This is a genomic window from Pseudomonas sp. yb_2, from assembly GCF_043103905.1.
Classification (GTDB): Bacteria; Pseudomonadota; Gammaproteobacteria; order Pseudomonadales; family Pseudomonadaceae; genus Aquipseudomonas; species Aquipseudomonas alloputida.
On sequence record NZ_JBICKH010000015.1, the window covers coordinates 1 to 55,964 of the forward strand.

The 55,964-nt window shown below is 61.0% G+C and carries 53 protein-coding genes, 2 tRNA genes and 1 pseudogene (1 of these 56 running past the window's edge); 20 read left to right on the forward strand and 36 right to left on the reverse strand.

Features of this window, described 5'->3' with window-relative positions:
• Positions 1-212 precede the first annotated feature (212 nt).
• Positions 213-884 (reverse strand): Bax inhibitor-1/YccA family protein, encoded by a 672-nt coding sequence (locus ACF8FB_RS02820; RefSeq protein ID WP_003251184.1) that lies wholly within the window; start codon positions 882-884, stop codon positions 213-215.
• A 133-nt stretch (positions 885-1,017) separates the two neighbouring features.
• On the opposite strand from ACF8FB_RS02820, the gene ACF8FB_RS02825 reads away from it, so the two are divergent.
• Positions 1,018-1,105, forward strand: a tRNA-Ser gene (locus ACF8FB_RS02825).
• A gap of 386 nt (positions 1,106-1,491) precedes the next feature.
• Here ACF8FB_RS02825 and ACF8FB_RS02830 read toward each other — a convergent pair.
• Positions 1,492-2,178 (reverse strand): hydrolase, encoded by a 687-nt coding sequence (locus ACF8FB_RS02830; protein ID WP_392510993.1) that lies wholly within the window; start codon positions 2,176-2,178, stop codon positions 1,492-1,494.
• Positions 2,179-2,385: 207 nt separating this feature from the next.
• On the opposite strand from ACF8FB_RS02830, the gene ACF8FB_RS02835 reads away from it, so the two are divergent.
• A complete protein-coding gene (locus ACF8FB_RS02835; protein WP_010954790.1) occupies positions 2,386-2,847 on the forward strand; it encodes a RidA family protein in 462 nt (153 codons plus the stop codon).
• A 19-nt stretch (positions 2,848-2,866) separates the two neighbouring features.
• On the opposite strand, the gene ACF8FB_RS02840 is transcribed toward ACF8FB_RS02835, so the two are convergent.
• The 6 genes from ACF8FB_RS02840 to ACF8FB_RS02865 all read right to left on the reverse strand — a co-directional run bounded on the left by ACF8FB_RS02840 (position 2,867) and on the right by ACF8FB_RS02865 (position 7,709).
• Complete coding sequence (locus ACF8FB_RS02840; RefSeq protein ID WP_010954789.1) at positions 2,867-3,853, reverse strand: LysR family transcriptional regulator; 987 nt, start codon at positions 3,851-3,853, stop codon at positions 2,867-2,869.
• 154 nt (positions 3,854-4,007) lie between these two features.
• Positions 4,008-4,415, reverse strand: coding sequence for a hemerythrin domain-containing protein (locus tag ACF8FB_RS02845; protein WP_332042918.1), 408 nt, complete (start codon positions 4,413-4,415; stop codon positions 4,008-4,010).
• Complete coding sequence (locus ACF8FB_RS02850; RefSeq protein ID WP_392510994.1) at positions 4,391-5,716, reverse strand: SDR family oxidoreductase; 1,326 nt, start codon at positions 5,714-5,716, stop codon at positions 4,391-4,393. Before ACF8FB_RS02850 ends, ACF8FB_RS02845 begins: the two co-directional genes overlap by 25 nt.
• 32 nt (positions 5,717-5,748) lie before the next feature.
• Positions 5,749-5,982, reverse strand: coding sequence for a PLD nuclease N-terminal domain-containing protein (locus tag ACF8FB_RS02855; protein WP_010954786.1), 234 nt, complete (start codon positions 5,980-5,982; stop codon positions 5,749-5,751).
• 13 nt (positions 5,983-5,995) lie between these two features.
• The gene (locus ACF8FB_RS02860; RefSeq protein WP_060489923.1) at positions 5,996-7,198 is read right to left on the reverse strand and encodes a zinc-dependent alcohol dehydrogenase; all 1,203 of its coding nucleotides are present in this window, start codon (positions 7,196-7,198) and stop codon (positions 5,996-5,998) included.
• Positions 7,199-7,346: 148 nt separating this feature from the next.
• On the reverse strand, positions 7,347-7,709 hold the full coding sequence (locus ACF8FB_RS02865; RefSeq protein WP_010954784.1) for a response regulator: 363 nt from the start codon (positions 7,707-7,709) through the stop codon (positions 7,347-7,349).
• Between the two features lie 147 nt (positions 7,710-7,856).
• Between ACF8FB_RS02865 and ACF8FB_RS02870 the strand changes: the two genes are divergently transcribed.
• Positions 7,857-8,975 carry a sensor histidine kinase gene (locus tag ACF8FB_RS02870; protein ID WP_392510201.1) on the forward strand — a complete coding sequence of 373 codons (1,119 nt, stop codon included), beginning with the start codon at positions 7,857-7,859 and terminating at the stop codon, positions 8,973-8,975.
• Positions 8,976-8,980: 5 nt separating this feature from the next.
• On the opposite strand, the gene ACF8FB_RS02875 is transcribed toward ACF8FB_RS02870, so the two are convergent.
• From ACF8FB_RS02875 to ACF8FB_RS02890, 4 genes and pseudogenes are all read right to left on the reverse strand, one after another.
• Complete coding sequence (locus ACF8FB_RS02875) at positions 8,981-9,382, reverse strand: NUDIX domain-containing protein (RefSeq protein ID WP_392510202.1); 402 nt, start codon at positions 9,380-9,382, stop codon at positions 8,981-8,983.
• 288 nt (positions 9,383-9,670) lie between these two features.
• Positions 9,671-9,997 carry a general stress protein gene (locus ACF8FB_RS02880; protein ID WP_010954779.1) on the reverse strand — a complete coding sequence of 109 codons (327 nt, stop codon included), beginning with the start codon at positions 9,995-9,997 and terminating at the stop codon, positions 9,671-9,673.
• 311 nt (positions 9,998-10,308) lie between these two features.
• A complete protein-coding gene (locus ACF8FB_RS02885) occupies positions 10,309-11,103 on the reverse strand; it encodes an OBAP family protein (RefSeq protein WP_392510995.1) in 795 nt (264 codons plus the stop codon).
• Positions 11,104-11,531: 428 nt separating this feature from the next.
• A pseudogene (locus ACF8FB_RS02890) lies at positions 11,532-11,642 on the reverse strand (transposase domain-containing protein); the annotation flags it as partial.
• 270 nt (positions 11,643-11,912) lie between these two features.
• Here ACF8FB_RS02890 and ACF8FB_RS02895 point away from each other — a divergent pair.
• Together ACF8FB_RS02895 and ACF8FB_RS02900 are read left to right on the forward strand one after the other, a co-directional pair.
• Positions 11,913-13,121: an MFS transporter gene (locus ACF8FB_RS02895; RefSeq protein ID WP_010954777.1), complete on the forward strand. Its 1,209-nt coding sequence runs from the start codon at positions 11,913-11,915 to the stop codon at positions 13,119-13,121.
• A 156-nt stretch (positions 13,122-13,277) separates the two neighbouring features.
• Entirely contained in the window at positions 13,278-13,883 is a 606-nt protein-coding gene (locus tag ACF8FB_RS02900) for a TetR/AcrR family transcriptional regulator (RefSeq protein ID WP_010954776.1), read from the forward strand.
• Positions 13,884-13,984: 101 nt separating this feature from the next.
• Here ACF8FB_RS02900 and ACF8FB_RS02905 read toward each other — a convergent pair whose 3' ends face one another.
• Both ACF8FB_RS02905 and nhaA read right to left on the reverse strand, forming a co-directional pair.
• Entirely contained in the window at positions 13,985-15,256 is a 1,272-nt protein-coding gene (locus ACF8FB_RS02905; protein ID WP_110771825.1) for a chloride channel protein, read from the reverse strand.
• Between the two features lie 226 nt (positions 15,257-15,482).
• Positions 15,483-16,844 (reverse strand): Na+/H+ antiporter NhaA, encoded by a 1,362-nt coding sequence (nhaA, locus tag ACF8FB_RS02910; RefSeq protein WP_392510996.1) that lies wholly within the window; start codon positions 16,842-16,844, stop codon positions 15,483-15,485.
• Between the two features lie 303 nt (positions 16,845-17,147).
• Between nhaA and ACF8FB_RS02915 the strand changes: the two genes are divergently transcribed.
• Complete coding sequence (locus ACF8FB_RS02915) at positions 17,148-19,121, forward strand: choline BCCT transporter BetT (RefSeq protein ID WP_010954773.1); 1,974 nt, start codon at positions 17,148-17,150, stop codon at positions 19,119-19,121.
• Positions 19,122-19,148: 27 nt separating this feature from the next.
• On the opposite strand, the gene ACF8FB_RS02920 is transcribed toward ACF8FB_RS02915, so the two are convergent.
• The 6 genes from ACF8FB_RS02920 to ACF8FB_RS02945 all read right to left on the reverse strand — a co-directional run bounded on the left by ACF8FB_RS02920 (position 19,149) and on the right by ACF8FB_RS02945 (position 25,739).
• Positions 19,149-19,565 (reverse strand): DUF1850 domain-containing protein, encoded by a 417-nt coding sequence (locus ACF8FB_RS02920; protein WP_010954772.1) that lies wholly within the window; start codon positions 19,563-19,565, stop codon positions 19,149-19,151.
• A complete protein-coding gene (locus ACF8FB_RS02925) occupies positions 19,562-21,589 on the reverse strand; it encodes a TRAP transporter permease (RefSeq protein WP_010954771.1) in 2,028 nt (675 codons plus the stop codon). The genes ACF8FB_RS02920 and ACF8FB_RS02925 overlap by 4 nt, the downstream gene beginning before the upstream one ends.
• Before the next feature lie 27 nt (positions 21,590-21,616).
• Positions 21,617-22,567, reverse strand: coding sequence for a TAXI family TRAP transporter solute-binding subunit (locus ACF8FB_RS02930; RefSeq protein WP_392510827.1), 951 nt, complete (start codon positions 22,565-22,567; stop codon positions 21,617-21,619).
• Positions 22,568-22,671: 104 nt separating this feature from the next.
• Complete coding sequence (locus ACF8FB_RS02935; RefSeq protein ID WP_392510829.1) at positions 22,672-24,126, reverse strand: TrkH family potassium uptake protein; 1,455 nt, start codon at positions 24,124-24,126, stop codon at positions 22,672-22,674.
• Positions 24,127-24,393: 267 nt separating this feature from the next.
• Positions 24,394-25,035 (reverse strand): 3-oxoacid CoA-transferase subunit B, encoded by a 642-nt coding sequence (locus tag ACF8FB_RS02940; protein ID WP_003251131.1) that lies wholly within the window; start codon positions 25,033-25,035, stop codon positions 24,394-24,396.
• 8 nt (positions 25,036-25,043) lie between these two features.
• A complete protein-coding gene (locus ACF8FB_RS02945) occupies positions 25,044-25,739 on the reverse strand; it encodes a 3-oxoacid CoA-transferase subunit A (protein WP_010954768.1) in 696 nt (231 codons plus the stop codon).
• Positions 25,740-27,644: 1,905 nt separating this feature from the next.
• Here ACF8FB_RS02945 and ACF8FB_RS02950 point away from each other — a divergent pair.
• Together ACF8FB_RS02950 and ACF8FB_RS02955 are read left to right on the forward strand one after the other, a co-directional pair.
• Positions 27,645-28,295 carry a methyl-accepting chemotaxis protein gene (locus tag ACF8FB_RS02950; protein ID WP_370688786.1) on the forward strand — a complete coding sequence of 217 codons (651 nt, stop codon included), beginning with the start codon at positions 27,645-27,647 and terminating at the stop codon, positions 28,293-28,295.
• Between the two features lie 204 nt (positions 28,296-28,499).
• Positions 28,500-29,138: a TetR family transcriptional regulator gene (locus ACF8FB_RS02955; protein ID WP_392510831.1), complete on the forward strand. Its 639-nt coding sequence runs from the start codon at positions 28,500-28,502 to the stop codon at positions 29,136-29,138.
• Between the two features lie 3 nt (positions 29,139-29,141).
• Here ACF8FB_RS02955 and ACF8FB_RS02960 read toward each other — a convergent pair whose 3' ends face one another.
• The 4 genes from ACF8FB_RS02960 to ACF8FB_RS02975 form a co-directional block, all read right to left on the reverse strand.
• Positions 29,142-32,705, reverse strand: a complete 3,564-nt coding sequence (locus tag ACF8FB_RS02960; protein ID WP_392510997.1) for a molybdopterin cofactor-binding domain-containing protein — start codon at positions 32,703-32,705, stop codon at positions 29,142-29,144.
• Complete coding sequence (locus ACF8FB_RS02965) at positions 32,702-33,175, reverse strand: (2Fe-2S)-binding protein (protein WP_064491887.1); 474 nt, start codon at positions 33,173-33,175, stop codon at positions 32,702-32,704. The genes ACF8FB_RS02960 and ACF8FB_RS02965 overlap by 4 nt, the downstream gene beginning before the upstream one ends.
• A 431-nt stretch (positions 33,176-33,606) precedes the next feature.
• The gene (locus ACF8FB_RS02970) at positions 33,607-34,083 is read right to left on the reverse strand and encodes a MarR family winged helix-turn-helix transcriptional regulator (RefSeq protein WP_350298065.1); all 477 of its coding nucleotides are present in this window, start codon (positions 34,081-34,083) and stop codon (positions 33,607-33,609) included.
• A 70-nt stretch (positions 34,084-34,153) separates the two neighbouring features.
• Entirely contained in the window at positions 34,154-35,206 is a 1,053-nt protein-coding gene (locus ACF8FB_RS02975) for a 2,5-dihydroxypyridine 5,6-dioxygenase (RefSeq protein WP_004577272.1), read from the reverse strand.
• 321 nt (positions 35,207-35,527) lie between these two features.
• Here ACF8FB_RS02975 and nicC point away from each other — a divergent pair, with 321 nt between their 5' ends.
• The 6 genes from nicC to ACF8FB_RS03005 all read left to right on the forward strand — a co-directional run bounded on the left by nicC (position 35,528) and on the right by ACF8FB_RS03005 (position 41,854).
• Entirely contained in the window at positions 35,528-36,676 is a 1,149-nt protein-coding gene (gene nicC / locus ACF8FB_RS02980) for a 6-hydroxynicotinate 3-monooxygenase (RefSeq protein ID WP_010954763.1), read from the forward strand.
• On the forward strand, positions 36,673-37,479 hold the full coding sequence (gene nicD / locus ACF8FB_RS02985) for an N-formylmaleamate deformylase (protein WP_010954762.1): 807 nt from the start codon (positions 36,673-36,675) through the stop codon (positions 37,477-37,479). Before nicC ends, nicD begins: the two co-directional genes overlap by 4 nt.
• A 13-nt stretch (positions 37,480-37,492) precedes the next feature.
• A complete protein-coding gene (locus ACF8FB_RS02990; protein ID WP_003251112.1) occupies positions 37,493-38,245 on the forward strand; it encodes a maleate isomerase in 753 nt (250 codons plus the stop codon).
• A gap of 15 nt (positions 38,246-38,260) precedes the next feature.
• Positions 38,261-38,902, forward strand: a complete 642-nt coding sequence (locus ACF8FB_RS02995) for an N-carbamoylsarcosine amidohydrolase (protein ID WP_003251109.1) — start codon at positions 38,261-38,263, stop codon at positions 38,900-38,902.
• A 208-nt stretch (positions 38,903-39,110) separates the two neighbouring features.
• A complete protein-coding gene (locus ACF8FB_RS03000) occupies positions 39,111-40,424 on the forward strand; it encodes an MFS transporter (protein ID WP_003251108.1) in 1,314 nt (437 codons plus the stop codon).
• Positions 40,425-40,561: 137 nt separating this feature from the next.
• Positions 40,562-41,854 (forward strand): OprD family porin, encoded by a 1,293-nt coding sequence (locus tag ACF8FB_RS03005; RefSeq protein ID WP_010954761.1) that lies wholly within the window; start codon positions 40,562-40,564, stop codon positions 41,852-41,854.
• Positions 41,855-42,025: 171 nt separating this feature from the next.
• On the opposite strand, the gene ACF8FB_RS03010 is transcribed toward ACF8FB_RS03005, so the two are convergent.
• Positions 42,026-42,211, reverse strand: coding sequence for a hypothetical protein (locus ACF8FB_RS03010; protein ID WP_049587743.1), 186 nt, complete (start codon positions 42,209-42,211; stop codon positions 42,026-42,028).
• A 260-nt stretch (positions 42,212-42,471) separates the two neighbouring features.
• On the opposite strand from ACF8FB_RS03010, the gene ACF8FB_RS03015 reads away from it, so the two are divergent.
• Positions 42,472-42,747, forward strand: a complete 276-nt coding sequence (locus ACF8FB_RS03015; protein WP_172835027.1) for a hypothetical protein — start codon at positions 42,472-42,474, stop codon at positions 42,745-42,747.
• Positions 42,748-43,059: 312 nt separating this feature from the next.
• On the opposite strand, the gene ACF8FB_RS03020 is transcribed toward ACF8FB_RS03015, so the two are convergent.
• Positions 43,060-43,965 (reverse strand): LysR family transcriptional regulator, encoded by a 906-nt coding sequence (locus ACF8FB_RS03020; protein ID WP_049587744.1) that lies wholly within the window; start codon positions 43,963-43,965, stop codon positions 43,060-43,062.
• 98 nt (positions 43,966-44,063) lie between these two features.
• Between ACF8FB_RS03020 and ACF8FB_RS03025 the strand changes: the two genes are divergently transcribed.
• Positions 44,064-44,825: a TSUP family transporter gene (locus ACF8FB_RS03025; protein ID WP_010954755.1), complete on the forward strand. Its 762-nt coding sequence runs from the start codon at positions 44,064-44,066 to the stop codon at positions 44,823-44,825.
• Position 44,826: 1 nt separating this feature from the next.
• Here ACF8FB_RS03025 and ACF8FB_RS03030 read toward each other — a convergent pair whose 3' ends face one another.
• The 5 genes from ACF8FB_RS03030 to ACF8FB_RS03050 all read right to left on the reverse strand — a co-directional run bounded on the left by ACF8FB_RS03030 (position 44,827) and on the right by ACF8FB_RS03050 (position 49,530).
• On the reverse strand, positions 44,827-46,251 hold the full coding sequence (locus tag ACF8FB_RS03030; protein WP_392510840.1) for a diguanylate cyclase: 1,425 nt from the start codon (positions 46,249-46,251) through the stop codon (positions 44,827-44,829).
• A gap of 137 nt (positions 46,252-46,388) precedes the next feature.
• The gene (locus ACF8FB_RS03035; protein WP_392510842.1) at positions 46,389-48,218 is read right to left on the reverse strand and encodes an SLC13 family permease; all 1,830 of its coding nucleotides are present in this window, start codon (positions 48,216-48,218) and stop codon (positions 46,389-46,391) included.
• Positions 48,219-48,344: 126 nt separating this feature from the next.
• Positions 48,345-48,737 (reverse strand): glycine zipper domain-containing protein, encoded by a 393-nt coding sequence (locus tag ACF8FB_RS03040; protein WP_010954752.1) that lies wholly within the window; start codon positions 48,735-48,737, stop codon positions 48,345-48,347.
• Between the two features lie 73 nt (positions 48,738-48,810).
• Positions 48,811-48,996: a hypothetical protein gene (locus ACF8FB_RS03045; protein ID WP_004577263.1), complete on the reverse strand. Its 186-nt coding sequence runs from the start codon at positions 48,994-48,996 to the stop codon at positions 48,811-48,813.
• Positions 48,997-49,239: 243 nt separating this feature from the next.
• Positions 49,240-49,530, reverse strand: coding sequence for an RcnB family protein (locus ACF8FB_RS03050; RefSeq protein ID WP_010954750.1), 291 nt, complete (start codon positions 49,528-49,530; stop codon positions 49,240-49,242).
• Positions 49,531-49,647: 117 nt separating this feature from the next.
• On the opposite strand from ACF8FB_RS03050, the gene ACF8FB_RS03055 reads away from it, so the two are divergent.
• On the forward strand, positions 49,648-49,998 hold the full coding sequence (locus tag ACF8FB_RS03055; protein WP_012051882.1) for a hypothetical protein: 351 nt from the start codon (positions 49,648-49,650) through the stop codon (positions 49,996-49,998).
• A gap of 169 nt (positions 49,999-50,167) precedes the next feature.
• Positions 50,168-50,989: a bifunctional 2-polyprenyl-6-hydroxyphenol methylase/3-demethylubiquinol 3-O-methyltransferase UbiG gene (locus ACF8FB_RS03060; RefSeq protein WP_003251085.1), complete on the forward strand. Its 822-nt coding sequence runs from the start codon at positions 50,168-50,170 to the stop codon at positions 50,987-50,989.
• Here the strand turns inward: ACF8FB_RS03060 and ACF8FB_RS03065 are convergent, their stop codons facing one another.
• The 4 genes from ACF8FB_RS03065 to ACF8FB_RS03080 all read right to left on the reverse strand — a co-directional run bounded on the left by ACF8FB_RS03065 (position 50,990) and on the right by ACF8FB_RS03080 (position 54,129).
• A complete protein-coding gene (locus tag ACF8FB_RS03065; RefSeq protein ID WP_003251082.1) occupies positions 50,990-51,757 on the reverse strand; it encodes an SDR family oxidoreductase in 768 nt (255 codons plus the stop codon).
• Positions 51,758-51,793: 36 nt separating this feature from the next.
• A complete protein-coding gene (locus tag ACF8FB_RS03070; protein ID WP_010954749.1) occupies positions 51,794-52,861 on the reverse strand; it encodes a phosphotransferase family protein in 1,068 nt (355 codons plus the stop codon).
• A 183-nt stretch (positions 52,862-53,044) separates the two neighbouring features.
• A complete protein-coding gene (locus ACF8FB_RS03075; RefSeq protein ID WP_003251077.1) occupies positions 53,045-53,362 on the reverse strand; it encodes an SCP2 sterol-binding domain-containing protein in 318 nt (105 codons plus the stop codon).
• A gap of 56 nt (positions 53,363-53,418) precedes the next feature.
• Positions 53,419-54,129 carry a histidine phosphatase family protein gene (locus ACF8FB_RS03080; RefSeq protein WP_010954748.1) on the reverse strand — a complete coding sequence of 237 codons (711 nt, stop codon included), beginning with the start codon at positions 54,127-54,129 and terminating at the stop codon, positions 53,419-53,421.
• A 197-nt stretch (positions 54,130-54,326) separates the two neighbouring features.
• On the opposite strand from ACF8FB_RS03080, the gene sohB reads away from it, so the two are divergent.
• Together sohB and ACF8FB_RS03090 are read left to right on the forward strand one after the other, a co-directional pair.
• On the forward strand, positions 54,327-55,346 hold the full coding sequence (sohB, locus tag ACF8FB_RS03085; RefSeq protein WP_392510845.1) for a protease SohB: 1,020 nt from the start codon (positions 54,327-54,329) through the stop codon (positions 55,344-55,346).
• A gap of 154 nt (positions 55,347-55,500) precedes the next feature.
• Positions 55,501-55,574, forward strand: a tRNA-Cys gene (locus tag ACF8FB_RS03090).
• Positions 55,575-55,674: 100 nt separating this feature from the next.
• On the opposite strand, the gene ACF8FB_RS03095 is transcribed toward ACF8FB_RS03090, so the two are convergent.
• Positions 55,675-55,964 carry the end of a tyrosine-type recombinase/integrase gene (locus ACF8FB_RS03095; protein WP_392510998.1) on the reverse strand. The gene runs 760 nt beyond the window's last position, so 290 of the gene's 1,050 nt are visible here — the last part of the coding sequence; its start codon lies beyond the right edge, outside the window; it ends in the stop codon at positions 55,675-55,677.

Sequence of the window (55,964 nt, forward strand, 5' to 3'; positions counted from 1 at the left end):
ATTGTGGGGAACAAACAGGGCGGTCGCGCGCAGGCACAGGCGATACTGGCCCGAAACAAATGTAGGAGCGAGCTTGCTCGCGATGCGCCGCGCGGGCGGCGCTCGATCTATCAGGCGCTGAACCTCTTGCGACGAACATCCCGTAACTCAACCCATTTCCAACGCCCACAAAAAAGCCCGCCGAAGCGGGCTTCTTGCGGTACAGCAATCAATCAGTCGTCACGACCCATGATGCCAAACAACTGCAGCAGGCTGACAAACAGGTTGTAGATCGACACATACAGGCTGATGGTTGCCATGATGTAGTTACGTTCGCCACCATGAATGATCGCGCTGGTCTGGAACAGGATGCAGACCGACGAGAACAGCACGAAGCCAGCGCTGATAGCCAGTTGCAGGCCGCTGATCTGGAAGAAGAAGCTGGCAACGACAGCACCCAGCAGAACGAAGAAGCCCGCAGTGATGAAGCCACTCAGGAAGCTCATGTCCTTGCGGGTGATCAGCACGTAGGCCGACAGACCACCAAACACCAGCGCAGTCATGGCAAACGCGGAGCTCACTACCTCGGCGCCACCGGCCATGCCCAGGTAACGGTTGAGGATCGGGCCGAGGATGAAGCCCATGAAACCGGTGAGCGCGAAGGTGGACACCAGGCCCCAGGCCGAATCACGCAGTTTGTTGGTAAGGAAGAACAGCCCGTAGAAGCCGATTAGCACCACGAACACGTTCGGGTAGCCGACGCGCATCTGCTGGGCAACGAAAGCCATGACACCGCTGAAGGCGAGGGTAAGCGCCAGCAGGCTGTACGTGTTGCGCAGGACCTTGCTGATCTCCTGCTGCTCGACCTGCTGGCCGTGGTGGACGGCGTAATCCTGTTCGCGCATGGCGACACTCCTTGGTAAACCTGTGGTTTCGGACGTTCAGATGCTAGGAGTCTATCAGAGCTCCTGCAACCCGCGACACAGAGAGTTTGACAGCGTGTTTCATTAAGGTATTATGGCGGCCGCAAAACGAGCTGGAAGCGTGGCCGAGTGGTTTAAGGCAACGGTCTTGAAAACCGTCGATGGGCAACTATCCTAGAGTTCGAATCTCTACGCTTCCGCCATATTCAAAGCCCTGATTATTCAGGGCTTTTTGCGTTTTTGGGGCTCCGATTTTCTACCCTTGTCATACGGATCACGCCCGCATTTCTCTGTTCATTTCCGCATGCTGTGACCGATATGCCTCCAACATCATCTGCTTGGCCGTTGCGACCTGCCAGGGTTTGAGCCGCCCAGTCGACTGAATCGCAACGGTGGCTATAACGATGCCGTTAGCACTGTTCATGGGGCCAATTCATCCTGAAAAATCTGAAGAGGGTAGATCCGGGCAGCACGGGTCGCTGAAGCCTCTCCCGAGGCCTCAGAACACTCCGTCTCGATTCTCTACCCCGGATCAGCTCGATCCAGCCCCGCTTGTTGATCAGGAACCAACTTTGCGGCTGATCAGGCATCAGATCGATGCGGGCACGGGTGCCAAGGTGGGGCCGTGCTGAACGCGCTCTGGCGCTTTGTGCACCATGGTATAGGCGTAGTCGACGCCCATGCCGTAGGCGCCCGAATGCTCTTTGACCAGCGCCATGACAGCATCGTAGGTGTCGCGGTTTTTCCAGTCGCGCTGCCACTCCAGTAGCACCTGCTGCCAGGTAACTGGCACCACGCCCGCCTGGATCATGCGCTGCATGGCGTAGTCGTGAGCCTCCTTGGTCGTGCCCCCGGAAGCGTCGGCAACCATATAGATCTCATAGCCTGCATCGTGCACGGCGGACAGCGCGAAGGTGGTGTTGCAGACCTCTGTCCACAAGCCCGAAACGATGATCTTGTTCCGACCATTCTTCTTCAGCGCGTCTCGAACCTTCTGGTCGTCCCAGGAGTTCATGGAGGTGCGCTCAAGCAATGGCGCATCAGGGAAGACCGCGAGCAGCTCGGGGTAGGTATGCCCGGAGAAACTCTCGGTTTCGACCGTGGTGAAGACGGTCGGCACATTGAAGATCCTGGCTGCTTTGGCCAAACCTACCGTGTTGTTCTTCAGCGTCTGCCGGTCAATGCTCTGCACGCCAAAAGCCATTTGCGGTTGCTGATCGATGAAGATCAGTTGGCTGTTGAGCGGGGTCAGGACTTCAGTGTGTGGATTGCTCATTGTTCTTCCCTTTTGCTGAACGGTGGCGAGAGTTTTTCGGCGGGTCGTCGCCGAGTGCCAGCCCAAGATAGCGAAACACTCAGCGAATCGGTGGCGCAATTTTGCGCTCTTGGAGGCGCGTTAATGCGCCATTGGTAGCGTCCAATCCGGTGCTAGGATTTCGGCCAGTCGGATCACGTCGATCCATTTTTCGCCAAGGAGAATCCAATGGCCGCTTCACGACCTTTCAACGACGACACTGCTTACTGGGGCGTTTCATGGGAAGAGGGCTACGGCTATCCGCAAGCGCGGCGAGTTGGCAACGAGATCTTCATCTCGGGGCAGTTCAACCATGACGAAGAGGGCAACCTGGTAGCGCCGGCGCCACTGAATGCTGACGGTCGTCCGAGCGATTTCTCGTCAATGGGCGAACAGATGCGGGTTTCCTACGACAACATTGCCAAGTTGTTGGCCTTGTATGGCGCCACGATGCAGGATGTCGTTGAGGAGACGCTGTATGTGTTGGACATGGACGCAGCCTTCGCCGTAGTCGGTAAGGTGCGCAAAGCGGCCTATGGCACCGAGCGCCCGCAGGCGGCCAGTAATATCATCGGTGTATCGCGGCTCGCACAGCGTCCCCAGCTGATCGAGATCGTGTGTCGTGCTGTGATCGGCACCCAAGCCAAATGAACGGCGCCTCCGATTTCAACTAGGAAGCAGGGATGGCCTGCTGACCTTCGACCAAAGGTTTGAGGTCGGCCACGGCAGCCGCGCAGAACGTCATGAATGCTTTTACCCGCCAGGACTTTCTGATGTCCTGGTGGGTGAGCAGCCACAACTCATCCTGAAGCTCCTGCACCACTGGGCCGGCTCGAACCAATCCGGGGGTAATGTCGCCCAGCATGCAGGGGAGGAAACCAAAACCCAGGCCCGCCGCAATAGCGGCACTTGCTGCCGCCACGGAATCAGTGCGGTAAGAAATAAGCTCCGAGGGCACCCGACATTCGACGTAGCTTGTTGCCTTCAAACCGCACAAGCCTCCCGAGTAGGATACCCATGCCTGACCCTCAGCGAAGGGATCGGTAATCGCCGCCTGCTTGACGCTGCCATATGCCGCCCACGCGATGTTGGCGAGCTTGCGGCCCACGAGGGTGTCCGTTGGTTTTTTGGTCGCGCGTACCGCAATATCCGACTCGTCCCTTGCCAAACTCAACGTCTGGTTGCCGACCAACACCTCGATGGTAATCCCCTCATTGAGGGCTTTGAAGTCCGCGATGATCGGCGTGAGAAAGTACAACAGCAGCGAGTCGCTGGTAGTGATTCGCAGCTTTCCCAAGGGGCCCTGGCCGGCGCGGGACACCCTGCGGGTGACACTGACGATGTCCAGCTCAACGCGCTCGGCCAGCGCACGCAGCTCGACGCCTTCGGCAGTCAGCAGATACCCCGCCTTGCGATGATCGAAAAGCGCGACCCCAAGCGTCTTCTCAACTTGCGCGACCCGGCGCGAGACGGTGGACACATTGATGCCGAGCTTCTTGGCCGTAGCGGCGCGGTTGCTGCAATCACTCAGCGTTTTGATGATCCGCAAGTCGTCCCAGGATAGTTGGCTGACAGCTTCGCCGACATCCCATTTCGGGCCGTTGGCATTTGCAGGGATCGACTGGGCACTTCCAGGTGACGGCTTCACGACAATCATTCCAGGTGGGGAGGGCTGATAATACGAGAAGGAGCCTGGGCAACCAAGGTGAGGTTGGAAGGCGTGCCTGGTTCATGAGCAGAAGAAGGCTGTTGCTTGTTCGACATCTGAAGCGGATCCCTGCCAGCCGTGGCACTGGCAGGGAATGGCCTTGTCAGGCGGCCCGCTGCTCGCCCTTGAGCATCTTTTTCTGGGCTTCCATGGTTTGCCCAAGCTGTTCCAGCACGTCCTTGCCAAGAAGCTTTTTGGCCGTCGGGAAGAGTTCGCCTTCTTCTTCCTCGATGTGGTGCTCCAGCAGCTCTTTCATGACTTTGACCCGACCGGCAAACTCAACGGAGCCGGTTTCAGTGTGCAGGAGGTCAGGGATGACGAGGGCGTCGACAGCGCGATGCTCTTCCTTGGCCTCGTAGTACTTTTTCGCCTCTTCCTTGCCGCCGGCTTCTTTAATAGCCGGACATCTGACCCTCGCCGCAGCGTAGTAGGCATGGACGTAGTCTTGCGAGAAGCTCCGTCCATACCCCGATAGATGTTGCCTTTCTAGTGTTTCCTGCGTCGGGAACAGGCGATTGTTAACCCTGCGATGATTCCAAGCGCCGCTGCGCCTATTAGCAGGGGCGTTTTAGCTTTAGGTTTCCTCCACCCTCCGTCGATACTCCTTCTGTCACTTGGAGGCTCAAACAGGTTGCCCGATGAGGTTTCGGCTATGGGACTGCGATTTATCCCCCACCGCGTTACCCATCCAGACAACAAAGCTATTCCTGGTACTAGGTAGCTGGCCAAGTGTGCGAGGCGAGCAGCAGTCCCGACCGTTGTGTGAGCTCGAGGTGAAATTGCACAGGCTACCATTGCCTTGGCTACCCGTTCGGGATCGTAGATGGGGCTTGGCGGTGTCAGCGCATGCCCGGTGTAGTTGCCGCCGTCTCGGAAGCCGGGTGTGTCCATGACTGCTGGATAGATGTCGCAAACATGGATTTTTGGAAACTTGGTCAGCTCCCCTCGCAGGGCCTCGGTCAGTCCACGCAAACCGAACTTGCTCGCCGAATAAGCCGCTGCATAGGGCTGGGCCACCCAGCTGCCCAGCGACAGTGTGTTGATCAAAATGCCGCTACCTTGCGCTTTGAAGAAGGGAAGGGCGACGTAGGCGCCTCGCAGGTATCCAATCAGATCGGTCTGGATAACCTGTTCGTGAGCTTCCAGCGGGGTATCCTCAAAGTTCCCAACCGCACCAACTCCGGCGTTGTTGACCCAGATATCGATCCGTCCATGGCCAAACGCTGAGGCCTGGGCGGCCAGCGCTTGAACCTGGTCGCTGTGGGTGACGTCGGTGGTGACCGCTATGGCATCCGTACCACAATCGGTGCATTCATCCAGAACGTCAAATAATGCTTCTTCATCGCGGGCTGCGAGCACCAAGCGTGCGCCTTTGCAGGCAAAGGCGTGCGCGGCGGCGCGGCCTATGCCGCTGGATGCCCCTGTGATTACCACAACTTTGCCACGCAGCGGCCCCCTGACGGGATATCCCCTACGGGGAGCTTCTTGCTCTGTGCCGCTGCTACGGTGTTCGAAGGGTGCGATGATTTCGTCGGCCTCGACCAGAGAGAGCTCAAGGGCGGTGCCATCGACCAGGGTCAACGTCAGCCCTTCGACCGTACCTGCCTCTTTGTTTGGAAACACGGGTTCACCTTCAGCATCCAGGCTGTCGTAGATGAAGCGTGTACCTTCGAGCCATCCCACGGCGGTGAGAAGCTCGGGGCCTAGATAATATTTCCCGTCTTGAAAGAAGCCTGGAAACTGATGCGCTCGCTCCACGTTCTCAACCCTGTAGCGCTCACCTGATTTCATACCTGTCGCTTGATCGACCATTATGCAAACCTCTATAGGTGGGGCCTGGAATATCAGCCTTTGCTGTGCTCGTCGGAAGTGGGCCCAGTGCCTCGCTTGATGCCTCGCGGGCCAGCAACGCCCCATATCCCCAGGCCAACAAGCGGTAGGGCCACGATCAGGAGAGCCCAGGCCGCTTTCACGGCATCGGTCTTGTCGCTCCGGAACACGCTGACGATGGCCCACAGGTCGATGAGCAGAAGAATTGCCGCTACGGCAATCCAGAAGTAACTGGCGAGACCGTTCATGATCATTCCTCCTCTAGAGGTGGTCAGGGCCCAAGGTGCCGGGTGCAGCACCTGGCACGAGGATGACCTTGCGGCAGTTATCCTGCTTTTGATCGAACATTTTGTAGCCCATGGCCGCCTCTTCTAGGGCTAAGCGGTGAGTAACGATCAGTTCCGGTTGCAGGCGCCCTGCTTCGATGTGCTCCAGCAGTTCGGGAAGGTATTTTTGAACATGGGTCTGACCCATCTTGAAGGTCAGGCCTTTGTCGAAGGCATCACCGAACATGAAGCCGTGAATGAACCCTGCATAGACGCCGGGCACGCTGACTACGCCGCCACGTCGCACAGCCGCGATGCTCTGGCGCAGGGCCTTGCCGCTGCTACCCTCCAGTTTCAAGGCCGTCATCACGGTTTCCGTGGTGCTGCCTTTGGCTTCAAACCCGACCGCATCGATGACCGCGTCCACGCCACGCATACCCGGTGTCTGGCGAATGATGCTGTCGGCAGGATCATCATCCTTTTCGAAGTTGATCGGGATGACGCCATAGGCTTCCTGGGCATAGGCCAGCCGGTAGTCGTTGTCATCCACCATGAAGACGGTGTGCGCGCCCAGCATCCGTGCGCAGGCGGCACTCAACAGCCCCACTGGCCCCGCGCCATAGATCGCTACCGATGAGCCTTCGCCAATCTCGGCATTGATGACCGCTTGCCAAGCGGTGGGAAGGATGTCGGATAGGAACAGCACTTTGTCATCCGCGAGGGTCGTCGGGACTTTGAATGGCCCGACATTGCCTTTGGGCACCCTAACGTAATCAGCTTGGCCTCCAGGGATCCCTCCATACAGATGGCTGTATCCGAACAGCGCTGCGCCTGGTGGTATGCCCTTTTTGTTGATGATCGATCCGCGCCCGGTATTGGTGGTTTCACAGGCAGCGAAGAGATCATGCTGGCAGAAAAAGCAACTTCCACAAGCGATGACAAAAGGAATCACCACTCGGTCGCCAACCTGCAGGGTCGTCACGTCCCTGCCAACCTCTTCCACGATGCCCATGAACTCGTGGCCGAAGATGTCGCCTTGCTCTGTTTCCGGGATCTTGCCTCGATAGAGGTGGAGGTCGGATCCGCAGATGGCGGTGGCCGTCACCCTTAAGATGATGTCGTCTGCGTCTTGGAGGATGGGGTCTGGGACAGAATCGACCCGCACATCGTTAGCACCGTGGTAGGAGACTGCTCTCATAGTCTTGCTCCTGCAAAAAAACCGTGGGGTATGCAGGGGAAGTCTTTTGGGGTGGCAAAGTTCAGACCAAACGCTTCAGTGGTGGGGGAAGCAGTTTTGATTGGCGCTAGGTTACGAGTTGGCGCCAGATGGCGACATGTCCCGATCCTCACCGGGTGGGTAGCAGCTCTTGCATGGCGCGGCTGAGCGAGTCCAAGGTGCAGGGCTTTTTAATGAAGCGCGCATTGGCAGGTAGGGAGCTGGGCGAAAAGACGACATGACCTGAGACGATGATCACTGGCAACTCAGGATGCTCCCACCAGATGGCTTTGGCTAATTCGAGACCATCGATGTGCCCGGGCATCTGTATGTCAGTAATGACTAGGGAAAGGTCTGGAATTTTCTCCAAGATGGCCAAGGCATCGTCCGCACTGGCGCAATCAGTGACGGTGTGACCGAGGTGCGTGACGGCCTCGGTCATCAACCACCGAAGAACCTCATCGTCCTCTACTACCAACACCTGGTGTCGCATAGTTAGCCTCCCGCCCTACCTCTACAGACCTGGCATATAACAACGCGTTCCAAAGCGCTGACAGAGTATGACGAAGTGGTTTCTTTGCCCTGATGACTCAATGGGCTAGGCTGAACGCTTGGTACGTGTGGATGGTGGGAAACCGTAATGCGCCTGTACGACTTCATTGAGAGTGATATGGGAAGCATTCTCCAGGCTTGGGAGGATTTCGCACGTTCGGTCAAGACGGACTTACCCACTCAGGATTCAGCCGGCCTCAGGAATCACTCTGAGAAGATTCTGCGCACCGTTGCCGCTGATATGCGTACTGCTCAGACTGCGCATCAGCAGTCTGAGAAGGCGCAAGGCAGAGGCCCTCTAATGAGGAGCGATACGGCGGCTCAGACCCATGCCATTACTCGTTTGATAGCGGGCTTTTCGATGGATCAATTGGTCTCTGAGTACCGAGCGCTGCGCTCGAGTGTTCTATCGCTCTGGCTGGCAAAAGAGACGCTCCGAGACGCAGAGCATGTTCAGGACATGATCCGCTTCAACGAGGCAATAGACCAAGCCATGGTTGAATCCATTGCAGCCTATGGCGCAGCAGTGGAATCAACTCGAAAAATGGTACTGGCTGTGCTTGGCCATGATCTGCGTTCGCCATTGGGTGCGGTACTCATGGCTGGTGATCTAATCCTGCGACAGGATGAGTCAGGTGAGAAGGTAAAACTGCTCGCCGCTCAGGTTTGTAACAGCGCTCGCCGGGCCAACAATATGGTGAACGACCTTCTGGATCTGGCGCGCTGTAATTTGGGAACAGGTATCCCGGTGCACCTGCAGCAGGTGGAGCTGAACCCGATCTGTCGCTCGGTCATCGAGGAACTGCGCGCGGGTTCCCCTTGGGCGAACATTATTTTGAACGAATCCGTACAGATCACCGGTCAGTTTGATCCTGATCGCATGGCTCAGGTCTTCTCCAATTTGATTGGCAATGCCCTGCTCCATGGTGACTCGACGCTACCGATCCAGGTCACTTTCTTCAGCGAAGCCGGAGTTCCGCGCTTCAGCGTGCACAATTCCGGAGAGCCGATTCCCAGCGATGTGATGCCCTATCTGTTCAAGCCAGAGGGCAGATATTCAAGCTACGCGGCAGAAGAAAAGGGCTCAGCCGCTGGGTTAGGGTTGGGGCTATTCATCGCATCGGAAATAGTCGCCAGCCATGGTGGCAGGATAGAGGTCGAGTCTGGCGTTGAAGGGGGGACGACCTTTCAGGTCATTCTGTCCTGATGGCTTCAGTCCGACTGGAAGCGCCTACCGTTGACAGCTAGGAAGCCTTTTCGCCTCAGCAATTCGGTGTTTGTAGGTTTGACCGTAACCTGCTCGAGTTCGGGAGCTGAGAACCAGCGACACTCCACGATCTCGTGTGAGGGGTGCGGCTGTACTGACGTTGGCACGTTCATGCGATAGAGCCAGTGCTCTTCCGATTGGAGCACGCTGTGTCCGAGGAACTGAGCATCCGTCAGTTGCATGCCGGTTTCTTCACAGAGCTCTCGACGGGCTGCTTCTAGCTGGGTCTCTCCAGGATCGATTTTTCCGCCTGGCAGTGACCACTCGGAGGCTTCCTTGCGCACCAGCAAGACTTTGTCGGCTTGCAGGCAAATGACCGTGGAGTGCAGTTCTTTCGATTGGCTCATGACGGTTCCTCCGGTATGAACGGAAGGCCATACCTGCATCTGGAAGTTCACTCCGCTCGGTGAATGGCCTGTCGGGTCGTTGCACCAACCTCTCAGCATGATTCCAGCCGCTTCCACTAATCCGGGCGGTTGTTGCTCTCTAAGCGGCCTGCGCTTTCTGCGCGGGATTTTTTCGGCTATCAATTGGGAAACTGTACTGTTTCCTTAGCCGGTCATTCCGTCATTCCTCGAATGGTGGCTTCGAAGATGTTGGGGAAGCCAGGGTTATCCCTCTCCCTGGCTATTTGCTCAGCGGTTGTCTTCCGCCATTCCGCTGTCTTCGTCCTGAATAGCTTGCGACTCATCGTCCATACCTTTCTCCCGGTCAGTTTTAATACCGGTGGAATGGCCTCCTTGGCCACCCCGTTGGGATGCACCACCGGCACGCTGAGGATCATCTTCCTGACGGTTACTGCCGCTGCCATGCCCAGTTTGCTGATCCTCAGGTCTCCCTCCGGACATTTGACCGCCTTTCTGGCCTGCTTCAGACGCCCGTTGTGGATCATTGGCAAAATTGCCAGGGTTGTTTTGAGCGGTGCCGCCTTGCTGACCAGCTTTCTCTTGATCGTTAGCCATGATCTCGCACCTCGTGTGTTCACACAGAGAGCCTGTGTTTTCTTCGGATGCTGGGAGAGTGCGGGATGCTCCCTTTACTTTCGTGCTAGCTGACCGGGTGCGCGAAAGATCGTAATACGCAACGTATCGTGTGATAAAGACCGTTGCAATGGCATAGCTAGGTGTGGGGATCTGAGCGCGGCTAACTTACTTCCAAGAGGGGCAAACGCTGCCGGATGTCGGCGATAAGCCGTCTGCCCAGGGTGCGGTTTACGACAGCCGTCCCAGGAGAGGCACGCCAGGGGCATAGCTACATGCAACTGTCCCAGGTGCTATTGGCTGGAACGGCTGTTCGCTTTCTCAGATGTCGACGTGGAGGGCCGATGCAGATGAGCACCTGTTGGATCGGTGATCTGAATAACGTTGCCGTGTTGCCAACCATCCGCCTTGGGATCAGCCGCAGGGATTTGAATGTCAGCCCGCTGAGCTTTGGTTTTTGCCGCATCCACCCCCAGACGGCGATTGCGCTGCTCGACCATCGCCGGGTCAGCCTGGCCATCCATTGTGAACCCCATCATCAACTGCGGAACGCCCACAGGAAGAGCTTTATCTTGGTCGGTGTGCCACGTGTGCCATGTCTTCCCGTAGGTATGGGCAAGCCGCTCCATCAGCGCATGCTCAGCAGTCGCGGGTATGCCTGGTGCAACCAACTGACCGGACGAGACTTCATAGCCGTGGCTGTGCCACATCGCCTTCTCGTTGGCCGGCAGACCAGCAAACAGCTTTTCGTCGATGATGTACTCGACACCCATGATCTTCGCTTCCTTGGTATTACCGTCGAAGATGACGCACTGGATGACATCCTCATTCAGGATGGAGCAGTAGTGATGCGCTTCCATCTGCACATCAGGATGTCCGTTGTAAAAGTGGAAGCCATCCAGGTAGGCGTTGATGGCCTCAATGGGCGGCTTGGCCTGCAAGGTCGCGGCGCCGGCTTCCAGCAACTGAGTCTTTGCGGTTTCGGGCCTGCCAGGCGTCTCCACAGGCGACTTCGTCTCAGGAGCAGAGCAAGCCCACAGAAGACTACAGGCCAGGGGAAGGGTTATAAATCTGATGAGTTGTGGCATGAGAGTGGCTCTAGCTAGTGTCCTCAAGGGACAGCCTGGGCCTGCTGAACGGACAACTCAGAAGACAAACGGCCGAATTCTAGGCAAAAGAAAGCCCGCTGCTAGGCGGGCTAATGGGAGCTTCTATCACACGTAGGGATAGGATGAGTGTTGCCTAGGTGTCGTGAAAATTGGGTGAAAGAAAAGTCCCTACAATGTCATCGCAGGGTTCTCCAACGCAGGGCCAGCCCATGCGCGTGATCTGCGACATATGCGACGGTTCACGTCATTGAATCTTGGTGTCAAATGGTAAGCGGAGCGCGCCGGCCCAATGGGCCAGAGGCATGAGGAAAGCCCTGATTATTCAAGGCTTTTTGCGTTTCTTAACCGATCCACGTTCCCTTCCTGCCGCAAGGTCAGGGCTTGGTTTACCGTGGCTTCCCCGACTTTCACTTCCACGGCAATAGCGATTCGTAATCCTCAACCTTCGCGGCATGCGGCAAGTCCTCCAGTACGTGGCGAAGCCATGCATAGGGTTCTTGGCCGTTGGCTTTGGTGGTTCAAGCAAGCTCTCAATTGTGCGCTGACTGCAGTGACGTTCGTGGCGACTGGCCTGCGGGCCTCATCGCTCACACCTTTCAACTCTCGCTTAACGGCGAACGAGTGCTCGGGACACGCAAGGCGCCACGGGGCAGGGCGGCTGAATAAGGACGTTCCCCGTCGAGTATTTACATTCAGTTCGTATGATAATAAGGTTTTAATCATACGAGCTGCATGTATTTTGCCTTGAGCGTGACTGCCCAAGGGCCTTTCGATAAGGAGAGTCGAGCGTGTTCAGTACCTACCGCGAGTTGTTCCAGGCCAAAGGCGCCAAGGGCTTCGCCTTGGCCGGCCTGCTGGCCCGGCTGCCGTTGCCGATGACCGGTATCGGGATCATCACCATGTTGTCTCAGATCACCGGCAGTTACGGCCTGGCCGGTGCGGTGGCGGCCACCTTCGTGCTGACCTATGCACTGATGTCGCCGCAGATCTCGCGCCTGGTCGACCGCCATGGCCAGGGCCGCTTATTGCCGGCCGCCGCCGGGCTCAGCGTGCTGGGCATCCTTCTGCTGTTGGCTTGCAGCTATTGGCGGCTGGCGGACTGGACCCTATTCGTCGGGGCCGCGCTCGCCGGCTTCATGCCCAGCATGTCGGCGATGGTGCGCGCGCGCTGGACCGCGATTTACCGCGGCAAGGCGCAACTGAAGACAGCCTACTCGCTGGAAACCGTTCTTGACGAAGTCACCTTCATTGCTGGCCCGCCGATTTCGGTGGGGCTGAGCGTGGCGGTACTTCCGCAGGCCGGTACATTGGCTGCTGCCGTGTTCCTGGCCATCGGCGTGTTCGCCTTGGCGGTGCAGGTCGGCACCGAGCCGCCAGTAGAGGCCGATGCCGCCACCGGGCAAGACAGCATGTCGGTGTTCAGGCTGGCCGACGTACGCCTGCTGACCTTGCTGATGGTCGCTATGGGCTTGATCGTCGGTACGGTCGACATCGTCAGCGTGGCATTCGCCGAGCAGATGGACATGCCGGCTGCGGCCAGCGTGGTGCTGTCCTGTTATGCCATCGGCTCCTGTGTCGCGGGGCTGGTGTTCGGTGTCCTGAAACTCGATACCCCGCTACACAAGCTGCTACTGCTGGGTGGGTTGGCGACGGCGGCGACAACCTTGCCGCTGCTGGTGGTGGGAAACATCATCGGGCTGGCCATCGCCGTGCTGGTTGCGGGCCTGTTCTTCGCCCCGACCATGATCGTGGCGATGTCGCTGGTAGAGCGCATCGTGCCCGAAAGCAAGCTGACCGAAGGGATGACCTGGTTGCTCGCCGGTCTCAACGTTGGAGTTGCCGGCGGTGCCGCAGCATCTGGGCAGGTGGTCGATGTGTGGGGTGCCCAGGCCGGATTCAACGTGGCCTTGGCCGCCGGGGCCGCAGTGTTGTTGGTCGCGCTTTGGGGCTACCAGCGCATGCGCGACCGAGCCCGACAGGCGTCGTATTCGCTTTGATCGGATTCAGGGCTGGCCGCCAGGCTTGGGGGCTCGGTCACCGCGCGACGATACGACAGGCTTGTCAGTGCGCCTCGCGCCCAAGACAATGCGTGCAAGCGGTATGAATACTCGTATACGCCTACCCCATGCCGCCAGAACACAAGGAATAGCTGGATGGTTCGCCGCACCCGCGCCGCAATGCAAGAAACCCGAGCCCTGTTACTGGCCACCGCCCGCCAGATGTTCAGCGAGCAGGGATTTGCGCACGCCTCGATGGATGATCTGACCGCCCGGGCGGGCTTGACGCGGGGGGCGTTGTACCACCACTTTGGCGACAAGAAGGGCTTGCTGGCAGCCGTCGTTGAGCAGCTCGACGCTGAAATGGACGAGCGCCTGCGTGCTATTACCGAGACCGCCGATAACGCTTTGGACGGCTTCCGCCAACGCTGCCACGCCTACCTGGAGATGGCGCTGGAGCCCGAGATCCAGCGTATCGTATTGCGCGACGCCAGAGCGGTGTTGGGGGGCGGCTCGCCTGAGGCCCAGCGGTATTGCATAGAGTCGCTGCGCCAGTTGATCGACAACCTGGTACTAGAGGGCGTTTTCGTCAACGCGCACGCTCAAGCGCTGGCTGCGTTGATCTACGGCAGCTTGGCTGAAGCGGCTGTGTGGATCGCGGAGGCCGAAGACGGCAATGCACGCTTGGCGCAGGCTGGCAAGGCGTTCGACCTGCTGTTGCTCGGGGTGCTAAAGCGGCCAACAGACTCTACGGACGCGTGAATGCGCGCGACAGTTCCACCTTGTTGGGAGCCCCGTCCCCCTCAAGGCAGTTCCGCTACCTGACTACCCGTTAACGTCTGGCAGGGCAGGCTTGGTGCTGCTCAAGGTTTTTCGGTAGTGCTCGGTTGGCGAGCGGCGGGTTCTGTGGAAGAAGACGCGGCAGCATGAAGCTTGTCGGTAATCTGCTTGGCCAAGGCATGGTAAAGCGAGACCGGAGACACCCATCCAGAGATGGCCGCCGCCATCAGTGTCGCGGCCAACATGGGAATGGCCAGGTCCGGGCTGTGTGTCAGTTCAAGCACGATGACCGAGGCGGTCAGTGGCGAGCGTGTCACACCGGCCAGGTATGCGCCCATGCCAAGTAGTGCGCCTGCCTGAGGGTCAACATCGGGCAGCAAGCTCAACAGCGGCGCAAAGGCGGCGCCGATGCTCAGCGAAGGCGAAAAGAGCCCGCCTGGAATCCCGGAAAGATAGGACGCGACGTTGGCCAGAAACTTCCACAGGAGAAAGCTTGTGTCCGTGATCGGCTGCCCCTCCAGCAACGCACGCGTTTCTTCATACCCGGTGCCGAATACATGATTGCCAGAGACGAGCCCCAAGGTGGCCAGCAGCAACCCACAGGTGGCAGCAAAGCGCACTGGATAGCGTCCGCGTAACTTACAGACCTGGCCGAGTATGCCCTTGTCGGTGGGCAGCACAAGCTTGGCGTAAAAACCACCCAGCAGCCCGCCCAGCACTGCACAGGCAGGAACGACGCTCCAGCCCCAGTCCACCGGCATCCGACCGCTGATCTCGCCAAAGTAGGCGTAATGCCCCATCAGCCCCAGCGTCACGACTCCGCCGATCAGCACCGCAGTGAGCACCAAGCCACTGAAACGTTGCTCGAACGTGCGGCTCAATTCCTCAATGGCAAAGACTACCCCCGCTAACGGTGTATTGAAGGCTGCCGCAATACCCGCAGCGCCTCCGGCTAGCACCAGGCCAGCGATGGTGCGCCGGCCGTGCAGGCCTAAACGTCGGCCAAAGGAATAGAGCACTGCGGCGCCGATGTGGACGGTCGGGCCTTCCCGGCCAACCGAACCGCCGACCAGCAGGGCGCCCAGCGTCAGGCTCATGCGTGCTGCAGCCACAGGGAGCGAGAGTAATCGGGCGCGCAGCCGGCGAGAGGGCATTTCCAGGGCGGCGATGACTTGGGGAATGCCGCTACCCTTGGCATTTTCAAACCATCGTTGCGTCAGATAAGCCAGGGCCGCGAAACCCAGCGGAGTGATGAGAAGAGGTGACCAGGGTGCCCATTCCAGCAAGCGCTTGAACGAAGCGAACGCCGCGTCGGCTAGCCAGGCGAAAGCCAGCGCAACGAGCCCCACCAGCAATGCCCCGATCCAGAACGCCAGTCGCTGACGCCATTCTCGCCAGCGTGAACGGCGGGGGAGTGAAGGTGCAGGTCGGGTAGGGTCGGACATTGTCCACACATGGCTGACTTGGAAAGCCGTGAGTATGGCGTGTTTTCCCGTACAGGCCTACCCGACACAGGTTGTAGCCGCACCGGGAGTGGCGATCCGCTTGCCCAACTGCAAGGGATCGCCAGTCCGGAATTGGCTAGGTGGGCGAACCGGCTTTGGTAGCAGACGCTGCGCTGCGCATGCTCCACACCCCCCAGGTCAACCCCAGCACGGCTGCGATCAACGACGCGGATAGCACACCGAGTTTCGCTGCCCCGAGTGAGCCAGGGTCGACGAACGCGAGGTTGGCGATGAAGATCGACATGGTGAAACCGATACCGGCCAGCAGCCCGACCAGAACAATGCTACGCCAGTTGACCTCGGCGGGAAGCACGCACCAGCCCAGGCGGACCATCAGCCAACTGACGCTGACGATGCCCAAGGGCTTTCCTGCAACCAGGGCGACAGCGACGGCGATCATGACCCACTGGGGGCCTTCTGCGGACAGGTCGACACCCGAAAGGCTGACCCCGGCGTTGGCCAAGGCAAACACCGGCATGATGCCGAAGGCTACCCAGGGGTGCAGGGTGCCTTGCATGCGCACTACCGGCGGCAGCAGTTCACGCTGGGCCAGGCGCAGTCGTTTCAACGGGTCCATGAGGTCGCTGGCACCTTGCTCAGGCGCCTTGGCGCGCCCCAGCAATTCGCCGGTGAAGCGGGTAATGGCGTCCAGTGGGCGCTCACGCATCGGCATTGCGGTGACAGGTGTCATCAGGCCCAGCACAACGCCTGCGAGGGTCGGGTGGGCGCCGGTCAACAAGATGCCCAGCCAGACGATCGCACCGGGAATGACATAGGCGTAGGCTGAACCCACTCCGATCTTCTGAAGCCCGATCACCATTAGCAGGCCGATCACTGCAACGCCGAAGCCGGTGTAATCAAGGCCGCCTGAGTAGAAGAACGCGATGATCAGGACTGCGATGATGTCATCGATGATTGCCAGGGCGAGGAGGAATACACGTACGTTGGACGGGATCGACTTGCCGAGCAGGGCCAATACGCCCACCGCAAAGGCGATATCCGTCGCCGTTGGCACGGCCCAACCTTGTTGGTCTGCTGGCGCGTGACCAAAACTCAGGTAGAGGAGTGCGGGTACCGCTACGCCGCCGACAGCGGCTGCCATGGGAAGCGTGGCTTGACGCAGGCTGGACAGTGCACCTTCGTGGATCTCGCGGCGGATCTCCATGCCCACGACCAGGAAAAAGATGGTCATCAGGCCATCATTGATCCAGAAATGCAGGGACTGCGAATAGACATGCGAGCCCACGCCGAACGTCAACGGGGTATGCCAAAGGGCTTCATAACTGTCGGCAGCCGGGGAATTCGCCCAGATCAGGGCAGCGACTGCGGCAATCAACAGAACGATGCCGCTGACCGCTTCAATGTGCAAAAAGCGTTCAAGGTTGGCGAAGGCGCGCTCGGCCAGTTTCTGGGCGCGAGGTAATTCTTGTTTATGCATAGGCACAGGTGCTCCCGCATGGCGGCCCGACCTGCGCTGTTCTTTAACCTGCCTCACTGCACCGTGCAGCTGGCACCCGTGCGGTAGTCTACCGAATAACCACTCGCAGATGAACAAAAAGCGCCAAACCATTCACTCCAATGAGGCGTCGGTTTGAGATTTTTTCCTGCAGACGTTAGGGTTTGTGGTTGTTTTCGAGCACACGGAGCTTGGCAAACGAGAGTTTATCCAGCTGCTAGCCTTGGTAAATGTCGTCGTGCCCAGGCACGCTGTGCTCATCGCCTTGCAAGGAGAACTGCCGCTATGACTGCAGCCCCCAAACCCAGGAGCACCCTCAATCCACCTGTCTTCTACACCAGTGCGATACTGGTTTTTCTGCTGGTCTTGTACGCCACGGCATTTCAGGAGCACGCCCAAACGCTGTTCGAGCAAGTCCAGCGATGGATCATCACCAATGCCAGCTGGTTCTACATTCTTGTTGTAGCGTTGGTGTTGATCAGCGTGGTGTTTCTGGCCGTCAGCCGCTATGGCGACATCAAGCTAGGCCCTGACCACAGTGAGCCGGATTACCGAAAGAGCAGTTGGTTCGCCATGCTGTTCTCGGCAGGAATGGGGATTGGCCTCATGTTCTTCGGCGTGGCCGAACCGGTCATGCATTTCTCCACGCCGCCCGTGGGCGATCCCGGCACCGTTGCCGCGGCGCGCGAAGCCATGAAAATCACCTTTTTCCACTGGGGCCTGCATGCCTGGGCGATCTATGCCATCGTCGCGCTGATCCTGGCCTACTTCAGCTTCCGCAATGGCCTTCCGTTAACCTTGCGTTCGGCACTCTATCCGCTGATCGGTGAGCGAATCTATGGCCCTATAGGGCATGCCGTGGATGTCTTCGCCATCCTCGGCACGGTGTTTGGTGTGGCCACCTCGCTGGGTTATGGGGTATTGCAGATCAACAGCGGGTTTCATCATGTGTTCGGTTTGCCGGTAAACACCACCGTGCAAGTCATCCTCATCACCGCCACCTGCGCATTGGCGACGCTTTCGGTGGCTAGCGGCCTGGATAAAGGTATTCGCATCCTGTCCGAACTCAACCTGAGCCTGGCGGTGATCCTGATGCTGTTCGTGCTGCTGCTTGGGCCTACGGTGTTCCTGCTGCAGACCTATGTACAGAATACCGGCGCCTACCTTTCGGACATCGTCAATAAAACCTTCAATCTCTACGCTTACGAGCCCACCGACTGGATCGGCGGCTGGACTTTGCTGTACTGGGGCTGGTGGTTGTCCTGGTCGCCCTTCGTGGGTTTGTTCATCGCACGTATTTCGCGAGGGCGGACCATCCGCGAATTCGTCTGCGGCGTACTGTTCGTGCCTGCGGGTTTCACCTTGCTGTGGATGACCGTGTTCGGCGACTCGGCAATCCATATGATCCTCAACGATGGCGTGAAGGATCTGGCTGCTGTGGTCAGTGAAGACAGTTCCCTCGCGTTGTTTGCTTTCCTGGAGCATTTTCCGTTCTCCAGCATCATTTCGCTGGTCGCGGTGCTGATGGTGGTCGTGTTCTTTGTGACCTCGGCGGACTCTGGTGCGCTGGTCGTGGATATGCTCGCCTCTTCCGGACAAGGTCATTCACCCCTGTGGCAACGGATCTTCTGGTCAGTCTGCATAGGCGCAGTCGCGATCGCGTTGCTGCTGGCGAACGGCCTCAAGGCGCTGCAGACCGCGACCATTGCGAGCGCTTTGCCGTTCGCGGTCATCCTGCTGGTTGCGATTTGGGGCTTGTTCAAGGCGCTGAGTCTTGATGCGACTCGCCGCGGGTTGCGCAATCAAGCCTTGCCGGGCCCACGCCATACCCGCCACCCACACGGCGGCTGGCAGCGGAGGCTGCGCAATATTGCATTGATGCCTCGCCGGGTTCATGTCACGCGCTTTATCGCCGAGGTGGTGAGGCCGGCCTGTGAAGAGGTCGCCCAGGAGCTGCGCAAGCAAGGCTACGAGGTGAGCGTGAATGAGCGTGATGATGGGCGGGTATCTCTGGAGCTCTCCCATGCCGGTGAAGGACGTTTCCTCTACGAGGTGCGGCCACGGGCCTTCAATACGCCAAGCTTCGTCATGCGGGACACCGAAGACGGTGCCGATTCCCGCAAGTATTTCCGCGCGGAAGTGCATCTGCGAGAAGGGGGCCAGGACTACGACATCATGGGGTGGAGCCGTGACGATGTGATTGGCGACATCCTGGATCAGTACGAACGCCACCTGCATTACTTGCACGTGGTGGGCTGAAGTAGATTCGGTCCTGCCCTGTCGCCGTCAGGGCAGGGCGGTTCGCCTGCTGTCCAAAGGCGGATTTTCACAGGCCCAGAAGTCTACTGCAGCAATGCGTTCGCTCGGCGGTCCTAACCAATAGGACAGTGGCTGGCACCCGTCTGTCGTGCAGACCTGGTAGTCACCAGCCTCGGGCGTTCGCCCGGCGTGCAAGGGCTGCAGCGGTGGTAGATGACGACGATAGTGCCAAGTGCCGTCACGCAGTTGAGCGTCGTCCGGAATCTCCATGCCGGCCCCGCTGCCTTTGACCCGTGCCTCTACCAGTACCAGGCCCACCGGGGTCACCTGATAATCCTCTTCCCAGCGGACCTTTTCGATACTGTGCTGCCACGCAAGGGTAAAACCGTTCAGTGGCAGGCTGACCCAGACCACACCGGCCAACCCAACGCAAAGGCTGATCATGCGAGGTGGCCAGAGGCCGGTCGGGTTCGCCAGTAGTGCCAACCCAGCACTGCCGCACCCAAAGCAAAACCGACCTCATCGCTGATGGGCGCGGCAAGTATCAAGGACACACCAGCCGCGAACGCCAACAGGCGCTCCCACCAGGGCATGGGGGCACGCAAATGCCCGATCGACGCACATCCCCAGAGGGCTACCGCGAACGCCGCCTTGATCACCATGTACAACGTGGAGCCCATGCTGTCACCTTGCATCATCAACGCCGGGTCATAGACCGCCATGAAGGGCACAACGAAACCGGCCAAGGCAATGCGCACCGCCCAGAAGCTGATCAACAGGCCTTTTTCCTTGGCAATCGGGGCCGCTGCAAAGCATGCCAATGCCACTGGCGGCGTCAGGTCGGCCAGGATGCCGAAATAGAACACGAACATGTGCGAGACGATCAGCGGGACCCCGAGCTCCAACAGGGCGGGGGCGGCAATGGAGCTGGTGATGATGTAGTTGGGGATGGTCGGGATGCCCATACCCAATACCAGGCAAGTGAGCATGGTCAACACCAGCGAGAGGAACAGGTTGTCCCGTCCCAGGTCAAGGATGTATCCGGCAAAGGTGGTGGCCAGGCCGGTCAGCGAGATGACGCCGATAATGACGCCGACCAGCGCACAGGCAATGCCCACCGGCACCGCATGACGGGCACCCTCCGCGAGGGCCATGACGCATGCGTGCAGGGTGGCACGGCCGCCCTGGACAAAGCAGCACGCAATGGCCAGGCCGGCAATGACCATCAGGATCACCCCGATCCCCATGCGGAAAAAACCTGAACACAGTATCCCGAGTGCAACCCAGAAAGCCGCGCGCAGCCAGGTTTTTTGAGCGCGCAGGATGATCGCCGAGCCTAGGATGACGATGGCGGTCAGGGCCAGGCCGACCATTCCCGAGTACAAAGGTGTTCGCCCGGAAAACAACAGGGCGACCAGAACCATCAGCGGTACCAGCAGGAACCAACGTTGTCGCAACGCATCCCAGGCACTCGGGCACTGTTCGCGAGGCAAGCCGTGCAGATGGCTGCGCCGAGCCTCCAGGTGGACCATCCAGTAGACCGAGCCGAAGTACAGCAATGCTGGGATGAGCGCGGCTTTCGCCACCTCGGCGTAGGGCACGTTGATCGTCTCGGCCATGATGAACGCCACGGCGCCCATCACCGGCGGCATCAGCTGGCTGCCCATGCTGGAGGTCGCCTCGACGCCACCGGCAAATGCAGGCTTGTAGCCAAAACGCTTCATCAGCGGAATGGTGAACTGTCCGGTGGTGACGACATTGGCCACCCCCGAGCCGGTAATGGTACCCATCAGTGCCGAGGAGAACACCGACACTTTGGCCGGCCCTCCGCTGCGATGGCCGAACAGCCCCATGGCGAAATCGGTGAACAGACGAATCATGCCCGCCTGCTCGAGAAATGCGCCGAACAGGATGAACAGGTAAATGTAGGTGGCTGAGACATAGGTCGGTGTGCCATACAGCCCTTCGGTGCCGAAGGCCAACTGATTGACGATCTGATCGAGGCCGTAGCCTCGATGCGCGAGTTCGCCTGGCAAGTGTTGGCCAAGCAACCCATAGGCCAGAAACAGGGCGCAAATGATGGGCAACGCTATGCCCATGACGCGTCGCGCGGCTTCAAAGACCAAACCAATAAGCAACAGCCCCACGATCAGGTCACTGGTGGTCAGCTCACCGGAGCGTTGAATCAGATCCCCTTCGAAGTACCACTGGTATGCAGCCGTCGCCATTCCCGCAAGGCCCAGCAGCCAGGCAAGGGGTTGCCACGGCCGACGGTGGCCAACGAATGAATAGCTCAGGTACACCACCAGCAACAGGAACCCCACGTGTATTGCACGCAGTACTTGGGTGGAAATCAGGGGGAAGGCCGCCGTGGCGATCTGGAAAACCGAAAAGACCAATGCCACGGCAAAAAGCGCGGCAGGCCAGCGATCGGTGCTGGCGTGAAGACCTTGCGCGGTATCACTCATACGCTGCTCCATGGCTCAGGAATGTCATCAGGGGAGCAGGTTTTTCTCCTTGAAGTACCTCTCTGCTCCTGGATGCAGCGGAATGGGCAGGTTCTTGGCGGCATTTTCTGCCTGGATATCTTTCGCTGCAGCGTGGGCCGTGACCAGGCGTGGAAGGTTCTCGAATATCAGCTTGGTCATCTGATAGGCCAGGTCATCGCCGATGTCGGCGCGGGTGACGAGGATGTTGTTGATGGCCGCCGTTGATACGTCCGCACTCTGACCATCATAGGTGTTGGCAGGAATGGTGGCGGGTTGGTAGGCGTTGTTGCCAATGCGGGTCACGACCTCGGCAGGGATAGGCACGAACACTACCGGCAAGGTCGCGGCCAGGTCTCGGATAGCCGCTTGACCGAGCCCTGAGGATTGCAGCGTGGCGTCAAGCTGACGGTTCTTGATCAGTTCGACGGACTCCGCATAGGGCAGGTATTCAACTTTTCCCATGTCCTGGTAGGTAAGCCCCGCAGCTTTGAAGATGGCGCGGGCGTTCAGTTCTGTCCCGGACTTGGGGGCTCCAACCGAGATACGCTTACCTTTGAGGTCTGACAGGGATGTGATCCCAGACTCCTTGCTGGCGACGATCTGGATGTAGTTGGGGTAGGTACCTGCGATGGCACGGAGTTTCTTCAAGGGCGTTTTGAATCCAGCCTCTGCATCGCCCTTCCAGGCATCTGCCACCGAATCCCCCAGTGCGAATGCCAACTCCCCTCGACCGGCTTGCAACAGGTTGAGGTTCTCTACCGAGGCCTTGGTGGCTTGCACCGTGGTCTTGCTGCCCTCTATGCCGTGGCTGTAGATCTGTGAAATGCCTACGCCTACCGGGTAATAGACACCACTGGTACCGCCTGTGAGGATGTTGATGAAGGTCGGTGCGGCCTGGGCAGCCGCGCTGACAGCAAACAAGGTGCTGGCCAATGCCAGGCGAAGGGCTGGGTTCATGGCGTCGTTCTCCGCTTGTTGTTGTTATTCCTGCGCCAGTAAACCTAGAACGAATATGCTGTCCCTGCCCAATTTTATGGCTGATTGGCTGGATGGCCTCTGCTCTAGAATCGCCAGAAGACTGGCGAGACCAGTACCAGTACGGTGAGGATCTCGAGCCGTCCAAGCAGCATGCCAACCGTCAGCAACCATTTCGCTGCGTCCGGCAAGGAGGCGAAATTACCTGCTGGACCGATAAGCGTCCCCAGGCCTGGACCGACGTTGCACACGGCGGTGGCCGCCCCGCTCAACGCCGTCATCCAGTCGAGTCCTATCAAAGACAGGCCCAGGGCGATGACCGCAATGGTGACGGTGAAGAAGAACGAGAACGTCAGCAGTGACCGTACGATCTCTTCATCGATGGGGTGCCCATTGTATTTCTTCGAGATCGTTGCCCGTGGATGGATCAACTGCTTCAGGCTGCTGACAAGCAAGGCAGCGGCCACCTGGAAACGGAATATTTTCAAACCGCCGGCGGTGGAGCCCGAGCACCCGCCGACGAACGTCAGGTAAAAGAACAGCATGATGGCGAAGCTGCCCCAGAGCGTGTAATCACCCACGGCAACGCCTGTGGTGGTTACCACCGAGGTCACATTGACTGCAACGATACGAAACGCATCCCACCAGGCCAGATCGCTGTGCAGGCAGAGCCAGGTTCCGACGGTGAGCCAGACGAAGACGAGAAAACCAATGAAACCGCGAACTTGATGGTCCTTGAGCAGGATGCCTCGATGGCCACGCAGCGTGGCGACATACAGCGTGAAGGGCAGGCTGCCGAGTATCATGATGACCACCGCTACCCAATGCACCGCAGGCTGCTCCCAATGGCCCAGTGAGGCATCCGAGGTCGAGTAGCCACCGGTTGAAATCAGCGACATCGAATGATTGATGGCTTCGAATGGGGTCATGCCGGCTGCCCACAATGCCCCTGTCCCCAATGCAGTCAGGCCCAGGTAGACCAGCAGTATTACCTTGGCTGCCACATGCGAACGCGGCGTCACTTTGTCAGACCAATCCGAAGACTCGGTCTGGAACAGGCGCATGCCGCCCACGCGCAGCAGTGGCAGGATCGCCACGGCCATGCCGATAAAACCAATGCCTCCCAGCCAGTGCAGCAGCGAACGCCATATCAGCAGCCCCGGCGATGCACTGTCCAGGCCGGTCAGCACGGTCGAGCCGGTGGTGGTGATTCCTGACATGGTTTCGAAGAACGCGTCCGTGTAACTGATGTGTCGAATGAACACCATTGGCAGCGCCGCGAATGCGCACACGATGACCCAGCTTGCCGTCGTGAGCAGATACATGTCCCTGGTCCGCAGTTGCGGTGTGTCGGGTACGCCGCGGGCCACCATGAGCAGGCCGACACACAGAACGATCAGGCTCGACCAGACGAATGCACCGAGGTCGTCGCTGCGGTCGTACACCAGCAGCGTCAGCATTGGAATCACCATGCTGACGGCCAACGTGATCAGGAATACACCAATAATGAAGGCGATGAAACGCAATGCAGGAAGCGGCATTGAGGGAGCTCGTTGGGACAGTGCCGGCAGTATTGCCTGCTTTACGGTAATGTCGAGTAAAAAAGGCGTAAAGTCGTGGCCGGCAATTTTTTACGCCGCTATCTGGCTCCCGCTCGATAGCTCATTGGGTTGACCTCTCCGAGAGTTCCATCGGCTTCGAAGCGGCTGTAAAGGTAGTCTCAAGCACCGCGTGCTCCCTGCTCGCGGCGCTTGTGCGGCACTATTGATTGTGCCGCAGAGGCATGGAAAGCCCTAAGTCTTCCTGGATCACTTGATCAGCGGCACGCCACTGAGTTTCTGCAGCTCGTCAAAGTCGATGTCCGCGCAGATTTCGACCACTTTCAGCCCTTCAGGTGTCACTTCCAGCACGGCCAGGTCGGTGTAGATGCGGCTGACGCAAGCGATACCGGTCAGCGGGTAGGTGCACTCGGGCACCAGCTTGCTTTCGCCGGTCTTGGTCAGGTGGTCCATCATCACGAACACCTGGCGGGCGCCGGTGGCCAGGTCCATTGCACCGCCTACGGCCGGGATCGAGCCTTCGGCACCCGTGTGCCAGTTGGCCAGGTCGCCCTTGACCGACACCTGGAAGGCGCCCAGTACAGCGATGTCCAGGTGGCCGCCACGCATCATCGAGAACGAATCGGCATGGTGGAAGAAGGCACCACCGGTCAGCAGGGTGACGTGCTGCTTGCCGGCGTTGATCAGGTCATCGTCTTCCTCGCCCGGCGCAGGGCTTGGGCCCATGCCCAGCAGGCCGTTCTCGCTGTGCAGGAACACTTCCTTGTCGCCCAGGTAGTTGGCCACCAGGGTCGGTGCGCCGATGCCCAGGTTTACGTACGCGCCTTCCTGGATGTCTGCGGCCACGCGTTGGGCCATCTCGGTGCGGGAGAGCTTTTTGGTGATGGTCATGGCAGGCCTCAGACAGCTTTGGCAATCGAAGAAGCGGCAGCACCGGTGACGGCGACCACGCGCTGGACGAAGATACCCGGGGTGATGATGTGTTCCGGGTCCAGTTCACCGAGTTCGACGACCTGGTCGACCTGGGCGATGGCGGTCTTGGCAGCCATGGCCATGATCGGGCCGAAGTTGCGGGCGGCCTTGCGGTAGGTCAGGTTGCCCCAACGGTCACCCTTGTGCGCCTTGATCAGTGCGAAGTCGGCGTGCAGCGGCATTTCCAGCACGTACATGCGGCCATCGATCTCACGGGTTTCCTTGCCCTCGGCCAGCAGGGTGCCGTAGCCGGTTGGCGAGAAGAACGCACCAATGCCGGAGCCTGCGGCGCGGATACGCTCGGCCAGGTTGCCCTGCGGGACCACTTCCAGCTCGATCTTGCCGGCGCGGTACAGTTCGTCGAACACGTAGGAGTCGGACTGGCGCGGGAACGAGCAGACCACCTTGCGCACGCTGCCTGCCATGAGCAGGGCGGCCAGGCCGATCTCGCCGTTGCCGGCGTTGTTGCTGATGATGGTCAGGTCGCGGGCACCGGTGGCAATGAGGCCATCGATCAGCTCGGACGGCATGCCAGCCGTGCCGAAGCCACCGACCATGATGGTCGAACCGTCGGTAATCCCTTCCACCGCGCTGGCGATGGACTCGTACGTTTTATTGATCAAGGCGAGCTCCTGGTTGTTCCTGGAGTTGTGGTTGTCGGGCTGGCCGGAGCGCGTGAAGCGATGGGGCCTGTCAGCACTTGAAATGGCTTGCTGACTTTCGCTATAGCGTGCCGCAAGATAGGGCAACAGTAGAGAGGGTTTGGCTGAATTTGTGCGATTATCGAACTGTTGTGCGATCTGCGAGCAGTTCTGGAGGCTATTTGCCTCATTTCAGTTGAATGCTTAAACCGCTCATTTTTGCCCGTGGCTGGTGCGTTCCGGAGTTGCCTGCCGGCATCTTGCACTGAAGAAGTGCATCCACTCCGCGGGATCGCCGATTAATCACGCCTCCCGCCGTTGGCGTGCGACTTGCTATCAGATTGCCATTCGATGTCGCGTATGGTGAAGATAATGTCGCTTTCCAGTGGTTCGATGCAGTTATCGTCGAGTGAAAAGGGCTGGCTGCCGTGGTTCGGCAAAACCGGCAAATTCAGCATGGGCTGGGCGTGCCGCCTTAACCGGGCCAGTTACCCGCAGGTCGAGCAAACCTTCGAAGCCATCGCCCAGACCCGAGTGCAGTTGCTGCATGAGTGGGTGCGCGAACAGTGGGAGCACCTGGCCGACCTGGCCGAGCAGGTGGCGCCCGGGCTCGCTCAAGTCGATAGCGCGATGTTGCGCAACACGCTGGCCCAGGCGGAGGACTTTTCCGAACTGTTTGTCGTCGATGTGCACGGCAGCGTCACCGCTTCGACCTGGCCCCAGCGTGGCACGCCACGTATCGAGTATTTGGCAGCTCTGGCGCAGGGGCTGAAAGCACCGTTTCTGCACGGGCCCTACAGCGACTCGCTGACCTTGCAGATCGGCCCGTCTTCCTCGCGCTTCCACGATGAAGTCACGTTGATGTTCTACCAGCCCCTCATGCACGAGGGCAAAGTGCTGGGTTGTCTGTGTGGGCGGGTGCCCAACGATGTGCTGGGTGACCTGATCCAGCGCGAGGCAGGGCACATTTACCCCGAGTCGGGCGACAACTACCTGTTCATGGCGCAATCGCGCTTCGACCCTGGCATACAGCCCGGTACCGCGTTGTCCCGCTCGCGTTTCGAGGACGCCACTTTCACCCATGGCGAAAACCTCAAGAACGGTGTGCACACGCCCTGGGCCACTGTACAGGTCCAGCGCCATACCGAGCTGGAGCTTCGTTTCACCGACCCTTCCACGCGGGAACTGCACCCTGGCGTGAGGGAGACGATCAGGCGGGGTGCCAACCTGTTCGTGACCTACCCCGGCTATTCGGACTACCGTCATGTGCCAGTGGTGGGCAAGGGCGTTACCTTCCAGTTGCCGGGCTCGCCCGACCGCTGGGGCATGATGTGCGAGGCGGACCTGGAGGAGGTCTACCGCCGGCGTTCGCTGAGCTACGGGTTGATGAAACCCTATGTGGCGATCATGGCGGGGCTGTTCGGCTGCAATTACCTGGTGCAGCACTATGCAGGCCTGCCGCAAGGACTGACTGACGTGATCGAGGCCTTGAGCATGCTGGGCGCCACCTTGTTGTTTGGCGTGCTCGGGCCCAAGCGCCTGGCCGCGAGGTTGAATGGTATGAGCAGTGTGCTATGCACCATCGCCGAGGGTGAAGGCAACCTGCGCCAGCGCCTGGATACCAGCACCTTGGCCAATGATGAGAGCGGCGACATGGCACGCTGGATCAACAGCTTCATCGACCGCCTGGACGCGGTGGTCGGGCAGGTGGTCAAGGCCAGCCGCACGGTCGGCAGCACCAACCAGATGATGCTCGGGCGCAGCCAGGAGGCCAGCGTAAGCTCCGCCGACGTGGCCGACGCCGTGCACCAGATGATGATCATCATGGAAGAGCAACTCGGCGAACTGCAGCAGGCCTCGGTCAGCGCCGAGCAGATGAAGCAGGCCATGGACGAAGTGGTCAGCCGCGCACGCGCGCAGTACCAGGCGGTGCAGGCGGGCACGCAGTCGATCCGCGATGTGGTGGCGCGCTCATCATCCAGCGTGCAGCGGCTCGACAGCCGCATGGTCGAGATCGACAACATCACCGGGTTGATCAGCGAAATCACCAACCAGACCAACCTGCTGGCGCTCAATGCCGCCATCGAGGCGGCGCGTGCCGGGGAGCATGGCCGTGGCTTCGCGGTGGTGGCCGACGAGGTGCGCAGCCTGGCCGCACGCACCTCGCGTGCCGCCGACGACATTCGCCACATGGTCGAGAGCCTGCAGGGCGAAACCCGGCAGGCGGTAAGCTTCATGGAGCAGGGCGTGCAGGACGTCGACAACAGCCTGCGCCTGGCGGAGGACGCTTCTTCCGAAAATGTACAGCTGCACCAGGCGGTGGAGAGCATGTTCGCCATTATCCAGCAGCTCAACCGTCGCAGCGTGGAATACGGCAAGACGATCGAGCAGGTCAACCAGTCCTCCAGCGAGATGCGCCAGACCGCCCTGGTGCTGCAAAGCAGTGCGCAGAAGGTGAAGGTGGATGCTGGCAAGTTGCAGAAGCTGGTGGGGCAGTTCGAAGTCAGTGATGATGGCGAACGAGGCGTCGCTGCTTGAGTAACGTACCTGTCCGGTAACCCGGGAGCCCGTCATGATCCGGCTGGCTGTACCTGCCAATGATCAGGTGCAAGCCAGCCCCGATGACTGCTGACTTCCAGGCCGGTAGCGGACGGAGAGCGGGTTTGCCCAGTCGAAAAAGCCGCGCAATGGCTCAATGTCTGTGGCAGTGTTGGGTATCTGGCCAGCCCCACAGGGACCTACATGCAAACTCGCAAAACCGGTGTTCGCGCCCAGCAGGCCGACCGCACCCGGGACAATATTCTCAAGGCCGCAGTGAAGGTCTTCAGCAAGGAAGGCTTCACTGGCGGGCGCATCGAGCAGATCTCCACGCTGGCCAACTCCAACGACCGGATGATCTATTACTACTTCGGTAGCAAGGAAAAGCTGTTCATCAGTGTGCTGGAACACATCTATGCCAGCTTCAACCAGGCCGAAGCGAAGCTGCGCCTCGACCTCGCCGACCCTGAGCAGGCCCTGCGCGAGCTGGTGGCGTTTATCTGGGACTATTATGTGCGCCACCCCGAATTCGTCACCATCCTCGCCACCGAAAACCTTCACCAGGGCTTGCACGCGCGCAAGTCGCAAAACCTCAGGGCGCTGTCCGGCGAAGCGGTCGGCGTGCTGCGGCCGATCATCGAGGCAGGACAGGCAAAGGGCCTGTTCCGTGACGATATCTGCATTACCCACGCCTACCTGATGATTGCCTCGCTCTGCTACTTCTATAACTCCAACCGCCATACGCTCAGCTCGTTCCTGGCCGTGGACCTGGCCGACAAACAGGCCAAAGCCGATTGGCTGACCTTCATCAGTGACCTTGCGCTGCGCGGCTTGCGCCGCTGAGCCTCAGTGGCTGCCAGGGTTGGCGCGTACCTGCGCAGCCTTGGACGCCAGCCCTTGCCAGGCCGGTTTGTCGGCGGCAAAACGATGGCGCAGGTAGGCCGCGAGGTCGGCTACCTGGCGGTCCGACAGGCTGTCCTTGAAACCAGGCATGTAGCCCAGGTCGCGGGTTGCCGGCGTCGGAATGCCGTGCAGCACCACGCGCAGCAGGTTGTCCGGCAGGTCGCTGTGGACGTTGCTGTTGACCGCCATCGACGGGCTGACGCCAAACAACTTCGGCCCCAGCCCATCACTGTGGCAGCCCAGGCACGCACCTTTGAATACCCGCTCGCCGTTGCTCAGCGACACGTGCGTGTCCACCTGGGGCGCGGCATTGGCGGCCAGTGCCTGCGGCTCGCCCTCCAGGGAACTGAGGTAGTGGGCGATGGCGCGCACGTCGCTTTTTGGCAGGGTGGCAAGCTCACTGACCACCGGGCCCATGGGGCCGGCCGCCACGCCGTGTTTTTCGGAGAAGCCGGTGCTGAGGTAGTTGAACAACTCGTCTTCGCTCCACGGCGTCGATGACTTGCCCAGGGCATTCAAGGCCGGGGCCTCCCAGCCATCGACCATGCCGCCAGCAAGGTAGCTGCTACCGCCTTTTTCTGCGCCCATCAGGTTGCGCGGCGAATGGCAGGCCGTGCAGTGGCCCAGGCCGTCGACCAGGTAGGCACCGCGGTTCCACTGCGCGCTGCGCTGCGGGTCGGGCTGGTATTCGCCGCGTTGCAGAAACAGCGCATTCCAGCCGGCCATCAGCGGCCGCTGGTTGAACGGGAAGCGCATCTGGTTGGCGGGCGCTTCCTGGCGTACCGGTGTTTGCGACATCAGGTAGGCATACAGCGCTTGCATGTCGGCGTCGTTGATGTTGCGAAACGAGGTGTAGGGAAACGCCGGGTACAGGTGCCGGCCATCGCGGCTGATACCTTCGCGCATGGCCCGCTCGAAGGCGGCGAAGGACCAGCGGCCGATACCGGTTTCCGGGTCGGGGGTGATATTGGTGCTGTACAACGTGCCGAAAGGCGTATCCATTGCCAGCCCCCCGGCATTGGCCTTGCCGCCGCTGACCGTATGGCACACGGCGCAGTCGCCGGCCGCCGCCACCTGGCGCCCGCGCTCGAGCATGGCGGCGCTCCAGCTGCCGACACCAGGTGGCGTTACCGGGGCGATTTCGGCGCGCCAGGGCAAGGCGGTGGCAAGCATGCCCAATGCGGCGCCGAACACCCCGGCCAGCGAGCCGAACCACCACTTCGAACGCTTGGTTGACGGCTGCGCTGGCGCGGGCGCATCTGGCCCTTGGCCTTCGCCACCGAGCGCAGCACGCACGCGTTCGGCTGTGATCGGCAGCTCGCGAAAACGAATGCCGGTGGCGTCGAAAATGGCATTGGCGATGGCCGCTGCGCTGGGTACCGAGGCTGACTCGCCACTGCCCATTGGCGGCTCGTGCTGGCGCGGCAGCATCATCACGTCGATAGCCGGCAGCTCGGGGAAGGTCAGGATCGGGTAGCCGCCCCATTCCTTGCTCGCCACTGTCGATTCTTCGAAACTGACCTGCTCCTTGAGCACCCGGCTGGTGGACTGGATGACGTTACCGTGGATCTGGTGACGCACACCCTCGGGGTTGACCATCATCCCGGCATCGTGGCCGATCACCACGCGGGTGACGGCCACTTCGCCCGTGCGCCGGTCCACTGCGACATCAGCCACCCAGGCTGCCCAGGCCGCGCCGAAGCCGGGAAATTTACTGTGGATATAGCGCGCATAGGCAAAACCCCGGCCGCGCAGCACATCACCTTCGGCCTGTGTCTGCATGGGCCGGGTATGTGGCTGCCATTGCGCGCGTTCAGCAGTGGCTTTGACCAGGTCGATGGCGCGCGGGTCGGACAGGTGCTTGAGGCGATATTCGACCGGGTCGACGCCAGCGGCGAAGGCCAGTTCATCGATGTACGACTCATGGGCGAAGCTGTTGGGCATGGCCGACACACCCCGCATCCATGAGGCACGCACCAGTGGCGTCATGTCATTGATGGTGACGCGCATGTGTTCGTAATCGTAAGGCGGGATCGACGTGCGATCGCCCATCTCGAACAGCGCCGGCACCGGTTCCACGGCACCGGTCAGCAGCAGGGCCAGGGTGGGCGCGCCATTGGACGGGTAGCTGGTCTGGAAGTCATAGGCGGCCACGCTGCCATCGGCGTTCAGGCCGCCGTCGATTTCCATCAGTTGCGCGGTGCCCTTGGGCTCCCACACGTGTTCCTGTTCGCGGGTCAGCTGCACCCGCACCGGGCGCTGCACCGCACGCGACAGCAGCACCGCGTCGGCGCACACGTCATCGGCGCAGTTGCGGCCATAACAACCGGCTGCTTCCATGCGAATGATCTCGATGCGTGCTTCAGCGCACGCCAGCAGCCAGGCCAGGTCTGCGCGCAGCAGGTGCGGGTTCTGCGTACCTGACCACACGCGGATCTGCCCTGCGGTGAAGTCGGCCAGTGCACATGATGGGCCGATCGATGCGTGCAGCTGGTAAGGCCACAGGTAGCTGCGGCTCAGGCGCTGGCTGGCATTGGCGATACCGCCGTCGACATCGCCCTGGTCCAGCACGGTGCGCTGCACGCGCGGGTTGTCGCGGATGGCCTGGGCGACATCGCTAAGGTCGGGCAGCTTGCCTGTGAATGGCTTCCAGCTGACTTTCAGCTCATGGGCTGCACGGATGGCTTGCTCTTCGCGCTCTGCCACCACACCGACGAAGTCGCGGATGACCACCACGGCGACCACGCCGGGTAGATGGGCGATGGAAGACTCATCCACCGCCAGCAAGCTGTTGCCGACAAAGTCGCCGCTGTCATGGCCGGCATAGGGCGGGCGGATGACCCGACCGTGAAGCATGTTGGGCAGGCGCATGTCGTGCACATAGGTCAGCTCGCCGGTGGCCTTGCCAGGGATGTCTACTCGAGGGGCGCTGCGCCCGACCAGGCGGTAGTCCTCGATGGCCTTGAGCGGGGCGTCGTCGGCAATGTGCAGCTGGTGGTTCTTGCCTTGCACCAGTTCGGCAAAGCTCAGCGTGCTGCCGTTACTGGCGATAACCGTGCCGTCTTCAATGCGCAGCATTTCGGGCGGGCAGCCAAGGCGTAGGGCGGCCTGTTGCAACAGATAGCGTCGCGCTGTGGCTGCGGCCTTGCGCAGCGGTACCGCGGAAATCTGCAGGGTGGCGCTGGCAATGGTCGCGCCCTGGTTGGGTGCCCGCTCGGTGTCGCCCAGCACCATGTGCACCTGGTCCATGCGCAGGTCCAGCTCTTCGGCGACGATTTGCGCCAGCGAGGTACGGATGCCAGTGCCCAGGTCGACATGACCATTGAAGGCGTAGAGCATGCCGTCGTCGCTGACCGCGATGAACAGTGCCAGCTCACGTTCCTTGACTGTAGGTGTCACGCCCTTGGCCACAGGGCCTGAGGGCGGGGTGATCTGGTCGACGATCAGCAACACGCCGGTCTTGGCCAGCAGTTGGTCGCGGCTGGGCACCTGTTGTGAGTGGTTCATGGCTTTCTCCGGGTCTCGGCAGCGCGGCGCACGGCGCGCAGGATTTCGACGTGGGTGCCGCAGCGGCACAGGTTGCCGGACAGCTCATTGCGAATCTGTTCGTCGCTGGGCTCGGGAATGCGATCGAGCAGGGCCTTGGCGGTCATGATCATGCCGTTCATGCAGTAACCACACTGGGCCGCCTGCTCGTCGATGAACGCCTGTTGCACGGGGTGCGGTGCGGCCTTGCTGCCCAGCCCTTCGAGGGTGGTGATATTGCGGCCGGCGGCGCCGGCCAAGGGGATGACGCAGGAGCGGGCGGCCACGCCGTCGATGATCACCGTACACGCCCCGCATTCGCCCAGGCCGCAGCCGTACTTGGGGCCGTTCAGGCACAGGTCGTTGCGCAGGATCAGCAGCAGCGGGGTGTCAGGCATGGCGCTGACTTCGACGGGCTGGCCGTTGACCTGCAGGGAGATGGTTGTTTGCATTATTGGCTCATCTCTGGAGGTTGCTTGCGCTACCAAAGGACTCAAATGACGCGAGCGTTTCGGTAAGTACTCACTACATGAAATGAGTGAGCAAGAAGCAGGCCAGAGATGAATTTGCAGAGAACTGTGATGGTGGGGCAGGGATGAAGATTGTCGGCGCCCGGGAAACCGAGCGCCGCCGCGCGGCGCATCGCGCTGTGCCGAACCCCCGAGTTTGTGTGTGTAGGAGCGGGTTTACCCGCGAATACGGTGGTGGCGGCAACGGTGATCGGCAGGTGGAGATTGGCCGGCCCATTCGCGGGTGAACCCGCTCCTACGGCGGCCTGTGTCCAACCACCGATGCGTGTCCAATGTGAGCGAGCTTGCTCGCGATGCGCTTGATCTCTCAGGCCGCGTATCTGTGACGGCCACCGCGGCAGTCACAACAATTTTCAGCCCGCGTTCTCGTCGCTGTCGATCATCTTGCGCAGCAGGTACAAAATGGCTACGCGCTCCCCGGCATTCAGGCTGCCCATGCTCAGTTCGCTGATCTGCCGGGCGCAGGGGATCATTGCATCGAGCAAGGCCGCGCCGCTTTCGGTGAGTTCGACGATGACCTTGCGCCGGTCGCCCGGGTCTGGCGAAAGCTGCACCAGCTCGCGCGCCTTCAGGCGCTCGACGATGCCGCGGATGGTTGCCTGGTCCACCGCGGTGGCCTTGATCAGTTCGGCCTGGGAGCTGGGGCCGTGATCGCGCAGGGCGCACAGGGTGACGAACTGGATCGAGGTAAGCTGCGGGTCGCAGGCCTGCTGCTGGAAGATCGCCGTGTGCCGTTGGTAGGCCTTGCGCAGCAAGTGCCCGACCTGTTCGGTAACGTCGTAGGTGGTGTTGTCGAGCGGGGCGCTGCTGGGGGTGGTTTTTTTCGACATAGGATGGCTTGGGCTGGGTGGAAAGAGGCTGGCCGGCCGCCAATAGCGGAGCGCCCGGCCAGTATAACCCCTATCGCGCTCGCGACTCCTCTGGTGCAACCACGTCGCCGGCCAGCACTACCGCCTTGTCATCCAGGTAGATATCGCAGTTGCGCAGCGGGATGTCCAGGTGGCACGGGGTCTTGCGCTTGCCGCCGACCTCGGTGTTGGGGCCGGTGGAGAACAGGAAGTTGCCGTAGAACGCACGGGCATCCATGCACATGCCGTCGTTGCGGTCGTGCAGGCCCATGGCCGTCCATTGCGCGCGCGGCTGCAGGCCCCAGCCTATGTGCGAGATGCCGTATACCTCGGGGTCGTTGAAGTATTTCATGTAGTCACGCAGGTACTCGGCCTCGAAGCCGCCATGTATGCCGGTGATGAAGCCTTTTTCGATTTCCAGGGTGATGCGCTCGCGGCAATAGTTCTTGAACGGCAGGATGATGTCACCCACGTCCAGCACCAGCGTGCCCTCGGCGCTGTCCTCGTTCGGCCAGGTGAACAGAAAGCCGCTGGGCCAGTGGTCCCAGCGCCCCGGTTCGTCGGCATAGCCGTACTCAGTCACGGCCGGGTACTGGCCGAGCGGGGCGTGGAAGTCGCTACCGGCCTTGGACCGCACATGCAGGCTGCGCGCCTGTTTCAACAGGGTTTCGGCAGCCAGCACCCGGCGTTTGTCGTCTTCGGTCGGCAGCATGCGCGCCAGCACCTCGGGTGGCTCCACGGCCAGCAGGATGCGCGTGCCGGTCTTGAGAATCTGCTCCTGCTCGGGCGAGTGCAGCAGCATCATGGTGTCGACGACCAGGTCGGCGGCTTCCAGCGCCCGCTGCGCCGCCAGGTTGCCGGTCAGCGCGGTGTCGCCGCAGTAGGCCGTCATGTCGTTGCCCATGGCGGTCGGGTGGTTGAACGCCGGCAGCTCTACCGCATACACCTTGGCCTTCAAACGCTGGGCGGCCTCCATGGCGGCGTTGACCGTGCGCGGGTCGGAGTAGTGGCTCTTGAGCACGGCCACGCTCTGCGTTTCGTCCACTCGAGACAGCTTCAGTACGTGCTCGAACATCTGGGTCAGTTGTGCATTGCTCACCGGCATCGGGGTTCTCCTGGGTGGCGTTGACAGGGGCGCACCATGGCAGTGCCTGGTGCTGCATCTCGGTGCAAAATAATAGTGTGTACACCCTACTTGTGCAGATGAAAACGCATCCTGCCAGCGAGCGCAAGTGATCTGTTCAAACGTTACCTATCCACACATTGACCAGTATTTACGGTAACAATCAACCGGATTTCGTTTCGATCAGCTGTTTGAAAAATATTTTCAGCTGGCTCTTTTCAAAGGTCATTTGTAGCGTATACGCTCTAAATCGTCAGGCGGTTGAGCCGCTGGCCACCTATCAGAACAAGAGGAGACATACCCATGCGGGGTAGGCAGAAAATCGCAATCGTCGGTGCAGGTCTGGGTGGGGCAGCCGCCGCCACATTGCTGCAACAGGCCGGGTTCGATGTCGAGGTATTCGAACAGGCTCCGGCGTTCACCCGCCTGGGCGCAGGCATTCATATCGGCCCTAACGTGATGAAAATCTTCCGCCGCATGGGGCTGGAGCAGAAGCTGGAGCTGATGGGCTCGCACCCGGACTTCTGGTTCAGCCGCGACGGCAATACCGGTGATTACCTGTCGCGCATTCCGCTGGGCGAGTTTGCCCGCCGCGAATACGGCGCTGCCTACATCACCATCCACCGTGGCGACCTGCACGCCCTGCAGATCGAGGCCATCCAGCCGGGCACCGTGCACTTCGGCAAGCGCCTGGAAAAGATCGTCGACGAAGGTGACCAAGTGCGCCTGGACTTCGCCGACGGCACCCACACCGTGGCCGACATCGTCATCGGGGCCGACGGCATCCACTCGAAGATCCGTGAAGAGTTGCTGGGGGCTGAAGCGCCGATCTACAGCGGCTGGGTCGCGCACCGTGCACTGATTCGCGGGGTGAACCTGGCACAGCATGCCGATGTGTTCGAGCCCTGCGTCAAATGGTGGTCCGAAGACCGCCACATGATGGTCTACTACACCACCGGCAAGCGCGACGAGTATTACTTCGTCACCGGCGTGCCACATGAAGCCTGGGACTTCCAGGGTGCGTTCGTCGACAGCAGCCAGGAAGAAATGCGCGCAGCCTTCGAAGGCTACCACCCCACGGTGCAGAAGCTGATCGACGCTACCGAATCGATCACCAAGTGGCCGCTGCGCAACCGCAACCCGTTGCCGTTGTGGAGCCGTGGCCGCCTGGTGCTGCTGGGCGACGCCTGCCACCCGATGAAGCCACACATGGCCCAGGGCGCGTGCATGGCCATCGAGGACGCGGCCATGCTGACCCGCTGCCTGCAGGAGACCGGGCTGTCCGACCACCGCACGGCGTTCGCGTTGTATGAAGCCAACCGCAAAGAGCGGGCATCGCAGGTGCAATCGGTATCCAACGCCAACACCTGGCTCTACAGCCAGGAAGATCCAGCCTGGGTTTACGGCTACGACCTCTATGGGCAGCAGCTTGAAAGCGGGGAGGCGGCATGAGCACCTTCGTCGCTGGTGGTAACGTCAGCGCCAATGGCATCCGCCAGCATTACCTGCGCTATGGCGGCAAGGGCCATGCGCTGATCCTGGTGCCGGGCATCACCAGCCCAGCGATCACCTGGGGCTTTGTCGCCGAGCGCCTTGGGCATTATTTCGACACCTATGTGCTGGATGTGCGCGGGCGTGGCTTGTCTTCAAGCGGCCCCGACCTGGACTACGGCACCGACGCTTGTGCTGCGGATATTCCCGCCTTTGCCGCCGCGCTGGGCCTGGATAGCTACCATCTGCTCGGTCACTCGATGGGGGCGCGTTTTGCCATCCGCGCAGCCGCCCAAGGGGCACCGGGACTGCAGCGGCTGGTGCTGGTCGACCCACCGGTGTCCGGGCCGGGCCGCCGCGCCTACCCGAGCAAGTTGCCGTGGTACGTCGATTCGATCCGCCAAGCCACGGTTGGCATGAGCGGCGATGACATGCGCGCCTTCTGTGCCACCTGGAGCGACGAGCAGCTGGCCCTGCGTGCCGAGTGGCTGCACACCTGCTACGAGCCGGCGATCGTGCGGGCCTTCGATGATTTCCACGAGGTCGATATCCACCAGTACCTGCCTGCGGTGCGCCAGCCGGCATTGCTGATGGTGGCCGGGCGGGGTGGAGTGATCGAGCCCCGTGACATTGCTGAAATGCGCGAGCTCAAGCCGGATATCCAGGTCGCGTACGTGGACAACGCCGGCCACATGATCCCCTGGGATGACCTGGACGGTTTCTTCGCCGCCTTTGGCGACTTCCTCGACCACCCCCTCGTCTGACGGAGCACGAGACATGACCCAGCTATACCGCATCGGCCAGATCGTGCCGAGTTCGAACACCACCATGGAAACCGAAATTCCGGCGATGCTCAACGCACGCCAGGCGATCCGCCCCGAGCGGTTCACCTTCCATTCCAGCCGCATGCGCATGAAGCAGGTGAAGAAGGAAGAACTGGCCGCGATGGACGCCGAGTCCGACCGCTGCGCAGTCGAGCTGTCCGACGCCAAGGTCGATGTGCTGGGCTATGCCTGCCTTGTGGCGATCATGGCCATGGGGCTGGGCTATCACCGCCAATCTGAAAAGCGCCTGCAGCAGGCCACCGCCGACAATGATGCACTGGCACCGGTGATCACCAGCGCCGGGGCGCTGGTCGAGGCCTTGCATGTGATGAAGGCCAAGCGCATTGCCATCGTCGCGCCGTACATGAAGCCGCTGACCGAGTTGGTGGTGAACTACATCCGCGAGGAAGGCTTCGAGGTGCAGGACTGGCGCGCGCTGGAAATCCCCGACAACCTCGCCGTGGCCCGTCACGACCCGGCCAACCTGCCGGGCATCGTCGCCGGCATGGACCTTGAAGGCGTCGATGTGGTGGTGCTGTCGGCGTGCGTGCAGATGCAATCGCTGCCGGCAGTGGCCAAGGTCGAGGCGCAAACCGGCAAGCCGGTGGTCACCGCTGCAATCGCTACCACCTACGCCATGCTCAAGGCGCTGGACCTGGAGCCGATCGTGCCGGGCGCCGGTGCCTTGCTGTCGGGCGCCTACTGAAATCGGGAGACGGACATGAGCGACGCACAAAGCGCCCGTGACAACTACCAGGGTGTGTGGGGCCAGCGCATCGGCTTTGGCCGCAAGCCGGCCCTGCTGATGATCGACTTCATGCAGGGCTACACCACCCCGGGCGCACCGCTGTACGCCCCGGGCGTGGTCGCGGCAGTCGAGCAGGCCGCCGGCCTGCTGGCGCTGGCCCGCGACTGCGGTACCTTGGTGGTGCATACCAACATCCGCTACCAGCCTCCGCATTTTGCTGACGGCGGCGTGTGGGTGCGCAAGGCGCCGGTGATGAAGGACATGGTCGAAGGCAACCCGCTGGCAGCCTTTTGCGAGGCCGTTGCGCCACAGGCAGGGGAGGTGGTGCTGAGCAAACAGTACGCCAGCGCTTTCTTCGCCACCAGCCTGGCCCCGCTGCTGCATGCACAAGGGGTGGATACCGTGGTGCTGGCTGGCTGCTCGACCAGCGGCTGCATCCGCGCCAGTGCGGTGGATGCCATGCAGCACGGGTTTCGAACCATCGTGGTGCGCGAGTGTGTCGGTGACCGCCACAGCGACCCGCACGAAGCCAACCTGTTCGACATCGACAGCAAGTACGGTGATGTCGTCACCCGGCAGGATGCCATGCAGCAACTCAGGCACCTGGCCGGCTGAACGCCGGGCAGCGCCTACCCAATAACAATCAAGGACCGGTGCGGGAAGCCCGTCCATGACCGCCTGCTGTCCGGGTGGTCGCCCCGCAGGAGCACTCGGGGTCTTCAGGCGCTGTCCAGGCCCGCCGCGTAGAATGCGCGGCGTGCCCGGCGCGTCGAAAACTGCTGGCCTTAAAACAACCACAAAGTCGCCCGCCAGGAGACAGGAAATGCCAATTGCGAATGCAACCACGGTCCACAGTGACATCGACCATGGCACGAAAGCGCTGTACAGCAAGATCACCTGGAGGCTCATCCCCTTCTTGTGTTTCTGCTACCTCGCAGCTTATCTGGACCGCATCAATGTCGGCTTCGCCAAGCTGCAGATGCTCGAAGACCTGCAGTTCAGCACAGCGGCCTATGGCCTGGGTGCAGGGCTGTTCTTCGTCGGCTACATCATCTTCGAAGTGCCGAGCAACCTGATCCTGCAGCGCGTTGGCGCCAAGCTGTGGATCGCCCGCATCATGATCACCTGGGGCCTGCTGTCGGCCTGCACCATGTTCGTCACCAGCACCACCCAGTTCTATATCCTGCGTTTCCTGCTGGGGGCGGCCGAGGCCGGCTTCCTGCCAGGCGTGCTGTACTACCTGACCATGTGGTACCCCACCTATCGCCGCGGGCGCATCATTGCCCTGTTCATGATCGGGCTGCCGTTGTCGAGCGTGATTGGCGGGCCGATTTCTGGCTGGATCATGGGGCATTTCGACCAGGTTCAAGGTTTGCATGGGTGGCAGTGGCTGTTCCTGCTGGAGGCGATCCCCAGCGTTTTGCTCGGCATCCTCACGTTCTGGGCATTGCCTAACCATTTCCAGCAGGCCAAGTGGCTGTCGGCTGACGACAAGGCACAACTGGCGGCAGACCTGGCCGCCGACGATGCCGAGGGCAAGGACAGCAAACACAGCTTCCGCGATGGCTTCTTCAACCTTAAGGTGTGGATGCTCGGTGGTATCGACTTTTCGATCCTGCTCAGCGCCTATGCGATGGGCTTCTGGATGCCGACCTTCATCCGCGATGCGGGCGTCAGCGACACCTTCCATATCGGCCTGCTCACGGCCATTCCAAGCCTGGCCGCGCTGGCCGGCATGCTCATGATCGGGGCCAGCTCCGACCGCCACCGCGAGCGCCGCTGGCACATCATCGTGCCGTTTATCATTGGTGCAATCGCCATGGCCAGCAGCACCTTGTTCAGCCAGAACCTGGTGATGACCGTGGTGCTGTTCGCCATTGCCTCGGCGGCGATCATCGGCGCGGTGCCGGTGTTCTTCAGCCTGCCGGCGACTTTCCTCAAAGGCACCGCAGCCGCCACCGGCTTTGCCCTGGCCTGTTCGGTAGCCAACATCGCCGGCCTGGTGAGCAACTCACTGATGGGCGTGGTCACCGACCTCACCGGCACCTCGCACGCTGCGCTGTGGGTGTTTGCCGGCTGCCTGATCCTCAGCTGCTTCCTGGTCATCGCCTTGCCGGCCAAGCTGGTCAACCGCTAGCGGCCCAGCGCTTCACGCAACGGCAGGGCAGGCGGGCCGGGGCCCGCCTGCCGACCTCTCTCGATGCAACCCGCACGCCGGTGGCCATGCAGTGCCGCCGCGCCGGGTTGCTGTTGCCCAAATCCAGGAGTAGCCCTATGCAAGGTTTCACTGCGCCGCGTTTTTCTTCGTCTGCACGCCTGGCCGGCGGTTGTATTGCCGCCGCTTTGTGTGCAGAGGCCACGGCAGAAGAGGCCGGTTTCATCGAAGGTGCCCGCGCCACGCTGCAGGCGCGCAATTACTTCTTCAGCCGCGACTATGCCGATATCAAGGGCGCCAGCACCCAGTCGCGCACCCAGGAATGGGCGCAGGGGTTTATCCTCAATGCCAGCTCCGGTTATACCCAGGGCACCCTTGGCGTGGGTGTGGATGTTACCGGCCTGCTGGGTTTCAAGCTCGACAGCAGCCCGGAACATGCCCGGTCCGGGTTGCTGCCCAGCCTGGACAGCGGCAAGTCGGCGGACGAATACAGCCGCCTGGGTGCGGCGATCAAGTTCAAGGTGTCGCAAACCGAGCTGAAAGTGGGCGAGTTGATGCCCAACCTGCCGGTGCTGCTGTTCAGCGATTTGCGCCTGCTGCCGCCGACATACCAGGGCGCGATGCTGGAGTCGCGCGAGTTCGCCGGGTTGACCCTGAGCGCCGGCCAGTTCCGCTCCACCAGCCTGCGCGACTCGTCCAACAGCCAGAAGATGTACGCGCTGGTCAACGACCCGATCAACCCGGCGCGGCTGGCGCGTTTTACCAGCGACCGGTTCAACTACGTGGGTGCCGACTATGCCTTCAACGACAACCGTACCAGCGTCGGTGTCTGGCAGGCGCAGTTGGAGGATATCTACCAGCAGCGCTTCTATAGCTTCAAGCATGCCGAGCCGCTGGGGAGCTGGACGCTGGGGGTCAATGCCGGCTACTTCGATGCCCGCGAGGACGGGAGCAAGGTGGCTGGCGACTACGATAACCATGCGCTGTTCAGCCTGTTCTCGGCCAAGACCGGCGGGCATACCTTTTATGTGGGCTATCAGCAGATCGGCGGCGATGACGGCTTTATCCAGGTAGGCGCCAACACCAACCCGATGGGTAATACGCTGCCGACCTATGAGTTCTCGGCGCCGGGTGAACGCTCGTGGCAGGTGCGACATGATTACAATTTTGTCGCCTTGGGGCTTCCAGGGCTGACGTCGACCCTGCGTTATGTGAAGGGGCGGGACGTGGAGACAGGGCTGGGCTTTGAAGGGCGTGACCGCGAGCGTGACCTGGACCTGGCCTACGTCGTGCAAAGCGGGCCGTTGGCCGGGCTTGGGATACGGGTGCGCAATGTGATGGCGCGCTCCAACTACCGGACAGATATAGATGAGAACCGCTTGATTCTGAGTTACACGATCAAGGTGTTCTGAGGGGATAGGTGACCCGGCGCCAGCTCGGCTTCCGAAGCAACCTTATGCTGCGAAGAAGCAATAGCTGCCTAAGGCAGTCGTTTGCCTTACCGCGCTCTTCGCAGCGCAAGGTTGCTCGTGCAAGGGGATGGGTAGGCCTGAGCTGTGGAGCATGACAATGGCTCTTGCAGGTCACTGCAAGGTGTCGGGCTTCAGGCTATCCGGCAGCTGCCAAATGGCCTCCTCAAGCCGCGCGATCGGGCCAGTGAGTTGATCCGCTTCCTTGTCCTTGCCTTCACCTCTTAAGCGCTCACGCTCAACGCGCAGGTTAAGCAGATTTTTCTGCAACTTCAGTGCAGAGGTTTTGAACGAGTCCATGATTTGCTCACGCTGTAGGCTTCCGTACCGTTGTAGGAAAAATGGACCGTAGCAGCTCGAATTTGCCGGAGAAACTGATGTTTCATACAGGCAATACTCATTGCTGCGTCATTTCCTACGGAGTGCGGTAAATAATCCTACAAGTCGTGTTTCAGATCGTGTCCTCCCAAGCAAACTCAATCTACCGTATTGGCTGGGTTCGGGCGCTTTCGAGGGGCAGCGCACTCAACGCAGGTACTGCGCAAAGCTGGAGGCGTGTTTTGAAACTTCATGTATCAATTGCCGGCCCGCGAGCGACACGTGCTCAGCGTCAACCACTGCGGCTGCATCCAGCTCGGCGGCATCTGCGCATCACATCTGATCCGCTTTTTTTCCATAAACCTGAATCTGTAACCGTATCAGCCCAAGCTCGACAATATGCCCATTCCCGCATCACAACTGTAGAGGTTCCAATGGGCAAGCTGGCGCTGTTCCTGGGTGGTTTTCTGCTGCTGACCATTCTGATTGGTATTCTTGGCACCATTCCGCCAAGCTGAGTTCAACTGCGTTTTCCCCTGCGCGGCCCGTCCACTCCAAGCGACGGGCCCAATCTATTGGCCAATGGCCGGTCATCTTTTTCATCGCACTGCTGGGTCAGCATCAGGTGCAAGTCATTCTCAGGGCAGGCGTGGATCGAGTGGGTCAGGTTGGCCAATTCGCCTTTCTGCTTGTGCGATAAGTCGTTCTTTACGCTGGGAAATCTGTCCACAAAAAACGTGGGTAGGTCTGTGGATAAAGTGCTGCAAGCCAGACCCGCGGCGGGCTCTGTTAAATTGAGCAGAATTTGAACAGTCGTTTCATGGCTTGTTTCAGTGCAGCGGGCCGGCTCGGCGCAGGGCGGCCAGCAAGTCACGCACTCGCGTCGGCAACTCGCCGGCAGGGTATACAGCATGCATCTGTGGGTCCTGGCCGCTACTGGACGTCAAGCGGTACTGCGGGCACACCCGCACCAGGCGGCCGGCCTTGACCTGTGCTTCGCCGACCCAGGCGGCAAGGCGAGCGATGCCGGCGCCGGCCAGGGTGCTGTGGTACACCGCGCCTCCTGAGCCCAGGCGGAGCCTGGGCCTGGGGCGAAGGCTGGTGATCTGGTCATTGTGGCAAAAGTGCCAGGCCTTGAGGATGCGTGGCGCGGTATGCAGGATCAAGGTGTGTCCATCCAGGTCTTCCGGATGTTGCGGTGTGCCAGCCAGGGCCAGATATGCCGGGCTGGCATACAGGTGGCGCCGGTAGGGCCAAAGCGGGTAGCCGATCAGCTCGCTCGATTGCGGGAAGGCGCCGCGCACCACGAAGTCGAATTTACCTTGCAGCGGGTCAAGGGCTTCGTCGCTGTACTGCACGTCCAGGGTCACCTGAGGGTGGCGGCGGGAAAACTCGGCAAGCACTTGCGGTAGCACATGCTCTCCCAGCAGTTGCGGCGCGGCAAAGCGAATCCAGCCTTGGGCGTTGCCGCTGAGCGCGGCCAATTCGTCGGCTGCATCGCGTTGCACATCCAGCAAGCGTTCGGCATGCGGCAGCAAGCGCTCGCCGGCCTCGGTCAGGGTGACGGCGTTGGCGTTGCGGTTGAGCAGTTTGCTTCCCGCATTGTCTTCCAGGGTTTGTACCGCGCGCGTAACTGCGCTGGGTGAACGCCCCAGGGCGCGGGCGGCAGCAACGAAGCTGCGCTTGTGCGCCACGCTGACGAACGCCTGAATTTCCCGCAGCATGTCCAGTGCCATGGCCTGCTCCTCGTTGCAGTTATCGCAATATGGCATTTCAACACAAGTGTGCCACTTTGATTAGCCTTGCAGGCGTCTTCACTGCCTGGAACCGCATCATGATGGATATTGCTGTGCTTTCTGTGTTCGCCTTCGCCGCTGGGTTGATCGACGCCGCGGTGGGTGGCGGCGGGCTGATCCAGATCCCGGCCTTGTTCAACGTGTTGCCCTCCGCGCAACCGGCCGCCTTGCTCGGCAGCAACAAACTGGCGTCCGTGTGCGGCACGGCCTTCGCGGCCCGCTCGTTCATCCGTAAAGTGACGCTGGATTGGGGGTTGATCGTACCGGCGGCACTCAGTGCCTTTGTCATGTCGTTCGCGGGGGCCGCCACGGTGTCGCTGGTACCCCCCAGCGTGATGCGCCCGGCGGTGCTGGTGCTGATCGTGCTGATGGCTGTCTACACCTTCTGCAAGAAGGACTTCGGCACCTTGCACACACCTGCCCAGGTCGGCCGCAAGGAGCAGTGCCTGGCAGTGCTGATCGGCGGTGCTATCGGCTTCTACGATGGCCTGTTCGGCCCGGGCACCGGTAGCTTCCTGATCTTCCTGTTCATCCGCTTCTTTGCCCTGGACTTCCTGCACGCCTCGGCTTCGGCCAAGGTGGTGAACATTGCCACCAACCTGGCGGCGCTGGTGTTCTTCGTGCCGACGGGCAACGTGCTGTACGCCATAGCCTTGCCCATGGCAGTGTGCAACATTCTCGGCGCGCTGACCGGTACCTGGCTGGCGGTACGCAAGGGTGCCGGGTTTGTCCGCGGGCTGTTCCTGGTGCTGTTGTGTGTGCTGATCGCCAAGCTGTCGTGGGACCTGCTGGCCGGCTAGTTCAGATCACCAGGCGCTGTGCTTCGGCCTGTTCGACGCGGTTGCGGCCCCGGGCCTTGGCCCGGTACAGGGCCTGGTCGGCACTGGCCAGCAGTTCGTCGAGGCTGGGGGCCGGCATGTCTGCGTCGCAGCCTGCCACACCGATACTCACGGTAATCTGCAGGCGCTGGTCGGCCTGTGTCACGTGCAGGTCCTGTATGGCGCGGCGCAGGCGTTCGGCGGTGAAGTTGGCCCGCTCTGGCGCAAGTCCGGGCAGGATGACAACGAATTCTTCGCCACCCAGGCGTGCGATCAGCTCATCGTTGTGCAGCTGGTCCTGGAGGGTGCTGGCGAATTGGCGCAGAACCTGGTCACCGACGGCATGGCCGTGGGCATCGTTGATCGACTTGAAGTGGTCGATGTCCAGCATCATCAGGGTCAGCGGCAGCGCCTGGGCGTGCTGTTGACGGCTCTCCAGCAGCGCGTTGGCGCGGCGTGTGAAGGCGCTGCGGGTGAGCACACCGGTGAGGTGGTCGACGGTGGCCTGGTGCGCCAGGCGGGCCATGAGGCTACGGTTGGCCTGGCTGACGCAGGCCACCACCAGCGGCCCGAGCACCAGCATGGCGATGCCCAGGCGCGCCGACATCAGCGTGGTAACCCCAGGCTCGCTCTGCGGCACGCTGAAGTGCATGAGGTTTTGCGCCACAGCCACGATCAGCGTACTGCCGGCCGTGAGCGTCAGCAATGAAACCAGAAACGGTGAATAGGTCCAGGCACACCACAGTAACGCGGCAATCGGGAAGGCAATGGCCCCAGGGCCACCGAATGCGATGCTGAATGCCAGCGAGGCCAGCAGTACCAGCAACGGCGCCAGGCGGATGGGCTGCGCGCCGCCGCGCACCAAGGCCCGCACCGAGGGCGCTGTAAGCAGCACCGGCAGCACCAGCACGCCGGTCGAGAACTGTTCGCTGAGCCAGGCTAGCCAGGTGGCGCGCAACGACTGTTCGAACCAGGGTGCGGCCATTACCGCTGCCATGCTCGCCGCCACCATGGCAGCGGCGGCGCAGGCGGCGAACACGCTGAGTACGCCGTGCGGGCTGCGCATGCGCCGGTGCATGCGTGGCAAGCGCGACAGCAGCTGCCAGAGGGTGACCACCACGCCAAGATTGCACAGGTTTAACCACAGAGCCGGTACCCAGGCGCTGCCACACAGCAGGTCGGCCCCGACCATGGCCAGCCACACCAGGCTAAAGCCCGTAAACGTGGCTTGACGGGGGTAGCGCAGCAGTACGCCGGCCAGTACGGCATTGACTGGCCAGAACAGCGACAGCGATTCGATCGGGCGTGCCAGGATACCGCCCAGGGTAAGGGCGAAGGTTACGCCAACTACAACGACATAAGGCAACACGCGCGATTGGGCTGGAAAAACCATGAACTCGACCGGCAAGCGGAAACGAAATCCAGGACAACGCGATAGAGCACCTGGGGCAATTACCTGCAGTGTGTTGGCTCAGGGTGGTTGATGTCAATCTGCCGCGATTGGTTGCGATAATGTCAAATTGCCTCTATTTCTGGCCACTTTCCTCACAGCCCGAAGAACCACGGCACCATCACGACGGTAACCAGCATCACCAGCACGGTGAACGGCACGCCAATCTTGACGAAGTCAGCGAAGCGGTATTGCCCGGGCCCAAGCACCAGCGTGTTGACCGGTGATGACACCGGCGTCATGAATGCCGCTGACGCGGCCAGTGCGACGGTCATGGCGAACGGGTAGGGCGACATGCCCAGCTGCGCCGCAGTGCTGACAGCCACCGGCGCCATCAGAACCGCGGTGGCGGTGTTGGAAATGAACAGCCCGATCACTGCGGTGACGGCGAACAGGCAGGCAAGAATGGCGCTGGGGCCGGCACCACCCAGCACGTTCACCAGCCCACCCACCGCCAGGTCGATGCCGCCGGTTTTCTGCAGCGCCTGGGCGAAGGGCAGCATGCCCACGATCAGCACCAGGCTTTGCCAGTGGATGGCGCGGTAGGCACTGTTCATGTCGATGCAACGGCCTGCGCCCATCAGCAAGCAGCCGATCAACGCTGCAATGACATTGGGTACGGCGCCGCTGACCATTAGCCCGACCATTACCGCCAGGCTAAGCAACGCTTGCGGCGCGCGAGTGCGGGCTGGTGCGACCAGGTCGATCTCGGCGGGCAAGCTCAGGACCAGGAAATCTTTGGGCTTGCTTTGCAATTGGCGTACTGCCTTCCACGGGCCGACTACCAGCAGCGTGTCGCCAAGGCGCAGCTTTTCTTCCACCAGTTGCTCTTCGATAGCGGCCTGATCGCGGCGCAGGCCGACCACGTTGAGGCCATAGCGGGTGCGAAACGCCAGTTCGAGAATACTCTTGCCGATCAACTGCGAGCCGGGCGGCAGCGAGACCTCAGCCATTCCCAAATCCTGGGACTGGTCGATGAAGTACGCGGCCTTGAAGTGCAGCGGCTCCAGGTGCATGGTTTGGCACAGGCTGCGCAGGTCGTCATGCTTGGCGAACAGGTCGAGCAGCAGCACGTCGCCCTGATGCAACACGGTGCCCGAGTCGGCCGCGATCACGCGCGTGGTGAACTTGTGCTGGCGCTCGATACCGATCACGTTGGCGCCGTGTCTGGTGCGCAGTTGCAGTTCGCCAAGGTTGTGGCCGATCAGCGGCGACTGAGGGCGGATGCGCAGGCGTCGTTCACGGCCGTTGAGCTTGTAGTCCAGTACCAGGTCCAGCAAGGTGCGGCGGCTTTCCACCCGGCCGTCCTTACGCACTTCACCGTTGAGCCAGTGCCGGGTCAGCAGCATGTAGCCAATGCCCAGCACCAGCACCACCAGGCCGAACGGGGTAAAGCTGAAGAAGCTGAACCCCGCTTCGCCATGGCGGACCAGCTCGCTGTGCACCACTACGTTGGGCGGTGTGGCGACCAGGCTGAGCATGCCACTGATGAGGCCGGCAAAAGCCAGTGGCATCATCAGGCGGCTGGGTGACAGCTGCAGGCGCGCAGCGATGCTCAGCACCACCGGGATGAAAATGGCCACCACGCCGGTGGAGCTCATTATCGATCCCAGCCCGGCCACCGCCACCATCAGCAGTACCAGCAGGCGTGCTTCGCTATTGCCGGCCCGCTCGCTCATCCATTCGCCGATGCGATAGGCAATGCCGGTGCGCACCAGGCCTTCGCCAATCACGAACAGGGCGGCGATCAGCACCACGTTGGGGTCGCTGAACCCGGCCAGGGCCTGTTCCACTGTAAGGATGCCGAGTAGTGGCAGGGCGAGAATCACCAGCAGCGCGACCACGTCCATACGTGGGCGGTTGATGACGAACAGGGTAATCACGATGGCCAGCAGGCCGAGGACCCAGAGCAACTCATGGTTCATGGGGAGGGGGTGTTCCTTCACACGGGGGCACGATAGACAGTAGCAGTCAGTGTGCCAGCTTGTAGTGAAGGGGGTGTTGATGTGCTGCAACAAAAAGGGCCGCTATGCGGCCCTCCGGTCACGGGGTCAGTGACGGTGGCGGTGGTGCTTCTTGCTGCCGCGGTTGTTGTCGCCCAGATGGTTGCCGAGGGCACCACCGGCCGCGCCGCCCAGGCCGGCACCCACGGTCGAACCGGTCTTGCCGCCTACTGCGCCGCCCAGCAGCGAGCCGCCGGCCGAGCCCAGGCCACCGCCGATGGCGGCTTCGGTACGGTTGCCTTTGCGCGCACCGACAGCGCTGCCGGCTGCGCCGCCAACGCCGGCACCGATGGCTGCGCCGGTCTTGCCGCCGAGCTGTTGACCAACAACGTTGCCCAGGACACCCCCCAGGCCACCGCCAATGGCGGCAGTACCGTCACCGGCGAAAGCGCCCTGGCATAGCAGCAGGCCTAGGGCAAGGGAAGGCAGAGTCAGACGCATGATACGAACCTCAAAGGAATCATCAGGATAAGTTGCCGCGCAACGGGCGGCAGGTCAGGGCTGAAAGGACGCTTCAGCGGTAGTAGCGGTCACCGCGGTATTGCCGATCGTCATCGTCGTCGCGGTCATGGCGGTGGTGGTGGCGATGGTCACGGTCGCGGTCACGCCAGCCGTCGTCATCATGGTAGCGATGGCTATGGCAACCTGCGGTCAGCAGGACAACAGCAACCAGAGAAAGGCTTGCAAGACGCGTGAGCACGATATAGGTCCTTGATCCGCATAGGTTTACGGGGCACCTTTTAAGACTGGGACCGATCGATTTGGTTTCCCGGGCGGGCAAAAAAATTATGCTTCAAGTGATCAGCGCCAAGGCGTCCGTCTGAAAGAACGGGCTGTGGCGCTGACCGGCATTGATCGTTCCAAGCGTATCAACACGTTCTGGCCATGCTTGGCCGGCGGCGAAGTGCTGTGCAATGGGTCGCCTTGGCCGGGGCGTGTCAAATCAGGATGCTGGTTGAATCGCCAGCACCACGCCATTGGTGATCTGCACCAGCACATAATGCTTGCCCATGCGCACCCAATGGCTTTCCTTTTCCGGTTCGGGCAGGCCTTTGGCTTTCCAGTCCTGGATGGCCTGGTCATCGCGTTTGTACTGGTCCGGGGCCTTGTCGCCGACGTTCAGTTCACGGTTGTGGGTTTCGGGGGCTGTGATGCTTTCTTCGCTCGAGGGGGCGGCGCTGACGCTCAGGGGCAGGCAAGGCAGGGCGGCGAGTAGCAGATAGTGCAGTTTCATGATGGGTTCCTCGTGATGGCATGTTTTATCTGCGACAGCGGCAAGTGCGCGGCAATTCACTCGGGATGCCTGCCAGTGCTAGAGTCGCCTTCTTTTTTGCGACCCCGAGGATGGAACATGCGTGCGATTCTGCCGTTGGCTGCGGTGCTGATGCTGGCCGGTTGTGCTTCTGCGACCATGGAAACGGCGCGTGGCGGCAAGCCGACTGCGCAGCTCGACTCGCACAAGGCGCCAGAGCTGGTTGCCCAGTGCATCCAGTTCAGCTGGCAGGAAGAGAAGGTTTTCGGTGATGACGCCAGCGGCTACCTGGAGCCGCGCAAGCAGGGCGGATTCACCGTGTTTACCCGTGAGGCCGAAGCGTTCGTGGACGTTTACCCGCAGTCGGGCGGGACGCGTGTGGATTACTACGCGAAGCAGAACGACGGCGTGGCTCTGCAGCGCCGAGCGGCTGCTGCAACCTGCCTGTAACGGCTGGCGCTATCGCCGCTCCTGTAAGGGCCCGTGCATTCAGGGTACTGAGCAAGGCAGTTGTTGCCACAGCAGAGGCGCGCGGGCTTTACAGTTTTTTTCAAGGCAGTTGTGTCGCAGCGCGCGCGGTGGCGGCTAGCATAAGGTGCTTCCACGCAAGGACGACACCATGGACCGTTCACTGCAACTCAACCGTATAAGCTGGGATGAGCGTGCCCCATTGCACGCCGCTTCGAAGGACTACGAGGTCGAACGCCTGGTCCAGCAACACGGGCACTTGTCCGAAACCGTACGCTTCGACCTGCCATTGCTCGGTGACATCGACGGGCTTGATACGGTCCACTTGCAGTGCCACATCGGCACCGACACCCTGTCGCTGGCGCGCCTTGGCGCCAAGGTTTGCGGCCTGGATTATTCCAAGGCTTCGCTGGCCGAAGCACGGGCATTGGCCGAGCGATGTGCGCTGCCCATCCAGTATGTCGAGTCTGACGTCTATGCCGCCGACAAGGTACTGCCGGCGGGTACGTTCGACCTGGTCTACACCGGTATTGGCGCGCTCTGCTGGCTGCCCCGCATCGAGCCATGGGCACGCACCGTCGCGGCACTGCTGAAACCGGGCGGGCGACTGTTCCTGCGCGACGGGCATCCGATGCTGATGGCTGTCAACGAAGATCATCAGGACCGCCTGCAGCTCGAATATCCGTATTTCGAGCACGAAGCGCCGACGGTGTGGCACACCGACCAGACCTACGTCGAAACCGATCAACGCCTGACCCACACCGAAACCCACGAGTGGAACCACGGCCTGGGTGAAGTGATCACCGCCTTGCTGGCTCACGGCCTGCAGCTGACAGCGCTGGTCGAGCACCAGAGCATCCCCTGGGAGGCGCTGCCAGGGCAGATGGTCAAGGGCGAAGACGGCGAATATCGCCTGCGCGAGCAGCCTGCACGCCTGCCCCTGAGTTACACCTTGGTCGCCGTCAAAGCCTGATCAGGACAGGAAGCCACCGTCGACATTGAGCGTGGTGCCGGTGGTGTAGCTGGAGGCATCGCTGGCCAGGTACAGCACCGCGCCCGCCATTTCCTTGGGGTCGGCCACGCGTTTGAGGGGGATCTGCTGCAAGGCGGCGTTGAGGATGGCTTCGTTCTTCACCAATGCCGAAGCGAACTTGGTATCGGTCAGCCCCGGCAGTAGCGCGTTGCAGCGAATACCGAAGGGTGCACACTCTTTGGCGAACACCTTGGTCATGTTGATGACCGCCGCCTTGGTCACCGAGTAGATGCCTTGGAACAGCCCGGGTGAAACACCGTTGATCGACGCCACGTTGATGATGCTGCCGCCGCCGTTCTCGCGCATCAGCTTGCCAGCCTCCACCGACATGAAGAAGTAACCACGGATGTTCACGTCCACGGTCTTCTGGAACGCCCCTGGGTCGGTGTCCAGCACATTGCAGAATTGCGGGTTGGTGGCTGCATTGTTGACCAGCACGTCCAGTCGCCCGAACTGTTCGCGAATGCCGGCGAACACCTGCTGAATCTGTTCCAGCTCACCAATGTGGCAGGCCACAGCCGTGGCCTTGCCGCCGGCGGCAATGATGGCGTCGGCCACCTGCTGGCACCCGTCAAGCTTGCGGCTGGAAACGATCACATGGGCCCCTTGCTGCGCGAGCAAGTGGGCGATGGCCTCGCCGATGCCACGGCTGGCGCCGGAAACAAAGGCAATCTTGCCGTCGAGGTCGAACAGGTGGGTCTTGGACATGCTGTTTTCCTTGTTATCCGTCGTCGTGGGCTGTGCTCAGAGGCTGGACTTGGAAATGACCTGCAAGGTCATTTGTTCCAGCAAGCGGTTCATGTGAATGAACTGGGCGAAACGCTTGTCCTGGGTCTGGCCATGGTAGTAGCGGTAGTAGATCTGCTGAACGATGCCTGCCAGGCGGAACAGGCCATAGCAATAGTAGTAATCGAAGTTGTCCAGGCGGATGCCGGCGCGCTCGGCGTAGTAATCGACGAACTGGCGACGGCTGAGCATGCCCGGCGCGTTGCTCGGCTGGCGGCGCATCAACTGCACTGGCGTCGGGTCGCCGGCTTCGATCCAGTAGGCTAGGCAGTTGCCCAGGTCCATGAGTGGGTCGCCCAGGGTGGCCATTTCCCAGTCCAGCACACCGATGATGCGCATGGGGTTGTCCGCGTCCAGGATGACGTTGTCGAACCGGTAGTCGTTGTGCACGATGCCTGGGCGCGGGTGGTCGGCCGGCATTTTTTCGTGCAGCCAGGCGGTTACCGTTTCCCAGCGTGGCGCATCCGGTGTCAGGGCTTTTTCATAACGGCTGGTCCAGCCCTCGATCTGGCGCTGCACGTAGCCCTCCGGCTTGCCCAGGTCGGCCAGGCCGCAGGCGGTGTAGTCCACCTGGTGCAGCTCGACCAGGCGGTCGATGAAGCTTTTGCACAGGGCTTCGGTCCGGCTGGCGTCCAGGTTCAGTTCGGCTGGGATGTCCGAGCGCAGGATGATGCCCTTGACCCGTTCCATCACATAGAACTCGCCGCCGATCAGGCCGGTGTCGGTGCAGTGTGCGTAGGCCTTGGGGCAGTAGGGGAAGCCGCTGTTCAGTTGGTTGAGGATGCGGTACTCGCGACCCATGTCGTGGGCCGATTTGGCCTTTTGACCGAAGGGTGGTCGACGCAGCACGAAGTCGCGGCCCGGGTAGCTGACCAGGTAGGTGAGGTTGGAGGCGCCGCCAGGAAACTGGCTGATGCTCGGCAGGCCGTGCAGGCCGGGGATATTGGCTTTGAAGTAAGGGTCGATGACGGCCGCGTCGAGTTCTTCGCCGGGGCGTACCTGGGTGGACTGGTCGGTGAGCGTCATGCGTCTTCCTTATTCTCGATAGCAAGTACTATTGGGTAATCTAATGGTCCGCCAGGGTTGGAACAATCGTCCCATGTGCCAAATAGGTGAGGGTGTTGCTGGTGGATCACTGCACCGAATGCAGGGCAAAAAAAACCGAAGCCGTCAGGCTTCGGTTTTTCGATCATCCGGTATTCCCAGCCCTCAGGACGGGAACAGCTCGCTGAGTTTCATCGACAGCATCATGTCGCCTTCAACCCGCAGCTTGCCACCCATGAAGGCCTGCATGCCGTCGGTTTCGCCGCTTACGATACCCTTCAGGGTTTCGGCGTCCATCACCAGGGTGCAGTTGGCATCCGGGTTTTCGCCTTCCTGCAGGTCGCAGGTGCCGTCCTTGACGATCAGCGCGTAGTGCTTGTCTTCGTCGGTGATGTTGAAGCCGAACACCAGGTCCAGGCCGGCGGCAGCGGATGGGTTGAATTTCTCTTGCATCTTTTTGACGGCATCAGCTACGGAGGTCATGGCGCATTCCTTATAGAGTGATTTACACGTCCCCGCAGGGACACAACAAGCCGGGCTTATCGGTAGGTGACAAGCTCCGGCGCCCTCAACAGCTGCACATGGGCCTGGCTGTTGAAGGAGGCCAGTGCCACGTCGCGGCCGCGAAACTTCAGCTGGCTGAGCGACGTGTTGATGATCTGCCAGTTCAGCGCGAACGCCTGGCTGGGGGTAATACCGGTAACCAGGTGGAGCAGGGCGGCAATGGTGCCACCCGAGGTGAAGATAGCAACATGATCGCCGCTGCCGGCGCTGTCCAGCACGCGTTGCAGGCCCCCTTGTACGCGTGACGTAAACGAATGCCAGGTTTCCAGGCCATTATCGGCATGCTCGCCATCGTGCCAGCGCTGCACCATCAACGCGAACAGGCGCTGAAACTCGCTGCGATGCTGCGCAGCATTGCGCAGCACATGCAGGGCATCGGGCTCTTCCGGCAGCAGGTCGGGCAACAGGGCGCGGATCACCCCGTCGGCATCGAACTCATTGAATGCGGCGTCGGTCTCAACCGCCGGCACCGGGCAGCCGTTGGCGTGCAGCGCCTGCAGCGCCAGCCGTGCGGTATCCTGCTGGCGGCGCAGGTCGCCAGCCACGCAGCGGTCCAGCCGCACGCCCAACTGGGCCAGGTGTTCACCCAGGGCCTGGCTCTGGCGCACGCCCACGGGCGAGAGGACGTCGTAGTCATCGGCACCGAAGGAGGCTTGGCCATGTCGAATCAGGTAGAGATTGCCCACGAAAGGTTCCGGCCTGTTGGAGGTTGCTGCGAGGTTAGGATGCGGCTCACGGGCTGTCAACGAAAAAACATACAAGCGTTTGAAAAGGTTGTTTGAAAGATGTTGCCAGCGTTTACACCGGCTGGCAGCACCACAGACGCAACGGTATGCTTGCAACAGTGACGCGCCGTAGTGGCGCAGGCATTTAAGGAGTCAACGTGGAGTTTCTTGCCGAATACGCAAGCTTTCTCGCCAAAACCGCCACCCTGGTCATCGCCATCCTGGTGGTGCTGTCGGCCATCGCTGGTCTGCGTGGCAAAGGTCGGCGCAAATCGGGCGGGCAATTACAGGTCACCCGACTGAACGATTTTTACAAGGACCTGCGTGAGCGCCTGGAGTCCGGCCTGCTCGACAAGGCCCAGCTCAAGGCCCTGCGCAAGCAGCAGGCCAAGGCGGAAAAACAGCAGAAGAAGGGCAAGGCCGAGGACAAGAGCCGGGTATTCGTACTGGACTTTGATGGCGACATCAAAGCCTCGGCCACCGAAAGCCTGCGCAACGAAATCACCGCACTGCTGACGCTCGCTACCGCGCGTGACGAAGTGGTACTGCGCCTGGAAAGCGGCGGTGGCCTGGTGCACAGTTACGGCTTGGCTGCGTCGCAACTGGCGCGTATCCGCCAGGCGGGCATCCCGTTGACCGTGTGCATCGACAAGGTGGCTGCCAGCGGTGGGTACATGATGGCCTGCATCGGCGAGAAGATCGTCAGTGCCCCATTCGCCGTACTGGGGTCTATTGGCGTGGTGGCGCAGTTGCCCAACGTCAACCGCCTGCTGAAAAAGCACGACATCGACTTCGAAGTGCTGACTGCTGGCGAATACAAGCGCACCCTGACCGTCTTTGGCGAAAACACCGAGAAGGGCCGGGAGAAGTTCCAGGAAGACCTGGACATCACTCACCAGTTGTTCAAGGATTTCGTCGCACGCTATCGTCCGCAGTTGCACATCGATGAAGTGGCCACTGGCGAAGTCTGGCTGGGCGTAGCCGCCTTGAATCGCAAGCTGGTTGACCAGTTGCAGACCAGTGATGAGTACCTGAGCGAGCGCGCACGCAACGCCAACCTGTTCCACCTGCACTATGCCGAACGCAAGAGCCTGCAGGAGCGCATTGGCATGGCCGCCAGCGGTACCGTGGAGAACGCGGTGGTAGGCTTGTGGAGTAAACTCAGCCGCCTGCGCTAACACCTTGAACCCGTTGAAATTTTTTTTCGTTCAGGGGGTTGCAAGGTTAAAAGAATGAAGACATAATGGCGCCCATCGAAACGCAGCAAACTTTGAAAAAGGTTCAGCGTTTCAAGGAGATAGCAAAGCGCAAGCAGCTAGATCCGACCTTTGAGGCCGAGTAGCAAAGTGGTTATGCTCCGGATTGCAAATCCGTCTACGCCGGTTCGATTCCGACCTCGGCCTCCACCATTCGAAAGCCCCGCAGATTAACGTCTGCGGGGTTTTTCTTTGTTGACTGGAAAAGTCCGAAGTCCCAAAACAATTCACACCCAGTCCCAAAACTTCCTCACTTGGAAGGCTTGGCGATGGCGCCGACACGACGGTAAACCCGCTCGGTGATTCCCTCTTTCGAGTGGCCAAGCAGCAAGCTTGCGTCGGTCAGGTCACTGATCTCGGATGCTGCTTTGGGGCGTATATCTCTGAACTGGAATTGAGCAATTCGATTAGCCAGTTCCGGCTGCTTATTACCTATTGCCTTTGCCCGCGCCGACTCTCTGGCGTCCTGCCAGCGGTTGCGCAGCATCTCCCACGACAACCGTTTGCCATTGCTGTTCAGGATGAAGAATGGCGAAAGGT

Excerpts from the sequence above, each read along its gene's own strand:
- ACF8FB_RS02820 (WP_003251184.1), bottom strand. The coding sequence starts at position 884 with ATGCGCGAACAGGATTACGCCGTCCACCACGGCCAGCAGGTCGAGCAG.
- ACF8FB_RS02830 (WP_392510993.1), bottom strand. The coding sequence starts at position 2,178 with ATGAGCAATCCACACACTGAAGTCCTGACCCCGCTCAACAGCCAACTG.
- ACF8FB_RS02835 (WP_010954790.1), top strand. The coding sequence starts at position 2,386 with ATGGCCGCTTCACGACCTTTCAACGACGACACTGCTTACTGGGGCGTT.
- ACF8FB_RS02840 (WP_010954789.1), bottom strand. The coding sequence starts at position 3,853 with ATGATTGTCGTGAAGCCGTCACCTGGAAGTGCCCAGTCGATCCCTGCA.
- ACF8FB_RS02850 (WP_392510994.1), bottom strand. The coding sequence starts at position 5,716 with ATGGTCGATCAAGCGACAGGTATGAAATCAGGTGAGCGCTACAGGGTT.
- ACF8FB_RS02855 (WP_010954786.1), bottom strand. The coding sequence starts at position 5,982 with ATGAACGGTCTCGCCAGTTACTTCTGGATTGCCGTAGCGGCAATTCTT.
- ACF8FB_RS02860 (WP_060489923.1), bottom strand. The coding sequence starts at position 7,198 with ATGAGAGCAGTCTCCTACCACGGTGCTAACGATGTGCGGGTCGATTCT.
- ACF8FB_RS02865 (WP_010954784.1), bottom strand. The coding sequence starts at position 7,709 with ATGCGACACCAGGTGTTGGTAGTAGAGGACGATGAGGTTCTTCGGTGG.
- ACF8FB_RS02870 (WP_392510201.1), top strand. The coding sequence starts at position 7,857 with ATGCGCCTGTACGACTTCATTGAGAGTGATATGGGAAGCATTCTCCAG.
- ACF8FB_RS02875 (WP_392510202.1), bottom strand. The coding sequence starts at position 9,382 with ATGAGCCAATCGAAAGAACTGCACTCCACGGTCATTTGCCTGCAAGCC.
- ACF8FB_RS02880 (WP_010954779.1), bottom strand. The coding sequence starts at position 9,997 with ATGGCTAACGATCAAGAGAAAGCTGGTCAGCAAGGCGGCACCGCTCAA.
- ACF8FB_RS02885 (WP_392510995.1), bottom strand. The coding sequence starts at position 11,103 with ATGCCACAACTCATCAGATTTATAACCCTTCCCCTGGCCTGTAGTCTT.
- ACF8FB_RS02900 (WP_010954776.1), top strand. The coding sequence starts at position 13,278 with ATGGTTCGCCGCACCCGCGCCGCAATGCAAGAAACCCGAGCCCTGTTA.
- nhaA (WP_392510996.1), bottom strand. The coding sequence starts at position 16,844 with ATGCATAAACAAGAATTACCTCGCGCCCAGAAACTGGCCGAGCGCGCC.
- ACF8FB_RS02915 (WP_010954773.1), top strand. The coding sequence starts at position 17,148 with ATGACTGCAGCCCCCAAACCCAGGAGCACCCTCAATCCACCTGTCTTC.
- ACF8FB_RS02920 (WP_010954772.1), bottom strand. The coding sequence starts at position 19,565 with ATGATCAGCCTTTGCGTTGGGTTGGCCGGTGTGGTCTGGGTCAGCCTG.
- ACF8FB_RS02925 (WP_010954771.1), bottom strand. The coding sequence starts at position 21,589 with ATGAGTGATACCGCGCAAGGTCTTCACGCCAGCACCGATCGCTGGCCT.
- ACF8FB_RS02930 (WP_392510827.1), bottom strand. The coding sequence starts at position 22,567 with ATGAACCCAGCCCTTCGCCTGGCATTGGCCAGCACCTTGTTTGCTGTC.
- ACF8FB_RS02935 (WP_392510829.1), bottom strand. The coding sequence starts at position 24,126 with ATGCCGCTTCCTGCATTGCGTTTCATCGCCTTCATTATTGGTGTATTC.
- ACF8FB_RS02940 (WP_003251131.1), bottom strand. The coding sequence starts at position 25,035 with ATGACCATCACCAAAAAGCTCTCCCGCACCGAGATGGCCCAACGCGTG.
- ACF8FB_RS02950 (WP_370688786.1), top strand. The coding sequence starts at position 27,645 with ATGGACGAAGTGGTCAGCCGCGCACGCGCGCAGTACCAGGCGGTGCAG.
- ACF8FB_RS02955 (WP_392510831.1), top strand. The coding sequence starts at position 28,500 with ATGCAAACTCGCAAAACCGGTGTTCGCGCCCAGCAGGCCGACCGCACC.
- ACF8FB_RS02960 (WP_392510997.1), bottom strand. The coding sequence starts at position 32,705 with ATGAACCACTCACAACAGGTGCCCAGCCGCGACCAACTGCTGGCCAAG.
- ACF8FB_RS02965 (WP_064491887.1), bottom strand. The coding sequence starts at position 33,175 with ATGCAAACAACCATCTCCCTGCAGGTCAACGGCCAGCCCGTCGAAGTC.
- ACF8FB_RS02970 (WP_350298065.1), bottom strand. The coding sequence starts at position 34,083 with ATGTCGAAAAAAACCACCCCCAGCAGCGCCCCGCTCGACAACACCACC.
- ACF8FB_RS02975 (WP_004577272.1), bottom strand. The coding sequence starts at position 35,206 with ATGCCGGTGAGCAATGCACAACTGACCCAGATGTTCGAGCACGTACTG.
- nicC (WP_010954763.1), top strand. The coding sequence starts at position 35,528 with ATGCGGGGTAGGCAGAAAATCGCAATCGTCGGTGCAGGTCTGGGTGGG.
- nicD (WP_010954762.1), top strand. The coding sequence starts at position 36,673 with ATGAGCACCTTCGTCGCTGGTGGTAACGTCAGCGCCAATGGCATCCGC.
- ACF8FB_RS02990 (WP_003251112.1), top strand. The coding sequence starts at position 37,493 with ATGACCCAGCTATACCGCATCGGCCAGATCGTGCCGAGTTCGAACACC.
- ACF8FB_RS02995 (WP_003251109.1), top strand. The coding sequence starts at position 38,261 with ATGAGCGACGCACAAAGCGCCCGTGACAACTACCAGGGTGTGTGGGGC.
- ACF8FB_RS03000 (WP_003251108.1), top strand. The coding sequence starts at position 39,111 with ATGCCAATTGCGAATGCAACCACGGTCCACAGTGACATCGACCATGGC.
- ACF8FB_RS03005 (WP_010954761.1), top strand. The coding sequence starts at position 40,562 with ATGCAAGGTTTCACTGCGCCGCGTTTTTCTTCGTCTGCACGCCTGGCC.
- ACF8FB_RS03010 (WP_049587743.1), bottom strand. The coding sequence starts at position 42,211 with ATGGACTCGTTCAAAACCTCTGCACTGAAGTTGCAGAAAAATCTGCTT.
- ACF8FB_RS03020 (WP_049587744.1), bottom strand. The coding sequence starts at position 43,965 with ATGGCACTGGACATGCTGCGGGAAATTCAGGCGTTCGTCAGCGTGGCG.
- ACF8FB_RS03025 (WP_010954755.1), top strand. The coding sequence starts at position 44,064 with ATGATGGATATTGCTGTGCTTTCTGTGTTCGCCTTCGCCGCTGGGTTG.
- ACF8FB_RS03035 (WP_392510842.1), bottom strand. The coding sequence starts at position 48,218 with ATGAACCATGAGTTGCTCTGGGTCCTCGGCCTGCTGGCCATCGTGATT.
- ACF8FB_RS03040 (WP_010954752.1), bottom strand. The coding sequence starts at position 48,737 with ATGCGTCTGACTCTGCCTTCCCTTGCCCTAGGCCTGCTGCTATGCCAG.
- ACF8FB_RS03050 (WP_010954750.1), bottom strand. The coding sequence starts at position 49,530 with ATGAAACTGCACTATCTGCTACTCGCCGCCCTGCCTTGCCTGCCCCTG.
- ACF8FB_RS03055 (WP_012051882.1), top strand. The coding sequence starts at position 49,648 with ATGCGTGCGATTCTGCCGTTGGCTGCGGTGCTGATGCTGGCCGGTTGT.
- ACF8FB_RS03060 (WP_003251085.1), top strand. The coding sequence starts at position 50,168 with ATGGACCGTTCACTGCAACTCAACCGTATAAGCTGGGATGAGCGTGCC.
- ACF8FB_RS03065 (WP_003251082.1), bottom strand. The coding sequence starts at position 51,757 with ATGTCCAAGACCCACCTGTTCGACCTCGACGGCAAGATTGCCTTTGTT.
- ACF8FB_RS03070 (WP_010954749.1), bottom strand. The coding sequence starts at position 52,861 with ATGACGCTCACCGACCAGTCCACCCAGGTACGCCCCGGCGAAGAACTC.
- ACF8FB_RS03075 (WP_003251077.1), bottom strand. The coding sequence starts at position 53,362 with ATGACCTCCGTAGCTGATGCCGTCAAAAAGATGCAAGAGAAATTCAAC.